Below are 47,653 nucleotides of genomic sequence, written 5' to 3' on the forward strand. Positions count from 1 at the left end.
ACTAGTTTGCTCTGGATATTTTGTTGGATTATGGTTTGCGAATTCTTTGCCTTTTATTGATTCACAAAATTTATTCTTGTCAAGTGTAATAATGATCAGCAAATTTTCAACAAGTGGCTCTCCAAACCCACCGTCGGCAAGGCTTGCTAGTTGTATACTTGGTGAATAAAATGCTTCCTTTTTCTCGACGATATATCTGTCAAAGATTTGCTGTGTCACAGGATGGAAAAATCCTGTATTCCGCTTTTTACTGCTGGAATGCGTTGTGCCATAAAAAATATCGAATTCTTCATAGTTGTCAGGCACAAGTCTGAGTAAAATGCGATCTGCAAACTCTGATTCTGCAAAAAGTAATTCAGAAGCTAATTTTAAATTCTTCTGATAATTTGTCTCATGGGCATAAGTTTGTATTGCCACAAAAACAAACACAACCAATGTAGCGATTTTCATCATAGCATCCTTCTTAATGTTCTATAATGCTCCTGAACTTTATCCAGTGTTCTGATAAAAGGTTGTTAAATTTAGAAATTAAATTTTTACAATTTCGGGTTGGAGAGAATCGAATATCGAATAATGACTGCACCCCCAACATTACGGAGAACTCCAAGTTACTTTGCCGGCTCGAGTTCGAAGCGTAGGGATCAATTCGCATGCCTGTAGGGATTCTAAAACGTGCAGATGTATGAATGAAACCCGGTAGGGTTTAATGTTCATCACCCCCCCCCAAAAAAAATGGGTGGGTGAAAAGGTACGACCCTGGCTCAACCCAGGAATGGGTTGAACTCTTCGGGCGAACTTGTTGAAATTAAATTCAATCCACTTCTGGGGTTGTTTAGGTGACTACCCGCTGAATCCCGAGCTCCGCACGAGGAGATGAACATTTCAGTTCTTCGGAGTTATGCTGATGAGCCGATGAGGAAGACAATTCGTAGGTCTTTCATGTTCATATCCTCCATCACTCCAATTACTGGTTAACCGTCAGATGGAAGCGTTCGTTCGGCTCCCGATTACCAAAACTGCCCGGTTGAAATCTAACTTTGGCCAATGAGAAGGTCCATTTCCGTCGGAAAACGAAAAAATCCGCAGGGGGATGGGTCATTTTCCGCTGTGGCGCTGAAATTTCCCGCTGGGGCGTGAAAACCCGTCGGAGAGGGTCATACCTGCTCGGGGGCGCCAAAATCAAGGGTTTTGAATCATCAATTTATCCAATCACCTGTTAAGTCGGCATGCGCTGCATCAAAAGACCAGGGTGCTCTTCGTCGACGCTTCCATCAGACGAGGAGTAATCGCGTTTATTATCGTTCAATATTTTTTCTTCGAAGCAATGTTTTGGCGTAGTCGCGAGCAAGTTTGTCGCCGTAGTCTTCATAAGCCCGTTGGGCCCATTCCAGCGCCTGATCGGTATCGCCAAGCACTTCATGTGCTACCGCAGTGTTGAGGGCGGCCTGGCCTGCCAGTTGGCTGCCGGGATTGTCTGCCAAGGGTGCCCAGGCTTCAATGGCGCCTTCCCAGTTGGCTACTTCCGAGCGTCGCCATCCTGTGTTGAACTGGTGTTTGTCCTGCCCTTTGCCCTTTTTGTAGAGCTCCCGGCGCACGCTATAAAAACTTGGCAAAAAGCGCTGAACGTACTCGTGTCCGGCAGCGTAAGCGGTTTCGGATAAAGCTTGAAACGGCGCAATGCCTCCGAGCAGGTTAAATCTAAGGTAGTGTGATTGCTGAAACTGGTCGGCAATGGTTTTGGTGTGAGGGTCGTAGAGGCGCCAGTAGCAGCGAACATCAACCCGGGCTTGGCGGGGAATCCGGACACTCGGTTTTCCGGTAGCCAAAATGGAGCCCACTTGCCCGGCTGCGGTTTGCAACAGTAGGTCGGAGTTTGAATCAAAGGTTTCCAACACCAGCAGCGCATCCGCCCCGGTCGAATCGCAAATCGCCGCAACACGCTCCCATTCCATTACGGCTGGGGTTTCGCGGGTGCCGGTTCCGTAAAGGCGAAGGTTTCGGGGGATAACGATATGAATGCCCTCAGTCGTATGAATCCCGTCATACACGCCTTTAATGGCTTCGTCGGAGGCCAGCTTGTCAGAACCGGCTACTTCACCGGTCATGATCGATTCGATGACTTTGGTTTGCTGATCGTCCGCTTTGGTTAGCGAGCGATTAACCACCGCCAGATCATCTACCCCTTCGGGAAAATAGGCCGCAGGTGCTTGCGGATAATCCAGGTGAACATAGCCATAGCGGCTACACGATGAAAGGACCAAACTGAAGACGATCCAAAAGAGCAGGTTTCCTTTTTCCATAAGTGAAGGTTTTTTTGTTCAGGTGAAACATACAACAAACTTGCCAAAATTTTCTGTGGATTAGGGTATTCAGCGAGATGATTTTTTTGAATTGATTAAGCGATCAATTTTTGTCCTGATTCAACGAACATTCGTTTGGTTTTTCTAGCTTTAAGCGGCTGAACATGATTTTGTTTGCCCGGACATAAAATAGTTGGCCTCCAATGTCACAAAATCATCTTGGTATCAGACTAACTAACAAACAAGTCGCTTGAAAGCATTTAATCAATTATACCAACAACATTATACAACTGTTTTTCGCGTTGCGATCAAGATGTTGGGCGATGCTGATGAGGCGGCTGATATTGTGCAGGAAGTGTTTCTGACGCTTTTTCAGACAATGGACAAAGGAACGGTGGTGGAGTATCCCAGAAGTTGGCTGTATCGCATGACTTTGAACAAATGTATTGACAGGCAAAAATACAATGGGCGCTTTCTGCAGTTGGATTCCGCACCGGAGGAACGGGTTGAGGATCAAACCATCGAGAAACAGGAAGCCCGACAAGGTGTGCAAGAGGCGCTTGCCAAGCTTAAACCCGAAGAGCGGGCCCTGGCTGTCATGTATAGCGAAGGTCTTTCGTACAAGGAAATGGCCGGAGCAACCGGAATCCGGTTTTCGTCAATTGGAAAAACACTTTCACGAACTTTAAAGAAGCTGGAAGCGGAACTAAAAACGAAAAAGTATGAATTGTATTGAAGAAGAGCTGATTCAAAGATATATTGACGGGGAACTTGATGCCGGAGAAAGCCAACGGATTGAGCATCACCTGGCGGTGTGTCCCACCTGCGCCGGGCTTGTAGATCGGCAAAAACAGTTGGCTTGGAGCATGAAAAGTGCGATTGGTGAATTGGTTAAGGAACCGGTTATTGTGCCTCCTTTTGTTGTTCCAACGAAAAAGAAACCGGCATTCCGCAGCAGTCAACGAAAATTGATTCTCGCATTATCAGCCGCGTGTTTGGTCGCCTTCGTTGTTTTGGTGTGGAATCACAATCAGCATGAAAAGTTAAGCATGGATGACGAGATTACCATTCTTGGGCAGACGGATTGGCCGGTGGATGCCAACCAACCCATTGGACAGCAAGGGCTGAAAGTCAATCTGATTGACCCCGAAGGGAACATTACCGAATGCGTATTGCAATAAATAAATGCTGAATTAGAATTCATTTCATAAAATAAAAGACTATGAAACAAATCGTGTTAATGTCGCTTTTGCTGGTAGCAACGCTCTGTTTGTCTGCTCAAAGTCTAACTGACTTGTATCAAAAAGAAAGCATTAAGCTGGTTCCCGACACGGAATATGGTGCGGGAAATAATTGGGATCAGGTTTTCGCAACCTATTACGATACCTTGTACGGAAAGCCGATGGGTAACCGGAAATCCTTGCTGGTACTGCCCGATGGCTCAGTTGTTGTCAATCATGCTTACCACAACTATTACAGCAAATTTTCGCCGGATGGAACCTTTGTGAAAGAATTTCAGGTAAGCCGGTCGAATGGGACACCCTTCAAGAAAACCAATCATATCGACGGAATTATTGGAGAAAATACTTTTTTTACCGGACTGGACAACATGGGCAATATGCTGTGTTTCGACTTTGACGGAAATTATAAGAAAACGCTGAAGCTGGATTACATGACCAAGCAAATGATTGGTTTGCCCAACAACAAAATCGCCGTTGTGGGCTGGGTGATCTGGGCCGATAAGTTTCGGGATTTTGTAGCGGTGGTTGATTATGAGACCAACGAGCAGAAGATCATCTGGGACCATTTTACCGACCGCTGTCCGCCTGACGAACATTGCAAGCTCTTTAATTACTCCTATGCTTTCCCGGAACGCGGCATGATTGGTTTTCAAACCATGCCTTATTCCGGGTCTCAAGGGGTGGCCGCTCCGCCAAAGATTGCCTGCATAGGGAACAAGCTGGTTGTCGCTTATCCGACAACCGGCGAAATTCGTGTGCATGATTTGGACGGAAAATTGGTATCGAAAGACAAGATTACCTGGGCTGAAAGCTATATTTCGGCAGAAGAACAAAAGGAAATTCAGCAAAAGGCCATCGATAAATATAAAAGACTGCGCAATCCGACCTTTGCCAGTTGGGTTTCTGCCGAAGAAAACCAAAAAGCAATGGCAACCATCCTCAAAGAGATGGAAGCTGATTTAGATAAAATTATAGAGCCAATTCCCATTCCGCTGTTCTCTACCATGATGAAAGATTCGGAAGATAACCTGCTGATTTTCGAGTTTCCGAAAGAAGAAAATGCCAATCAGTTTCACGTTTGGATTTACGACAACGAGGGAACTTTTGTTGGCCAAAGCAGTTTTGTTTGCGACGACTATGAGTTGGAAATTAGTCCGTCAAAGATGGTGTTTCACGATGGCTACCTCTATGCCATTCAGCGCTTAAAAGGAGCCTCCGGTGTTCCACTGCGATTGGTTCGGTTTAAACTGGAATAAGGACACTTCCGAGTAGAAAGCTTTTCAAAATAGTTTGTTAGTTAGTGGTTTCCCGGGATGTTGATCTTTGGTAAGACCATCCTTAATGCGGCCGTTTTTCATATCGGCCGTTTTTTGGGTTTATTGAAGATGACGCATGTACAACCTATGGTCGAATCGTTCATGAACATGCATCTTCTATAAATATGGGATGCCGGAGGTGAATAGGTTTTGGGCTAAAGCTCGGTCATTGCAGGCTGTTTTGTCTCGGCCGGATGAATCCGGGGCTTGCTGATGTGCTCATCATCTATCTTTCGCTAACTGCGAATGGAGGCTGTTGCTTGACATCATCTTCGAGGCTCGTTCGACAAAAAAGCCACAGCTCAGTATTTAAACTGAGGCTGTGGCCAAACTAGTATTCTATCAATAAAACAAACTTAACCTTTTCTTTTCTTGAATTAGTCGTTTAACGAGTTACAGATCTCCTGGTTGATTTTGCGTACCCGGTCTTCATCAATTTTAATCACCTTCCGATCGTAGGTCATCAGGCCGTTCACTTCGCCCTCCACATCAGTTGTTTGGGTATAAACCGCTGCGGAAAATCCGGCTTTAATGAGTTTTAGCAATTGCTCGCCATACTTCACATACTCATCGGTTACTTCTTTTTCGTCTTTAAACTGGACGTATCCCCAGTTGCGGTCGGTTGCCCAAAGGTGATCTTCCAGCGCTAAGCCAATTCCTCCATATTCGCCCAAAACAGTGGCGCGTTGCGCGTCATACAAATACATCTCAGGATGTGGGTAGTTGTGCAGGTCGAGCATGTCGCCCACGGTGTAGTGGTTACCACCACTTGCCGGATTGACCAAACGGCTGGGATCATAAGCTTTTGTCCACTCAACAATTTCCTGTGTTTTAAATTGTCCCCAGGCTTCGTTAAAAGGAACCCAGCATACGATTGACGGATTGGAATACAGGAAATCCATGATGGCTTTCCACTCGGCGCGGTAGTTGGCTTCCGATTCGGCACTTCGTTTCAATTCGGTTCCGCTGAAGTATTCGCGCATTTGCCATTGTGGCGAACGGCCTCCGTTGGGCATGTCCTGCCAAACCAAAATTCCCAGTTGGTCGCAATGCGTGTACCAGCGGGCCGGCTCAACTTTCACGTGTTTTCGGATCATGTTGTAGCCGAAATCCTTGGTTTTAACAATGTCATATTTTAGCGCTTCGTCAGTTGGCGCCGTATATAAACCATCAGGCCACCAGCCTTGATCCAGCGGGCCAAACTGAAAGACATTTTTGTTGTTGAGTTGCAATCGGACTATGCCGTGCTCGTCGCGCTTGGTCGATACTTTGCGCATGGCAAAATAGCTGTCCACCTGATCAACCACTTTTCCATTGCTTAGTAAGCTAACTTTCATGTCGTACAGAAAGGGGGAGTCTGTATCCCACAGTTTGGCGTCCGGAATGACGATATCAATTGATTGGTTGGCCGATGCTTTGGCTGTGGCAATTTTCGTGCTGCCATCAAACACTTCAACCTGGTACAGGTCGGCGTAGTTGGTTCCGCTTGACAGCAACTCAACCGAAAGGCGGCTGTTGTCAATGTCGGGTGATGTGCGAACAAATTCAATGTGTTTTTCAGCTACGGGCTCCAACCAAACGGTTTGCCAGATCCCGGTTACTGGTGTGTACCAGATTCCTTCGGGGCGGCTGACTTGTTTTCCTCGAGGCTGGTATCCTCTGTCTGATGGATCCCAAACTTTTACCACCAACTTCTGGTCGCCTGATTTTGTAAGGAATGGAGTCACATCGAATGAAAATGGTGCATAGCCCCCTTCGTGTGTTCCTACCTTAATGTCGTTTATCCAGATGTCTGACCTCCAGTCAACACCACCAAAGTGAAGCAGTACCCTTTTGTTTTTCCAGTTTGAGGGAACTGTGAATGAACGCTTGTACCACAGTTCGTTGTCGTCACCCACGCGTTTTTGAACGCCGGATAGGCTTGATTCTACGGCAAACGGAACCAGAATTTCACCATCGAAGCTGGCGGGTTCCGAGGTTCCAACTTTCTTGATGGCATATTCCCACAGTCCGTTCAGGTTTTTCCAGTCTGCCCGTTCCATAATGGGGCGGGGATATTCGGGCAAAACATTGTTCACATCGATTTCTTCGGCCCACTTGGTTTTAATTTTATCACCTGCCGGGCTCCACTGAGCAAATGAACTTCCTAAGAATAGGCTTAGCGTAATTAGTAGGATTGCTTTCTTCATCTTTCTAAATAATTTGAAATTGATTGTTGTTATTGACTATTTGATTTGTTTACATGATTCTAGTTCTGATACAAGATGAAGCTTGGTTTTACTCACTATGTAGGCACTAAAAGGAATAGGAAAGCCTAAAATAATGGTTACCAAATAGGGATCAAACCTCGGGTCAATCATTTACTTAAAATTTGAAGATCTTTTTGACCAACTGAGTAATAAGCAGAACCAAAAAGCTTGATATTGCAACCAATCCCCAGTGAGTGGACGTCAATTGTTCGAACGACAACACTTCTTGAAGAAGTGGCGTCAGATAAGCGATTGACAACATGATGGCGCAGATTCCCAAAGCCAGCCAAATATATTTATTTCGTACCACCTGGTTGTTGAAGACTCTTTCCTGTGGATCACGCATGTTGAAAACATGCAGTAACTGCGCCACTGCCAGGCTAAAGAAGGTGATGGTGTTGGCAGTTTCTTTTGATTCGTTTAGAAAATAGAAGGCAACCAAATAAGTTCCAATTATGACAAGAGCCATGATCATCCCGTAAATTGAGGTCGCTACCCAGTTTCTTCGGCTGACAATAGGTTCGTCCGGATTTTTTGGAGCTTGCTGCATGATGGTGGCATCGCCTTTGCCGATGCCAAGGGCAAGGGCAGGAAAAACATCGGATAGCAGGTTAAGGAAGAGCAATTGCAAGGGCAGGAGGGGGAGCTGGAAAAGTGTAAAGCTGATTCCTGCAATGATGATGATTTCGGCCAGGTGGTATGACAGTTGATACATGACGAATTTGCGGATATTGCCGAAAATGACGCGACCTTGTTCAATGGCGTCGACAATCGCCGAAAACGAGTCGTCTTTTAAAACCATGTCCGCAACATCTTGTGCGGCTTGTGTTCCTTTGTCGCCCATGGCAATACCGATGTCGGCCATTTTGAGCGCCGGGGCATCATTGATTCCATCGCCGGTCATGGCTGTAATCTCACCTTTGTTCTTATAATGTTCTACAATGTCAAGCTTTTGTCCGGGATCAACCCGTGCAAACAGCTGTGAGCTGCTAATCGCGAGGTCTTTGGCATCCAGGTTTTTGCCTTCAATGACTTTCTCGTTTCCATTGTCGGTCAAATTAACTTCGTCAGCAATCGTTCGTGCAATTCCCGGATGGTCGCCGGTGACCATCACCACTTTGATGCCAGCCTGATGACATTTATCAATGGCTGGTTGAATGTCTTTGCGGGCCGGATCGATAAACCCGACAAATCCAACGAAAACCATATCTTCTACAAAGTCTTCCTCGCTCTTTAGCTGATCTTTCTGGTTGAGATCATCGTGGCGGTATGCGTAGGCGATGATTCGAAGTCCGCTTTCCGAAAGCTCGTGGTTCTTTTTCAGCCAGTCACTTTTAATCCGCTCACTCAGTTTCTTTTCGTTTTCGCCATCAAGGTATTTTGCCGAGCGGTTTAGAATTGGTTCGGCAGCACCTTTTGCGGCAACATACAGGATCTTTTTTTCCTGGTGAACTGTTCCCACAAACTTCGACTCCGAATCAAACGGATCTTCGTGAATGCGTTCGGTCTCCGTTAACTTTTTATAGTGCTCCGGACGAAACGATTTGGCAAACTGAAGCAGCGCGGCATCCAACGCGTCGCCTTTCAATTCGCGTTCGTTTAACCATTCGGCATCGTTGCAATACACCGAAATTTTGAAAAGGTGTTGAAAGTTTTCGTCTTCTGAAGCTTGCGTGTCGGACAGATCGTTTGGCTTGTCACTTTTCCGGTCTATTTTGATGGTTTTGCCCGGGTATTCCACGAAGCTCACCGTGAGTTCGTTTTTGGTCAATGTGCCGGTTTTATCCGTAAAAATGACCGTTGTTTCGCCCAGGGTTTCCACCGCTTCCAGCTTTTTGACAATCACATTGCGTTTAGCCAGACGCAGCATGCCCCGGGCCAGTGCAATACTGGCGACAATGGGCAGGCCTTCGGGAATGGCAGCAACGGTCCAGGCGATGGACGTTTGCAGTAGCAGGTAAATCTCTTTACCCGACCACCAGCCAAAAAGGAAGAATAATACAGCCAGTCCCAAAATAAACCAGATTAGCCGGTGCGACAATTTAGCCAGTTTTCTGTTCAGTGGAATTTCTTCACTTTCCGTTTGATCAACCATGTCCGAAACTTTTCCAATCTCGGTTTGGTGGCCGATGGCGGTTACCACGGCTTCGCCCTTTCCACTGGTGATTGCCGTTCCTTTAAACAGCATGTTGTTTCGTTCGGCCAGGGGAGTTTCTTCGTTCAGCTGATCGGTTGCTTTTTCAATGGGAACCGATTCGCCGGTAAGTGGCGATTCATCGGCTGCAAGCTCCGAGGCTTGAAGTATCCGGGCATCTGCCGGCACCAAATCTCCCGATTCGAGCACCAGGATATCGCCCGGAACCAATTCTTCGGCGTTGATCTTTTGGTTTTTTCCGTCGCGTTTGACATGGGTTTCCAGCTGATCCAGCTTTTTGAGCGCATTAACCGACTTCCGTGCCTGGTATTCCATCCAGAATCCAATCACGGTGTTCAGTAAAATGACAATCAGAATCGCAATCGCTTCGGGGATATCGTTGAAAATTAAGGAAACGATGACAGCTCCGGCCAACAGATAAATAATGGGGTTGTTTAGCTGATCGATGGCCAGCCGAAACAAGCTTTTCTGTTTTTGTTCCTTTAGCTTGTTTGGACCAAACTCCTGCTGCCTTTTGCGTGCTTCATTTTGCGACATCCCATCTTTCGAGACAGACCATGTTTTCAAGGTCTGTTCCGCAGTTAAGGCGTGCGCTTTCGACTGTTTGGACTTCTCACTCATGCAGTAGTTTTTGTTCCGGTTTCAACCCTTGTTCAGCAACGGTATGCTTTTCTGACTCTGGAAACGAATTGGCCGTTCAATACCTCAAGATGGCATTGGCCGGAGCCTCGCTGGCGGGCAATTCATCCACTTCTTCAACAAATACATTTCCGCCTTTCAGAAAGGTTGATTTGGCAGCAAAATCAAGCAGGCAATGATCCATGGGCTCTTTGTTCTCATGAATCTTCAATTTCGCGTTTTCCACATCAAAATCGCCCCAAATGTGTTGGCCTTTCCCCACGAACAATGTTTCAATCCGGCCGCCATTGGCAGCAATCAGCAGTTCTTTCAGGTCGGAAGTAATCCGAAGGTTCGTTTCCGAATACTTCTCTTTGTTTTCATTTCGGGCCTGATCGAAATAAGGCTTTAAAAGCTCGCAGGCTTTTTTATGCACCTTGTCCATGTCGCCGTTATCGTGGTTGCCGTGCACACATTTCGGGAAGATGTTTTTATAATCCGAAAGATGCTGAAACTGAGAGCACAGGTGCTCCACCGAGGCAATCACCAAAGGAGCCGACGCATCCCCCAGAATTTTATTCAGACCATCGTCAACGGCTTGCAGGTACTTGGTTACTTCTTTTTCCTTGTCTTCCTTGCCTTCGCCTTTGCCATGATAAAGACCAAAGCCACCGGGCGTTTGGCCGCTGCGGTAATTCAACGATTTTTGCTTTACATCTTTTCCCACCACATCTTCCAGACTTTCGGGAAGGAGGTCTTCGGTCGGAATCTCATTTAATTCGTACTGATAAGCTTCAAAAAGGCGATTCTTTTTCAGGCTTAGTTGAAGGATGTAAAACTGGTCGTGACGATTGAAAATACTAAGCAACGGAAGTAGATAAAACCGGTTTGAGACCAATGAAAACTCTTCAACATCGAGGGGCAGGGTGCGGTACACAAATTTGTCGCTGCTTCTGAAAACCAGCAGCGAGTCGGATAAATGTCTCCAGAAGGTAGTGTCTTGCAAAAGCTTTGTAATGGGCTCCATGTATTCAAAAATCGCCCGTTGTTTTAATCCAAGCGCAACGAGCTGTTCTTCAATTTTGGAAGCCTGGTTTTTCAGGCGGATCATGCTGTCCTTGTTTTCACCGTTATGGTGAGTAGGTATGTAGATCGAAACACAATAGTCACCGCGCTCAGCGACCAGTTCATCAAACTGTTTTTTCTTTAGTAAAGTCATGATTAAACGGATTAAAATGTTAAAAATGAAAGTTAAATAACGCTCAATTGCCTTTTGCTGTCTCCGATTTGGATGAGATGCAGTTTGGGAGCGGGAACAATTTCAGGTCAACCAGCGAAGGGAATCAGGTTTTCGAAATTTGCACGGAAAGTTATTCTTGCAGCATGTCGAAATTAGCCATTGGTGGGCAAATGCATTTGGAGTGAAATCGATTGGAGTACGATTTGATTGTAAACTGTCCATGGTTTAAGTTTTGTTTTTATTCTTGCTAATGAAACCACAACTCTTATTCCTAAAGGGACCAAAGCAAGCAGTTAGGAGCGAGGAATACCGTGGACAGGCGAAAATAGGTGAATTTTGGAACTGCCTGAATGATTAATGTGCCGGCTTTTCCTGTGGAAATTATAGGAAAACTGTGGAATATTGCCACACCAAAAACTGATTTCGAGGCTGGTATGCTCTGGGTTAAAACCGGAAAGTTGATGACTAATTAGAATATGATGGAGAAAAGACAAACTGACCTGAAAGAAGCACTGAATAAGCCAAAGCCGATCGATGAAATTCTGACCGAGCAGATCGATATGGCAATGCACGAGCACAATCGTTCCAAGCAGGATTTGTTTCTTTCGGCGATTTCTGCCGGGCTCGACATTGGGTTTAGTGTATTCCTGATGGCTGTAATCTACACCCTGTTTGAAGATGTTGTTCACCCTTCGGTGTTGCACGTGCTGCTTGCCTGGGCTTATCCTTTGGGATTTATTTTTGTGGTCGTAGGCAAGTCCGAATTGTTCACCGAACACACCACGCTGGCTGTTATTCCTGTTTTAAATAAAAATGCAAGCTTAAAAAGCTTGATGATTTTATGGGGAATCATTTACGCCGGAAACTTACTCGGTGGCTATATTTTTAGTACGATTCTGGCCGTATTGCCGGCCGCTTTCGACGTCATCGATTCCGTCGCGTTGCATGAGCTGGCGCAAAAGCTCATCAATTTCCCCTGGCACATCATTTTATTGAGCGGCATCCTGGCTGGCTGGTTAATGGGCCTGCTGTCGTGGCTGGTGACTTCGGCACAGGAAACCATCAGTCGTATTTTAATCATTGCCCTGATTACCTCGGTGATTGGCATTGGCGGCTTGCACCACTCGATTGTGGGCTCCATTGAGGTTTTTGCCGCCGTGCTCACCAGCGATGCCGTTAATCTGAAGGATTATGCCCACGTACAAATTTGGTCAACCCTCGGAAACATCGTTGGAGGCGTGGTGTTTGTCGCTTTGGTCAAGTTTAGCCACGTCAATCCACGACACCGGAAAATCGGTAAAGGGTAGCGCTGTTTTATTGACGTTTCAGCCAATCAATTCAATTCCAGGTAGGGGAGCCCCGGAAATTTAAGTCTCCTTTGGAATTGAGAAAATACATTTTTTTTGGGAATGCCAGAGCTGATAGCGACATTGATATCATGATTGTAACGGAAAATGAGGATGACGCCTTAGCAGGCAAGATTTGGAGCTTGACTCGAAAAGTAAACTCTAGGATCGAACCTTATCTTGTTGGTAAAAGCAGATTTAATTGTAATGAGAATTCTCCACTGATTGATTTAGTCAAAAAAACTGGATTAGAAATAGCGTAAATGTCGCCAGCTATGCTAGCGAACCCGACTAGTTCCCCTTTTTTGTTTTGTGAAGCTCGAATTCTTTGCAGCTTCGTTCTTCAAACTTGTAGGTTTTTCCCTGGATTCCGATTTCAACTGGTGGTGCCCAGCCTTTTTCAAATTCAATCTTCACCTTTTCGTGATTGATGTAAAGTTTGAACCAATGGCTTCGGAAGCGAATGCTCAGGATGATGTTTTCAAGATTTTCGGGCAGTCGCGGGTTGAGCCACAACACATTGTCGCGAATTTCCAAGCCGGTATAGCAACGTTGAATCAGGTCGACTGTGCCAGCCATGGCGCCCAGGTGAATACCCTCGGGCGTGGTTCCCCCTTGAACATCTTTGAAGTCGCTCATTAAAGCCTGCTTAAAACTTCGCCACGAATTGCTCCGGTTTAGGCGGGCATAAATCCACGAATGAACCACTTTGCTCAAGGTCGATCCATGCGAGGTCCGTTCCTGGTAATAGCGGATGTTTTTTTCAATGTCGGTTTTAATATCGAAGGGGTAGCTCAATTGGCTGAACATTTCTTGTATTTCAGGCGAGGTAAGCAGGAAAAAGATCATCAGCACATCGGCTTGTTTGCTGGCTTTGTATCGGTTAGGCGTGTCGCCTTCACTTTCCAGGATTCGGTCGAGTCGCATGACTTCACCGTGTTCATTTTTGTAGCGTGCCCAGTCAAATTCCGCTAAATTCTCATAGCCCTCAAATTGGCTAATGATCTTGTCGTCATGAAATGGAATGTACATCTTGTGCGTCATCTCTTTCCATTTTTTGACATGTTCATCCCTCACCCCGACGGTTTCCATGATTTGTTTTTGTTGGATGCCGTCAAACAAGTCCAGAACGTCCAGTGCTCGCTGGATGACCCAAACGGTCATGAAATTGGTGTAAGCATTGTTGTTTAAGCCCAGCTCGTCCGAGTCAGGATATTTGGTGTGGTATTCATCTGGTCCCATGACGCCATTGATCACAAAGCGCGATTTCTTCCGGTCGAACTGCGTGATGCTTGACCAAAACAGGGCAACGGATAAAATCAGTTCAGCCCCGTAGTAGAACAGAAACTCCATGTCTTTGGTGGCCTGGTAATAGTGCCATACATTGTACACAATGGTGTGATTGATGTGCCGCTGTTGGTGGCTGTTGTCCGGAATCCAATTGCCGGACTCGGGGTTGAGGTGAATTTTCTGACTTTCTTCGCGTCCGTCGCTTCCACTTTGCCAGGGAAACATGGCCCCTTCAAAGCCTTCGGCCTTTGCAGCCTGACGGGCTTCACCCAAGCGGCGATACCGGTACATCATCAGGCTGCGGGCTACGTGAGGCAAATGCAAAATAAGGAAAGGCATGATGTACATTTCGTCCCAGAAAATATGTCCGCGGTAAGCCTCGCCATGCCAACCGCGCGAGGGGACCCCAATGTCGATGTCGACTGTGTGCCTGGAAACGGTTTGCAAAATATGAAAGGTGTGTAAACGCAGAATGGTTTGGTCTTCGCTTTGGTCTTCGAGCTGAATTCTTGTGTCGATTCGTTTCCACAGATTTTCCCAGGATGACTCGTGTTTTTGAAATAGACTTTTGAAATCGGGTAGCTTTTTTATGTTGCTTTCAGCCTGGTAAAGTGGTTCGCTGATCGCGACATCTTTTGAAGTGTAGAGCGTTACGATTTTTTCGATGCGGACCGGCTGAAGTTTTTGTACTTCCAGCTCCAACTCATTGATCGCTTTTCCCTTCGGCGATTTATAACGAGCCTCAAAGGCTTGTTTCTCATTGTCGATAAATAGTTCGGTGCGCGCAGCCAGCGCCATTTTAATGTGCGACTGGTTGCTTTCGGCTGCCAGACTGATGGTATTTTCGGTGGGGCAATTGGTGGAGATCAGGTTCAGGTGTTCGTTATTTAGATCGCCGTAGCGCGCTACATTGTTGTTTTTGATGTCACCATCAATCGAGGAAAGGACATGCAATGTTCCAGACCAATTCTCGGGAACGATATCCCATGAGATGCCAATCACATGACTGTCGTCCATACTGACAAATCGTTTGGCAATCAGGCTGGTTTCATTCCCCTGGACATCTGAAAACTTAATTTTTCGGATTAGAAGGCCCGATTTCAAGTCCAATTCATGCTGGAACTCATGGATTTTTACCTGGTCGATATGAAATGATTTTCCCTGATTAATGCTGAACGTTAACGGCAGTGGGTTTGGCCAGTTGACCAAGTCCTCATTTTCAATATCTTTTCCGGCAATATTTGTTTTTAGCCGATTGAAACCGCCGGCCAGGTAGGTTCCCGGATAATGGGTCGGATCATCGCTGGTTTCTTCAAAGGCGCCCCGTAAGGCGATGTAGCCATTTCCAAGTGTCAGCAGGGCCTCTCTTTTAGCTTGTTCTTCCGATTCGTATTTGTGATAAGTTATTTTCCAGTGATTCATAATTCAGCTTTCTTATTGGTGTTCTTGAAATTGGTGAATGTTTAGCCGTGTTGGATGAGTAGGTTTAAAAACTGTTTCAGTTCATCCACATCCTTCAGTCGAAAATGCGCGGCTGTGGGCTGATCATGGTTTCCCACCAAAATGCTGATGCCCTCATCAATGATTGCCCGGAAAGCATCTTCATCAGTCACATCGTCTCCAAAATAGACAGGAATCGTGTTGTCAAGCGACCGATTTAGTTTGTCCAGCAGCCAGTAAACCGCTTTTCCCTTGTGCCAGTCAATGTCTGGTTTGATTTCTAAAATGCGTTTGCCGGTTCCCAGTTTCAAATTCTCGTGTGCATCAACCACTTGTTGCACCTTGTTTTTCACGGTGTCTATCATGGCTGCGTCCACATTTCGGTAGTGCACGGCAATGGCAAATTTTTTACGATCGATTTTGGATCCGGGAATTTCATCGGCCAGTTCTGTTTGAAGTTGTTGTTCCAGTTGATCCAATAGGGGTAGAACGGCTTGTGCTTCCTCATTTTCAAGGTATAAACCGTTCGGCCCTTCGATGTGGTAGCCATGGCTTCCGGCGTAGATCAGATTGTCGAGATTGACGAGTTGCTGAATATCGCGCAAATCGCGTCCACTGACCACCGCCAGCGGATACTTTTCAGCAAGTTGAACCAATGCCTGGCGCATGGCTTTGGATAAAACCGCATCCTCGGGTTGCGACACAATTGGGGTCAGTGTGCCATCATAATCGAAAAACAGGGCTGGTTTTTGCTGTTTAAATTGTTTGAAGGTGTGTTCTTTTTCGTCGAGCGCGGAGGGCAGCTCTTCGTAAAATGAAGGCTCATTCTGGGAGTCGGCGCTCATGTGTATCTCCTCGAAATTCCGAATAACCCAATGGGCGCCATGGCGCAGCATGCCAGCTTTGGCGCCCATTCGTTTTACGCCAACCACAAATTGAAAACCGCCGGCCTGTCCGGCTTCTACACCTGCTTCCGCATCTTCAAATACGATGGTTTTGCTGATTGAGGATTTTAACCTGTTGGCCGCTTCAATAAAAATTGCCGGATCTGGTTTTCCTTTCAGTCCAAGTTCTTCAGAAAACTGACCATCTATTCGGGTGTCAAATAAGTGCAAAACACCTGCTTTTTCGAGAATTAGCCGGGCGTTTTTACTCGATGAAATCACGCCGATTTTTAGTCCGTTGGCTCTCCAATTCTTTATTTGAGTGATGGTATCCGGGTAAACATCGGCACCTTCGGTTTCAATGATCTTTAAAAAAAGCGCATTCTTTTTGTTGCCCAGTCCACAGATGGTTTCTTTATCTGGGGAATCTGACGGCTTGCCGTAAGGCAGCGCAATCGCTCTTGATTTTAGGAAACTGGCCACGCCATCGTAGCGGGGTTTACCATCCACATAGGTCAGGTAGTCGTTATGATTGAACGGGCTAAATTCTTCCTTGTGTGTGTTCAAATACTCATCGAATACTTGTTTCCATGCTTTTTCGTGCTGTCGGGCCGTTTGGGTGATTACGCCATCCATGTCAAAAATGGCAGCTTCAATTCCGTTAATATTCAGTATCATTGGCTGTTTTTTAAATAGTTGATGAGCCCGCCAGCCAAAAGAATTTTGCGTTGGCGTTTACTTAAAGGGCAGGCCAGTTTGTAGCCTTGCTGTGTGGCCTTGTTGTATGCGGTAATGGTTTTTCCTTGTTCTACAGATGAATTGATATCATTGAAGATCAGGATGTTGTTTGGCTCCAGATTATTCAGGTTATCAGGATTTTCAAAAATAAAAGGGATGATACCAAAATTGACCAGGTTTTGAAATCCGATGCGTGCGTAACTTTTGGCAATGACAGCTTTTTGTCCCAGGTAGCGGGGAGCGATAGCTGCATGTTCGCGGCTCGAGCCTTGGGCATAGTTCTCACCTGCCACAACCAGATGTCCACCTAAGGCATCGCGGGCCTCGAGTGCTGCTTTATAGAAAGCAGGGTGCAGTGCCTGGTAGGCGAATTTACTAATCGCCTCAATGTTGCTTCGCAGCGGGAGCACTTCAGCCCCGGCTTTCAGAATTTCATCGGTTGATACGTTGTCGGCCATCTTTAAGATTATTGCGGCTTCGAATGCATTTTCAATGGGTGTGAAATCCGGTAAAGAGGTGATGTTCGGCCCTTTTTTCAGCTCGACATCCCGTCCGCTTTCTGCAGGAGCAATCAGCATCATGCTGTTGACTGATGCTTGTTCGGGCTCAATGTATTTGGGGTAGGCGACTTTCTTTCCATAGTCCAGTGGATCTGTTATCACTCCGTGGAGGGCTGATACGGCAGCCGTTTCGGGACTGCACAAGTAAACCTGGTCGTCGGCTGTTCCCGACCGGCCCGGAAAGTTGCGTGGCATGGTGCGCAGGCTGATGGTGTTGGATGCCGGTGCTTGTCCCATGCCAATGCACCCCATGCATCCGGTTTGGTGGTAGCGGGCGCCCGCTTTAATCAACTCATTCAGCGCACCCAGTTTTCCCAGATCTTCAATTTTTTGTCGCGAAGATGGGTTGATGTCCAGTGAAACGTCAGCAGGAACCATCTGGCCTTTTACAATTTCGCTGACGATCCAAAAGTCGCGTAGGCCGGGGTTGGCCGATGAGCCAATCACAACCTGCGAAATCGGTTTTCCAGCCACTTCGCTCACCGGAACAACGTTGCCCGGGCTGCCTGGCTTGGCAATCAGGGGCACCAATTCATCGAGTCGGATATGCTCGTAGTGATCGTATGTTGCGCCTTCGTCGGCCTTAATCTCCTGCCAGTCCGCTTCGCGGCCTTCCTGTTTCAGGAATGCCCGGGTAACTTCATCCGAAGGGAAAACAGTCGTTGTTGCCCCGAGTTCGGCGCCCATGTTGGCAATGACATGCCGGTCCCAGGCACTCAGATGTTTCAGTCCTTCTCCGAAATACTCAATAATATACCCGACACCGCCCTTCACGTCGTAACGGCGTAGCATTTCCAGAATCACATCTTTCGCACTGAGCCATTCGGGCAGGCTGCCGGTCAGTTGAACGCCCATCACTTTGGGCATGTTGATGTAGTATGGGTGGCCGGCTGCGGCAGTGGTAATGTCCAAGCCTCCGGAGCCCATGGCCAGCATGCCCATGCTGCCAGCCGAGCAGGTGTGGCTGTCCGATCCTATCATCAGCTTGCCAGGCTTGCCAAAGCGTTCCATGTGTACCACATGGCTGATTCCGTTTCCAGGGCGGCTGTACCAATACCCATATTTTTGTGCTGCTGACTGCAGAAAAGCATGGTCATCGGCATTTTTAAAATCAGCCTGCAGCAAGTTGTGATCCACGTACTGAACGGCCACCTCGACCTGCACCTGATCCAGCCCAAGCTTTTCGAGCTCCAGCATAATGAGTGTTCCTGTGGCATCCTGCTGCAGGATGTGGTCCACTTTCAGGGCAATTTCGCTGCCCGGCGTCATCGAGCCTTCCTGCAGGTGATCCTTGATTAGCTTTTGTGTAACATTTAATTTTTCCATGACTTACTATATTTTTTATCGCGATATATCATTTGTTGTTGTCTTTCAGTTTCTTTATTACAGCAGACCTACTGTTGACAATAAGGGCTAACTTCATAATCTTATCCTTCAGCCTCCTGCATTTCTTCGATCATCTCGCGACTCACCGGGTCGCTTTTTTTTGTTGACGGACGGAGGATAAGGCGAATTCCCCGGTCGTAGGTAAAGTAATTCCACGACCAGTTGGCAAATACCACGGCTTTGTTCCGGAAGCCGATCAGAAAGAGCAGGTGCACCACCATCCAGATCAGCCAGCCAAGGGCGCCGCTGAAGTTCAGGTTTCCCGGAAAATCAGCCACTGCTTGATTTCGGCCCACGGTCGCCAACACCCCCTTGTTTTTATATTGAAAGGACTTCATTGTTTGATATTGGTGCAGCCGGTTAAGGTTTTTGGCCAGTTGCCGCCCCTGTTGTATGGCTGCCTGCGCCAATCCTGGTAGCCCTTTCGGGTAGTCCGGATGCTGCATGTGCGCAACATCGCCAATGGCAAAGATGGTTCCGTACGCTTGTTTCTGCTCGTGGTCTACAAAGACGTGATTGGTTTGGTCAACCATCAATTTCCCTTTTTGAATACTTTTTTCTCCAAATCCATCAATCAGGTTGCCCTTCACACCAGCGGCCCAAACCAAGGTTCCTGCCTGTATCGTCGTGTCATTATCCAGTGTTACCACCTGGCCGTCATAATCGCTGGTCATGCAGTTTAGCACCACATTTACACCCATTCTTTCAAGATATTTTTTCGCCTTTCTTCCCGATTTTTCTGACATGGATGGCAATACGCGATCCAGCCCTTCAACCAAATGAATTTGCATACTACCAATATCTAGTTTGGGATAGTCTTTGGGCAATACTTTGTTTTTTAGTTCGGCCAATGCGCCGCAAACTTCAACCCCGGTAGGCCCTGCGCCAACAACCACAAAGGTCATCAGCTTTTTCTTTTCTTCTTGGCTGGTGATGATCTCGGACTTTTCAAACTGCTGGAAGATATGGCTTCGTAAATCCAAGGCATGGGTGACCTGCTTGACAGGAAAGGCGTGTTTGGCTATGTTTTTATTGCCGAAATAGTTGATCTGGGCCCCGGTGGCAATTACAAGGTGGTCGTAGTCCAGCGAGCCCGCTGACGTGTCCAGTGTTTTTGCTTCCGGATCAATCTGGTTGACTTTCAGCATCCGGAAGTGGGTGTCCGGTTTTTGATTAATCACTTTTCTCAGCGGCCCCGCAATCGAATCGGGTTCAAGGCCGGCTGTGGCTACCTGGTATAGCAGGGGTTGAAACGTATGGTAGTTGTACCGGTCGAGCAATACGATCTGAAAATAATCAGGATTGAGATTTTTCAGTAGTTGAACACCACCAAAACCCCCGCCAATGATTACAATTCTGTTTTTTTCTGTGTCCGGTATGTTGATTGAAAAGTGTTGCTCTTGATTCGTCATTTCGATAAACTTTGATACAGAGGGTGAAAAAATCGTTCCAGTTTTCATGCTCATCTGACCGGACTAATCATGTTGAGTCTGTTTTCAGGAACCTATTTGATAATCGCAACAAAGAACATGGAGCCGAGCGGGCTTTTGGAAATTCCTATCGTCTTGGCCGCGCTGAAAAGCTTCGCCGATCTTCTTGAATCGCAGTGTTGACATTCCTGAAGCTTCTCTAATTGCGAGGTGTTAATGCTTTTTTTATGTGGAGTTATTACACGGTTTTTCCTGAAAATTCCACAATTTTATCTCATGCGATGATCTTCCGTTGCGTTTGTACTTCTGACCCGCGCTTTCAACAGCATTGTTTATCAGTTGCTTCTTCATGCCTTATTCGATTATGGTACAAGAATTGCCTTTTTTATCATAACAAAAAAAAAGAATTTCATGGAAAACATAACGACAGAGCAGCTACGAAAAAAGCTGGATAAGAACGACATCGTGCTGATTGAGGTGCTGGATGAAGAACAATATCAAACGTCTCACCTCCCTGGTGCGATTAATATTCCTGTGAGTAGAATAGGAACCGAGGTCAAGCAACGGTTTGAATCAGATCAGGAAATCGTGGTGTACTGTTCCGATGTCGACTGTTCGGCCAGTCCGACAGCAGCCGGGAAATTGGATGATCTTGGATTTGAACATGTTTACGATTACGAGGAAGGAAAGAAAGCCTGGCGGGAGGCTGGCCTGCCAATGGAGAAGTAGCCGGATCAATCAATTTATATTTCATCCAAACATGAAAACAGCAGCTATGACAAAACAAAAGCAAAATAAAATACGCGAGTTCGAAAATAAAGAGTGGCTTGATTCCATCGATTATATCATTGAGCACGACGATGCCGACCGGGTTGACGAGTTGATCGAATTACTGAAAAACCGGATCCGGGAAAAAGGCATCCGCTTGAAAACACCCGTCAATACCCCTTACATCAATACCATATCGCCCAATGAGGAAGAGGACTATCCGGGTGATCGCGAACTGGAGCGAAAAATAAAAAGCATTATTCGCTGGAATGCGATGGCCATGGTGGTTCAGGCGAACAAAAAGCAAGATGGCATTGGAGGGCACATCTCCACTTACGCTTCGTCGGCCACGCTGTACGAAGTTGGGTTCAACCACTTTTTTAAAGGATCGGACAATGGATCATCGGCCGATATGGTTTATTTTCAGGGGCACTCTTCGCCCGGGATTTATGCCCGCTCTTTTTTGGAGGGACGCTTTTCGAAAGAACTTCTGCAAAACTTCCGGCGTGAGCTGAATCCCAAAGGCGGCTTATCTTCTTATCCGCACCCCCGGCTGATGCCCGACTATTGGCGGTTTCCAACAGTTTCGATGGGCTTGGGGCCAATCATGGCCATTTACCAGGCTCGATTTAATAAATACTTGCAGGACAAAGGGCTGCTGGAAGAGTCTGATCAAAAAGTTTGGGCTTTTATTGGCGATGGTGAAATGGATGAACCCGAGTCGTTGGGAGCCATTACGCTGGCTTCGAGAGAAGATTTGGACAACCTGATTTTTGTGGTCAATTGCAACCTGCAACGGCTTGATGGGCCGGTCCGCGGAAACTCATCCATTATTCAGGAGCTGGAAGCGGCCTTTTACGGAGCTGGTTGGAATGTTATAAAAGTGATATTGGGCGAAAATTGGGATCCCTTGTTGGAGAAAGACAAAAGCGGCTTATTGAAAAAGCGGCTGGGTGAACTGGTTGATGGGGAGCGTCAGAAGTTCTCCATTTCCGACGGCGATTTCATCCGCAAGGAATTTTTTGGGAAGTACAAGGAATTGTTGAAACTCGTTGAAGACCTAAGTGACGAAGACTTAGTTAAGTTACGACGCGGCGGCCACGATCCGCTGAAAGTGTACAATGCTTACAAAAGGGCATCCGAATCGACGAGTGGACCAACCGTCATTTTAACACAAACGGTTAAAGGCTATGGCTTGGGCGAGGCAGGCGAAGGCCGCAATATTACGCACCAGCAAAAAAAGCTGAACGAAGAAGAGCTCATCCATTTTCGCGATCGGTTCAATATCCCAATTTCGGATGATGATTTGGCTGAGGCCCCTTTTTACAAGCCGGAGCAAGACAGTAAAGAAATTCAATACCTGAAAAAGCAGCGGGAGAAACTGAACGGATTTTTACCGGTTCGGAACCAGGAAACCGCTGATTTTGAAATGCCGGATTCGAAAGTGTTCGATGAGTTTTTAAAAGGCTCGGGAAACCGGGAGGTGGCCACTACCATGGCTGCGGTACAGCTACTTTCGAAACTCCTGAAAGATAAGAATATCGGAAAACTTATTGTCCCGATTGTCCCCGATGAATCACGGACATTTGGGATGGATGCCTTGTTCAGGCAGGTGGGAATTTACGCGCACAACGGACAACTCTATGAGCCGGTTGACCGCGATAGTCTGTTGTACTACAAGGAAGCTAAAGACGGTGCCATTCTGGAAGAGGGAATTACCGAGGCGGGTTCCATGTCGTCGTTTATTGCAGCAGGCACCGCCTATTCAGCTCACCAAATCAACTGCATCCCGTTCTATGTTTTCTACTCCATGTTCGGCTTTCAGCGGGTAGGCGATTTAATATGGGCCGCGGCCGATGCGCGAACCAAAGGATTTATGCTGGGCGGAACAGCCGGACGGACCACCCTGGCCGGCGAAGGCTTGCAGCACCAGGATGGACACAGTCATTTGCTGGCGCTTTCAGTTCCTACAGTTCAGGCTTACGATCCTGCATTTGCCTATGAGCTGGCGGTTATCGTAAAGAATGGAATCAAGCGCATGTATGTGGACGGCGAAGACATCTTTTACTACATCACCGTGATGAACGAGAAATATAGGATGCCGGCTAAACCGCCCCGGAAGGGTATTGAAGAAGGCATTATTAATGGCATGTATCCATTCCGGAGCAGCCGAAAAAATGAGCACAACCTGCACCTGCTTGGCAGTGGGTCCATTTTGAACGAAGCTTTGAAAGCAGCCGATATTCTGAAAAAAGACTACGACATTTTCTCGGAAGTGTGGAGTGTTACCAGCTACAAGCAATTGTATGACAATGCTATTGAAACGGAGCGCCAAAACCGGTTGAATGATTCAAAAATCAAATCGTATATCGAAGAAGCTGTGGGCAAGGAAAAAGGAATTTTCATTGCGGCTTCGGACTATGTTAAGGCCTTGCCGCTTTCAATTTCAAAATGGTTTCCCGGAACTTTTGAGGCCCTGGGTACCGACGGATTTGGTTTGAGCGAACACCGGACGGAACTTCGTGAACATTTCGAAGTCAATGCAAAACACATCGTTTGGTGTACGCTGTTGGCACTGTATAAACAAAAAAAGCTTGACCAAAAAACATTGAAAGAAGCCAAAGAAAAATTACAGATCACGGGCGAAAAAGAATCTCCGCTCCGAACTTGAATCCGCTACAAAACGAGAATAAAACAGGTAGTAACCATCAAATCAAAATAGAAATGAAGAAAGAAATAAAAATTCCAGATATCGCCGAAAGTGTAGAAACTGGTTTAGTTGCCGGCATCCTGGTTTCTGTTGGCGATAAGATTGACAAAGATCAAGCCTTGGTTGAGATTGAAACCGACAAGGCGACGACCGATATTCCTTCACCTTATGCAGGCGTGGTAGACGAAATTAAAGTGAGTGAAGGTGATGAAGTGAAAGTCAACGAGGTTATCATGATCATTGAAACCGAAGGAAAAGGAGAGGAAGATGTTGATGCGGATGAGGACGAAGATGGTGATGGGGACAAAAAAGAGGATGAACAAGCTTCGAACGACAAAAAATCAAAAAAAGAAAAATCAAAATCGGCAAAGAAGGAAGAACAGGTAGGAGATTCAGAAGATGAGCCTGAAGATTCGGAAGATGATGAGGATGAGAAAGAGCAAGAGGAGGAGGACGAATCATCCGAAGAAAAGGAATCGTCTGATGAGCCGCGGGAAGACGAAGAAGAAGAGGATGAAGAAAGCAAAAAGGATAAAAAGAAAGACTCGGCTGATCTGCCTGCGTCGCCTTCGGTTCGAAGGTTGGCGCGTGAAAAGGACGTTGACCTGAGCATGGTGAAGGGAACCGGGCCAGGTGACCGAATTACAGCTGAAGACGTGAATAAGTATGCTGAACAAGATGATGCTGATGAGCAGGATGAAAAAGCAGACAAGAAAAAAGATGCCAAAGACAAAGGGAAAAAGTCGCCTGATTTTGCCAAATGGGGATTGATTTCGGTTGAGCCGATGAGTCGGATCCGCAAGTTGACGGCAACTAATGTGCAGCAGGCCTGGCAAACCATTCCGCATGTCACCCAGTTTGATGAAGCGGACATTACCAATTTGGAAAATTTCAGGCTAAACAATCAGGATAAAATCACTAAAGCAGGTGGAAAACTGACGGTGACCGCTTTGTTGCTGAAGATTGTAGGTTTTGCCTTGCAGAAGTTTCCCCAGTTCAATGCCAGCCTGGACGAGGCAAACGATCAAATCATTTACAAACATTACTACCATGTTGGCATTGCCGTCGATACCGAGCAGGGGCTGTTGGTTCCTGTGGTTCGCGATGTCAATAAGAAGTCGCTGATTGACATCTCGGTTGAATTGAATGAACTGGCTGAAAAGGCACGTGACAAGAAAATTTCGTCCGACGAAATGCAAGGGGGAAGCTTCACCGTCTCCAATTTGGGTGGAATTGGCGGAACCGGTTTCACACCTATTGTTTATGCACCGCAAGTCGCCATTTTGGGTGTTGCGCGAAGCAAATATCAACAGGTGTTGGTTGATGATGAGTTTCAAAAAAGACTGGTTATTCCGCTGTCGCTTTCTTACGACCACCGCGTGATTGATGGTGCCGATGGTGCACGCTTTCTGCGCTGGATCTGCCAGGTGATTGAAGATCCTTACGCCATATTACAATAAAAACGAATCAAGATGAACAAGGATAAAAAACACGAACTGGTCATTATCGGTGCTGGCCCGGGAGGTTATCGTGCCGCTTTTATGGCTGCCGATCTGGGGCTGAAAGTCACTTTGGTTGATCCGGAAGTCAACCCGGGAGGCGTTTGTCTTTACCGCGGATGCATTCCAACAAAAGCGTTGCTGCACTTATCGAAGATTAAAAAAGACGCAGAAGAGGCGGACATCATGGGGCTGCGGTTTTCTCCGGCGGAAATTGATGTGAAAAAAGTGGGTGACTGGAAAAACAAGGTGGTGAAAAAATTAACCGGGGGTCTGGGGCAATTGGTGAAAGCCCGAAAGATCAATTACATCAGGGCTTACGCCAAATTTATTGATTGGAAGACCCTGGAATTGAATCATGAAAACGGCGATGTGGAAAAGATCACCTTCGAAAAAGCCATAGTAGCAACTGGCGCCACACCGGTCGAACTTCAGGGAATGGAGTTTGACAAGCCCGGTATTTTAAACTCGTCAAAAGCGCTGGAGTTGAAGGAAGTACCAGCCAAATTGCTGGTGATTGGCGGGGGCTATATCGGCCTCGAAATGGCTACGATTTACCATGCGCTTGGTTCAAGAGTTAGCATTGCCGAGCTTACCGATGATTTTATGCCGGGCATGGACAAGGATTTGGTGGCAGAATACAAGAAAGCGTCGGAAGGAACTTTTAAGGACATCTTTCTAAAAACGAAAGTGGTGAAGGTTGGTAAAAAGGGTGAGGTGCTGCAGGTGACTTTCGAAGATCGCGAACAAAAGACATTCCGGAAGCAATACGATCAGGTTTTGGTCGCTGTAGGGCAAAAGCCCAATAGCGGGAATTTGGGGCTGGAGAAAACAGCCATCGAGTTGGATGATCAAGGGTTTATAAAGGTGAATGAGCAGCAGGAAACAACGGGCAAAAATGTGTTTGCCATAGGCGATGTTGCTGGTCCGCCTTTGCTGGCACATAAAGCCAGTTACGAGGGAAAAGTGGCGGCTGAGGTGATTGCCGGGAAAAAGTCAGCCAACGACGCAAAAGTCATTCCGGCAGTGATTTATACCGAACCGGAGATTGCCACCTGTGGACTAAGCGAAAAAGAAGCGAAAGAAAAAAAGATCAGTTACAAAATAGCCAAGTTTCCGTGGACCGCATCAGGTAGGGCCGTGGCGATGAATGAAACCACCGGGTTTACTAAACTTCTGATCAATCCGGACAATGAGCGGATACTGGGAGCTGGAATTGTTGGAAAAAATGCCGGCGACCTGATTCCCGAGCTGGCCCTGGCTATTGAGATGGCAGCAACTGCCGAAGATCTGGCGTTGACCGTTCATCCGCACCCAACACTCAGCGAAACGATTATGGAAGCGGCCGAGCTATTTTATGGACACCCTGCACATACGTTTGTCAAAAAGAAATAGAAAATTAATTGTAAACCTTTTAAAAAGATTAAGATGCAAAATTATCATGAACCACCAACAGAATTATCCGATGAAACACGCGATTATGTTCGTGCCTTGGTTTCGTTGAAAGAAGAAATAGAAGCGGTTGACTGGTATCAGCAGCGCTTGTCGGTTACTACTAATCAGCAGTTAAAAAGAATTTTAGAACACAACCGCAATGAAGAAATCGAACATGCCTGTATGGCATTGGAATGGCTTCGGCGAAACATGAAGGGCTGGGATGAAAAAATGCGCCAGTATCTGTTCACCGAAAAAGATATTGTAAAAATTGAAGATGAATGAAAAAAAAGATGTTATGAGGCGAGCCATGGAAACCACTGTTTAAGCCCAAGGAAATGTTTATTGGCGAGTTTTATACGTTGATGTTCATCAAAGAAGTGATGAAGTTTAGTACGGAAATTATATATAGTTAATTTTAAAAGATAAACATATGAATATTTTAAAGAAATCAATCGCACCAATTACCGATAAGGCTTGGAATGAAATTACGGACAGGACCAGGCAAATTCTGCGAACGTATTTAACTGCCCGGAAATTTGTCGACATTGAGGGGCCCACCGGCCTGGAACAGGGCGGAATTTCTACTGGCCGCTTAATTGTTCCCGAAAACCAGCCGGCTGACGGTGTAAACTATGGAATCAGGGAAATGTTGCCTTTTGTTGAAATTCGTAAACCATTTGAATTGGATTTGTGGGAGCTGGACAACATCGAACGCGGCGCAAAAGATGTCGATTTGACACCACTGGAAGAAGCTGCGAAGGAAATTGCTTTTTTTGAGGAAAAGGTGATTTATGAAGGCTTTGAACCAATCAAGATTAATGGATTGGAGCAGGCCTCGGAAAATCCCTCGGTTAACATTCCGAAAAATACGAATGCATTTTTGAAAGAGCTAGGCAAGCAAATCATCCATTTGAGTCAAAATGGGGTTGAAGGCCCTTATTCCTTGGTTATTACCTCGGCCGAATGGCTTGAGCTGGTGAAGCTTTCCGAAGGTTATCCCATTCAAAAGCAGCTAACGGAGATTTTAGGTGGAAAACTGATTATCAATCACTCCAATAAACATTCGTTTTTGGTTTCGGAACGGGGTGGAGATTACGAACTTATTCAAGGACAAGATATTACTTTGGGCTATGATACACATGACACTCAAAATGTCAAACTCTACCTGACTGCTTCGTTTACGTTCAGAGTTTTGAGCCCCGAAGCGGTTGTTGTTTTTGAAAGTAAGCGGCCGGGTTAGCATCTGAAATCAGACAGATCCAGCCTACATCGAATAGAAAAGTTCACCATTTAACGATTAAAGAAAGGAACCAGTATGTTTAAGTTATTGAATCTGACAAAAGATAATTTGATAGCGATTAAAATTGACGGAAAGGTCCGAAAAGAAGACTATCAAATGATTACCCCTTTGATCAATGGACGCGTCAAAGACTACGGGAAAATCAGGATGTACATTGAAATTGAAAGTATTGAGGGTGTTGAGGCTGCAGCGTTGAAAGAAGATTTGAAAACCTACATCAGACATTTTAACCACATGGAAAAAATTGCTGTTGTTGGTAAAAGTAAATGGCAAAAGTTGTGGTCAAATCTGGCTAGCCCATTTATTTCCGGCGAAATGAAATACTATTCCGAAGAGGAAATTACCGATGCTGTCCGCTGGATTTTGGATTAGCGGATGGTGTCGCTTTAACCCAGATGCCTTTCGATAGTCAACTTTCGAATCAGAAGAGATTTAATTTGAAAAACAGAACGAAATGAGAATAACGATTATAAGTGATATTAAAGGAAATGCGGAAAGTATTATTCCCTATGGATTAAACCTGGCCAAGCATCTGAAGGGTGAGGTGAATCTGGTTCATGTGATTGATTCGCGCATGGCGCAGGGTGTCAGCAGTATGTATGCCGATTCGCAAAGCATTACACCCGGGAATAAGTTTTCGCATGCCGAAATTATGGCGCGCGAAAAACAGCAAGTAGCTATGAAAATTGATCAGGTGTTGAGTAAAGAAGCTTCGAAGTTGAATTACCCTTTAAAAGTCAATGTTGACATTCAAGAGGATAGTATCGAAAACAAAATAACGAATGATTTGAATGAGAGTACCACTTCCTTGCTGGTCTTCAATAAAGAGGCGGATGGAGCTATTTTCGAATCGCAAAAAGAGATCATCGATTGCTGTAAGGATTTCAATGGGATGAGCTTGCTGGTTCCGCCCGGAGAGGAATTTCAACCTTTTTCGAGCGCTGTTTTACCAACTGACTTTAGCGATGGGGAATTCGAGGATTACCGGAATGTTGCGGATTTGATTCGTTTTTTTCATCCGGTTGTCAATGCCGTTGGTATGGCAAATGAGACTGGTGACGAAGTACTGCAACAGTGGGAAGCAAATCTTTCAAAGGTGTTTAACAATTCGTCGGTCAATCATCAAGTTATAACGGCGGGTGACTTTGAGAAGGAAGTTATTGACTTTATTAACCTGCTCGACCCTGACTTGACCATGATTTTTGAGCGACCGCGGAATTTGATCACCAGTATTTTCAAGAAGGAATTTCTGAAAAAAATATTGGAGCAGACTCGCACTCCGGTACTTTTTTGTTCCGGTAAAAAGTAATCGTATGACGAACATCAATCAAAATGAACCCTATCATGCTTACGAAATTGATGTTTGTATGAACGAGCTGGAAAGTAGCAAAGATGGGCTTTCCGGCGAACAAGCTTCTAAGCGGCTCAATGAGTTGGGGGAAAACACCCTACCCAAAAAGGAGCGAACAAGTCCCTTTGTTTTGTTTTTTCGACAGTTTAAAGACCTGTTGGTCATTGTCTTGTTTTTCGCCGCCATCATCGCCTGGTTTGCCGGTCACGTAGTTGATGTGTATGTCATTGTTGGTGTTGTCTTGGCAAATGCGTTGATTGGCTTTTTTCAGGAGTATAAAGCCGAAAAGGCGATCGCCTCGCTCAAGAGTCTCGTTAAGCATCAAGCAAATGTGAAGCGTGATGGAAATCAACTTACGGTTGACGTGAAAGATGTGGTGCCGGGAGATATCTTGGTTCTCAATGCCGGCGAATCGGTTCCTGCCGATGCGCGGATTTTTAGGTTAAAGAATCTTGAAACGACCGAGTCCTCACTAACGGGAGAGTCGATGCCTGTGCAAAAAAAATCGGAAGTAGTAGATGAAGATACTAACCTGGCCGACCGGAAAAACATGCTCTACAAAGGCACGCATATCACGCGTGGAAGCTGTCAGGCCGTTGTTATAGCAACCGGCATAAATACAGAGATTGGAAAGATAGCCCAATCGCTTAGTGAACGGGATCAGGGAGTTAGCAGCTTCAAGAAGAAAACAAATAAGTTGGCAAAAGTAATGGCCGGTTTGGCCGTTTCAACGGCCTTGGTTGTCTTTTTGGTAGGCTATTTTATCCGTGGTTTCGAATTTGAAGAAATTTTGCTGGTCACCATCGCCACCTTGGTTTCGTCAATCCCTGAAGGACTGCCGGCTGTGCTTTCCGTTGTTTTAGCCATTGGCGCCAACCGGATGGCCAGGCACAACGCGATCATACGAGACTTTTCCGCTACTGAAATCGCTGGCTCCTTATCTGTTATCCTAACAGATAAAACCGGAACACTCACTCAAGGAGTTCTTACGGTTAAAAAAATATATACTGCCGATGGTAAAGAATATGAAGTGGAAGGGCAGGGATACAAATTGAAAGGTGGTGTATTGAAGGAGGGACGCGAAGTTGATCCTGATGAGGATGACACGCTGCAAAGAGCCGCCTGGATTGCAGCTTATTCCAACGCTGCGTCTGTTAAAGACGGCGGTGAAGCAAATGATCCGGAATTTTCGGGTGATCCTACAGAGTTGGCCCTGTTGATTTTAGCTAAAAAGCTTGGAATGAGAAAGCCGGATCTGGCGTCTGGTATTGATCTGATTGATGATCTTCCGTTCAATTCGAAGCAGAAATTCAGGGCTAGCCTCGTCCGCTTTTCGGATGATCAGCAACAGGAAGTGATTGGATTTGGAGCTCCTGAGAAGATTCTGTCACTTAGTACGAAAATTTACTTGGATAATCAGCCTTCAGAGCTAAGAGGTGAAGACAAAGAGCGACTCCTAAACCAGATTGAATCGTATGGAAAAAAGGCGATGCGGGTAATTGCTTATGGATTTAAGGAGGCCGATAGCGATAAAAAGGCGATTTCTGTCGACGATGTGGACAAACTGGTTTTCGCTGGTTTCTTCGCCATTTCGGATCCGCTTCGCGATGAGGTGACAGAGGCAGTTTCCAAGTGTAAAAAAGCAGGAATCCGGGTGATGATGGTTACCGGAGATCATAAAAATACGGCCGTCGCCATTGCGCGGGAGGCAGGAATACTGGATAAGGAAAGAGGGGATAATGCAATACCCGAGGCACTTTCGGAAGAGGAGTTGGATGTGGACGATCAAGAATTTGGTGACTATGTTGATACCGTCAATGTTTTTGCGCGGGTAAGTCCGAAAACCAAGCTGAGAATCTCAGAATATCTCCAGAAAAAAGGCCAAATCATAGGAATGACTGGTGACGGCGTGAATGACGCGCCGGCATTGAAATCGGCCGATGTTGGTTTCGCCATGGGGCAAAAGGGGACTGACGTGGCTAAGGACGCATCAGAGATGGTTCTTTCGGATGATAACTTTGCGAGCGTTGTTGACGCGATTCAACAGGGACGAATTGTTTTCAGAAACATCCGACAAACCAGTTTTTTTCTTATTACCACCAACTTTGCGGCAACAGCTACTTTAATAACTGCTATTGCCATCGGCCTTCCGGTTCCGCTGCTGGCAACCCAAATTTTATGGATCAACCTGGTTACGGACGGAATTATGGATATTGCCCTGGCAACCGAACCTGGGAGTGACGATGTAATGGATCAGAAGCCAATCCAAGGGGATGAGCAAATCCTGAACAAGCAAATTTTTCCTTACGTCCTGATTATCGCTCCTGTCATGGTTATACTGGCCTTGCTGGCGTTTGACAATTACCGGGACGATAGTGTTGAAAAAGCTAGAACGGCTGCATTTTTGGTTATTGCCATGACCCAGGTTTGGAATGCTTTAAACATGCGATCGCTTAAAAAGTCCGTGTTTAAGATTGGCCTCTTTAAAAATAGATGGATCAACGTGGCGTTTATCGTGTCTATCATTCTTCAATACTTGGCGATAAAGCTGCCATTTATGCAGAATATTTTCCAATTTGAAAATTTACCCTGGCTGGATATTTTGATCATCACACTCTTATCGTCCCTTGTTTTTATACTGGGTGAAGTGTACAAATATTTCCAGGCCAAGAGGCAGAAGAATAAATGATATGAATGAAAAGCCAATTTTATTGATTGATCATGAATGCACGCTATGTAGCAGCTTGGTGGCGTTTATCGAACGTAAGGGAGCAGGTGACAAGTTCCGGATTCTTTCATTGTATAAAGAGGAAGGGAAACAAGTGCTGGTTGAAAATGGCTTGCCTGCCGACTACGATGATTCTGTTGTATTGATTGAAGGGACAAATGTTTATTTGCATTCAGACGCTGCAATCCGGATCTCGGCCAAGCTTGGCGGGGCTTGGCGTTTTTTGATTTTGCTGAAGGTTGTTCCGCGCCTAATCCGCGACAGGATTTATCGAATGATTGCCAAGCACCGGCACAAAATTTTACAATAGGACGATTCTTCGCTTACGTGCTTTACGACTGGAGAGTCATCGGTAGTTAGGCGGATAGTCATAAAAAGAAATATTCACACATAAAAATTAAATATTATGAAAAAACAGAGATTAGTAGCTAATTGGATGATTATCGTTGTTGTTGGTTTTGCCCTTCAGGCTTGTAACCAGCGAAGAGATAGCAAACAGGAGAATGTTTCTTCGGTGATGCATGATAAAGTGGGAGAGGCGCTGGATAGTGATAGAATAACGAAGGCTGTCTGTGTCCTTCATCCAACAGGAGGCAATGATGTGACTGGAACAGTTACTTTTTCACAATCTGGAGCCGGCGTTGTGGTAGTGGCTGATGTGGAAGGGCTCACCCCGGGGAAACACGGCTTTCATATTCACCAGTATGGCGATTGTTCCAGTTTGGATGCTACCTCGGCGGGAGGCCACTTTAACCCGGACGAAAAACAGCATGGTGCTCCCGCCGCTGAGATGAGGCATGTTGGAGATCTGGGAAACCTTGAGGCCGATCAAAATGGAAGAGCGACTTATGAGCAGGTTGATTCGTCCATAAGCTTAAACGGTGACCATTCAATTATTGGTCGCGCCATCATCGTACACGCTGGCGAAGATGACTTAACTTCGCAGCCAACCGGAAATGCCGGAGCCAGAGTGGCTTGTGGCGTGATCGGTATTAGTCAGGAGTAAATTGGAGGGCGAAATTTATTTGTCTTCCGGTTTATTCTCTTCCTGTAGCTGATGAAGCAAGCGGGCGTATTTCCCATCCTGGCGCAACAATTCAGCGTGATTGCCACGTTCGATGATTTCACCATTTTCCAGTACCAAAATAATATCCGAGTTTTTAATGGTGCTCAGCCGGTGGGCCACTGCGATCACGGTTTTCAGTGAAAAAATATTGGCGATGGCTTGCTGGATGTATTGCTCGGTCAAAGAGTCAACGGCGCTCGTTGCTTCGTCAAGGATGATGAGTTCGCTGTTTCCGGCAATGGCCCGGGCAAAGGAAATGAGCTGGGCTTGCCCTTTCGACAGGTTGTCGCCATTGTCTTGAATAACAAACTGGTAACCACCAGGGAGCTGGTTGATAAAGTGATTGGCAAAGACGAACGAAGCGGCCTGTTCAACATCGCTTTTAGAAATCGATTCGCGTCCCAGCGAGATGTTGAATTCAATGGTATTGTTGAACATGAAAATGTCCTGCTGCATGACCGATATTGTTTCGCGAACCTGGGCAATTGGGAGGTCGGTCAATTCAATGCCATTAATTTTGATGGAGCCCCGATAGCCAGTGTAGGTTTTCGTCAGAAGTTTGATGATGGTCGATTTGCCGGAGCCTGTTGTTCCCACCAAGGCCAACCGGTCGCCCTTCCGGAGCTTAAACGATACATTTTTTAAGACATCGGGTGTGTCTTCTGAATAGCGGAAATAGACATTTTTAAATTCAATTTCGCTTACCTGCAAGGGCGGCGGTGTTTGGCTTGTCTGCGGTGCTTTGGGATCCTCCACTTGCTGGTCAAACAGCTCGCTGATGTGTTCGAGCGCTGATAAGGCCCGCTGAATGGTCGAGATTTGCTGGGCAAATTGTTTGACCGGGATAAACAGCCGCTCCAGCGTGGTGACAAATACAATGAGGATCCCCAAGGTAAACCCGAAGTCCCAGATTTGGATAGCGCCATACCAAATGACTATGGCGGTGGCCACCGAGGTTATTCCTTCAACAAGCGAATAAAGTGCCGAATCGTAGATGTTTGAATTGTTCTGGGCGTCGCAGTATTCTTTGTTTAGTTTGTCGTACTTTTCGAACGCTTCACTTTCGGCCGCATAAAGCTGAACGGTTTTCATGCCGTTGAGCGACTCCTGAAGATATGCAGCCGATTTGGCCAAGCTGGTTCGGGAATTGTTGTAAGCCATTCGGATTTTTTTTCGCAGGTAGCTCATGATCAAGATAATAACGGGAACAACAATGAGCAGAACCAGCGTCAGCCGCCAGTTTAGGTAAAACAGGTAACCAACCAGAGCCAGCGTTTTGATGCTGTCGGCCAGAAGTCCCAGGATGCCTTGAGCAAACGATTCGGAAATAGATTCCATATCGCTGGTTAGGCGCGATAATGTAACACCAATCGGCTTTTTATCGAAGTAGCTGAGCGGAAAACGCAGCGATTTCCCGAATAGTTGTTTCCGCAGGTCCACAATGGCCAGCCCGCCTGATTTTGAGAAGGAGTAGCTGTAAATACCATCAAACAGCAGGTTGACGAGTAGCACAATCGCCAGCAAACCAATTTGAAGAACCAAGCCTTCGCGATTTCCCGGAACGATGTAGTTGTCGATGATATTTTCGACCAGCCAAAGAAATAAAATACCAGCAATCGTGGTAACCGGAATGGAGGCAAGGCTTATGAAAAGCCACTTTTTATGCGGCACGAAGTAATGTGCAAACCTTCGTAGCAGTTGCCAGTCTTTGGTTTTAATTATTTTCTGTGTTGCGTTTATCATCGGTTCCCAATTCAATTTTTTGTTTCCATTTTCTGTGCTTAGCTTTCCTGCTGAAGAGCCAGAATGTCTCGGTAAAATTCCGACTGCTCCAGCAACTCCCGGTGATTTCCTTTGGCTGTCATCCGGCCTTCTTCCAGCACAATGGTAAAGTCGGTTTTTTCAAGCACGCTGATTCGGTTGGAGATAACAACCAGGCTTTTGGCCGGGTGGTTGTCAAATATCTGTTTGATCAAAAAGCGCTCGGTGTCGGTGTCAACAGCCGAAAATACATCATCCAAAATGAGCAGGTCGCAGGGCGTGTAAAGCGCACGAGCCAAGCTAATGCGTTGCTTTTGTCCGCCCGAGAGCATGATGCCTTTTTCTCCCACCAGCGTTTTTTCCTGTTTGGGAAATCGCGCCAACTCGTCAGCAAAGGAACTCTTGTAAATCACTTCCTTGAAATCGTTCTTTTGCGTTGCTTTTTCAGAGCCAAAAGCAATGTTGTTTTCAATCGTGTCCGAAAACAGAAACACTTCCTGGCTCACGGTTCTTACCGACGAGCGGATATCTTCGCTTCGAAGGTCGGCAGCGTCTAGATCACCAAAATAAATCATTCCTTTTTCGGGACGTAAATAGCCATTCAAGCAGTTAATCAGCGTCGTTTTTCCGGAGCCAACCTTTCCTGTAATACCGATCACTTGCCCGGGTTTAATGGTGAACGAAATGTCTTGGAGCTCCGGTTTCTCCCCGTTGTGAAAGGTGAAGTGGAGGTTTTCCACCCGAATGCCGGTCCGAAATAAATTCGCTTTGGTTTTGGCTGGAAGTAGTTGGCGTTTTTCATCGGCTCCTTTCCGTTCCATGATAGTTTGGATGCTTGTGATGCCCACAAAACCCTGTTGGAAAATGGTGAGCACCCAGCCCAATCCCATAATGGGCTGGCTCAGCAGTGCCGCGTACGCAATGTATCCGGTCAGTTCGCCAATCGTAAACTGCCCGTTAATGACATACATGCCGCCAACAAAAAGCACCACGATCTTCAAAATTTGCCCCAGGTTGAAAAGCAGGGGCATGACGAATGAGCGAATCCAGGCAATTTTCAAGGTTTGTCCGAACAGGGAGACATTTTCTTTTTGAACTTCGCGTTCGGCGTAATCGTATATGTTGTAGCTTTTGATCACGCTGTTGCCTGATAAAAAAGAAATGGTTTTACCTGAAAGTTTTTGCAGGGTGTTCATTTGCAGCCTCGTGTTTTTCACCATCACCGCCATTCCGATGCGCACGATAATAAAAACGACCACCATTGGCACAATACAGTACAAGGTTAGCGCCGGCGAAAGCTGCCACATCTTATAAGGCGTTAAAGAAAGGGAAAAAATGATGTTTCCGATTTGCAGCATACCAAAACCGGAGATCAGCCGGAGTCCGTTAATGTCATTGTTGATTCGGGATATGATGGAGCCGGACGAATTTTCGTCGTAGTAGTCTTTTCCGAACGATGAGAGCTTCCGGAACATTTCTCCTTTCAATTGCCGTTCAATCAACCGGGCCGGGATGAAAATCAGGATTCGGGAAAAGGTCCGCACCAGGATCAGCGCCATCGCCAGACCAACGATGATCAGAACGTTTTTATGGAACTCCGCCTCATTGCCCGCACGTCCGTCGGCAATCAGGTCAATGCTTTTCTGAATGAACTCTGGAATGGTAACCGACACCCAAACGGTAAGCGCCAAAAAAAGAATTCCCCCGGTGTACCACCAGCGGTATTGATGCATGTAGCTGAATAAGAATTTCAGTTTTGAAAACATGAGTTAAATGGTCGTTTAAAGACTTCTATTCGTTGGGACAGCTTTGCAACTGCAATAACTGCCAGTCGTTTAATAAGTTGATTAGATTCCCATTGTACTTCTGATTATAATTGTGAAGCACCCTTTCGGCCTGGGTAATGCCGCTTGCCGTAATTTCGCGAACGGGCTCCAGATACTGAGTTTCGTCCTCGCGGCAGCAGGTTACTGAACGGCGTGTGAGGCCGCCCAAAGCGATTTGGTAAAGCCGTTTGGCCACCGTTCCGGAATGAATGTTTCCGCTTGCGGCGTTCAATCCCTTGCGTGGAACCTGTGCGCGCACTTCCTGCATGGTTTTCACGTCCCAGGTTGAAATCAGCGCTTCGGCTTCATCGAGACTGGCGCCATCGTACAGCAGGCCAACCCACAGGGCCGAAAGTGCAGCAATGTGCCTGGTGCAACTGGCATCGGCTCCGCGCATTTCAATGAACTGCTTCAGCCGCACATCCGGAAAAACCGTGGACACATGTGTTTCCCAATCTTCCATAGTAGGCATCAGATGGTGTTTTCCATCCATAAAATCACGAAAGGTCATGCCGTTGGCCGGCAGATATTGGTCGTTCCGGTAGATGAAATACATGGGAACGTCTAACAGGTAATCCACCCAGCGTTCAAATCCAAATCCTTCCTCAAAAATAAAGGGCAAGAAACCGCACCGATCCGGATCGGTATCTTCCCAGATTTGGGCCCGGTAGCTTAAATAACCGTTTGGCTTTCCACCCGAAAATGGCGAGTTGGCAAAGATGGCTGTTACGATGTATTGTAAAGCCTGGGCAACCCGCATTTTTCGCACCATATCCCGTTCGCTCGAATAATCGAGATTGACTTGAATGGTCGCGGTGTTGGTCATCATCTCCAGTCCGAGCTTGCCCTGGGTAGGCATGTAGGCTTTCATGTACGAGTAGCGCTTCTTGGGCATCCACGGCAAATCTGCCACTTCCCAAAGGGGGCCAACACCCATCGGAAGGCTGAAAAAACCATGTTCCTGACAAATGGACTTGAGCTCTTCAAAATGCTTTCTGGTTTCGATATAGGTTTCATGTACCGTTTTGAAATTCTTCCCCGAAAGTTCAAACTGTCCGCCGGGTTCAAGCGTGATGGAAGCACCGTTTTGTTTTAGTCCGATGATGTTCCCATTTTCATTAATTGGTTCCCACCCTTGGATTTGCATGTGCTGCAAAATGGTTTTGATGCCTGGCTCTGTGTCGTACCCAAGTCGTTCGAAATTAGTACTGTTGTAAAGGAATTTTTCATGTTCGGTTCCAATGCCCCAATCAACGGATGGCTTGCTTCCCAGCTCAAAATAATGAACCAATTGCACCTTGTCCTGTATCGTTTGTTGTTTTTCAGTTTCTGTCATCTTTTTACTAAAGTTCTTTAGGCTGATTTTGTTTCAGGTTTTGCTGATTTATTTTTTCAGTTCTCAGTAATCAATGACCGAAAAAATTGAAAAAGGCTCGCTAGCTTATTTTGAATTTAGAATGCAGTCCAAAACATATTTCTCCACGTGACGGTTTTGGCCGATATAAGGAAAATTGTGCATGGACAACATGGCTGGCGCGTTTAACTCGACGACAATGTAATTATCGGGCGAGGGAGGAGCCAGCAAATCGTTGATGATGATGTCTATCCCGGCCAGTTTCAAGCCTGCTGCCTGTGCTGATTTAACAGCTACTTCGCGGTAATAGACCGGCATTTCATCGGTGACATCAATGCTATCGCCCCCGGTACTTAAATTGGAATTTTTGCGTAAATATATTTTTTCACCTTGGGGCAGAATACTCTCTGCAGTTAGCTCAAAAGCCTTTAAATGTCGCAGCACCTCTTCATCAATGATAATCTTCAGCAAGGGATGCCGGTAATCTGTTCCGCGTCCCGCATTCTTCTGCTCAATCAATTGCCGGATGGTTGACTGTCCGTCGCCGGTTACGTTGGCTGGTTCGCGGTAGGCAATGGCCCGCACTTTGTCGTCAATCACCAGAAACCGGTATTCGCGGCCGGTAAAGTATTCTTCCACAATCACCCTGTTTGAATGCAAAAAAGCATTTTTGATGGCTTCCAAAAGCTCGTTGTGATTCTGCAGGTTGGTGCTTACGGCAATGCCATGGTCCGTGTCAACCGGTTTCACCACGGCCGGAAAACGAACATCCTGAAGCTGTTCGTAAGCGAAGTCGTGTTCCAGCAAAATCCCTTTGGCCTGGCGGATTCCCTTGCGTTGCAAAAACTGGCGGGTCATCCATTTATCATTCGAAATCCAGTAGGCAATCAGGCTATTGGCATCCGAAATGGTTCCTTCATGGATAATGAATTCCTTGTTCTCGTAAGTCAAAGTGAGTAGGTTTTTGTTGGTATCGATGATTTCAAGGGGGAGTTTCCGGCGCAGGATTTCCGCAATTATGATTTGCGTGGTGGCTTCAAACTGCTCATAGCCTTCTAGAGGGACGAAATTATAAGTGGTGTCTTCCATTTCTGCGATTGATTTTTAGAAAACTCAAAATTAGGAATAAACTGGTTAAATAAAGGATTAGAATGGAGGAATCCGGTGGAAGATAGGTAAAATGCTTGTTTTTCAACTGATTTTAAAGAAGTGGAGACTTCTCACCATGCCGTTTCAATGTTGAAGGCAAATTTATTGGTTTGAATTGCTCATTAGTTTAAAGGGGCTGCTTAAAAATATGAAGGCGATTGGAGACGCTTCGTTTTGGCTAAAAACAATATCTTTGGAAGTCGTTCAAAAATTTCAAAACTAAGCTAAAACTCATGAAAAAACTACGCTTTGGGATATTGTTCCTGTTGATGATCTACCCTTATCTGATGAATGCGCAATCTATTCGAACAACCAGTTTACTCGATAATGACTGGAAATTCAGCAAGGGTGATTTTGAAAATGCTGAACAGGTCGGTTTTGACGATTCTGGCTGGGCGACCGTTTCGGTGCCTCATGACTGGGCGATCTATGGGCCATTTGATAAAGAAGTGGACAAACAGGTGGTTGCCATCAGTCAGAACAATGAAGATGAGGCTTCGGAAAAAACCGGGCGCACCGGAGCACTGCCACACATTGGCGATGGTTGGTATCGAACCAGTTTTCAGCTTCCTGAACTTGCAGAGGGCAGCCGTGTTTTGGTGGTATTTGAAGGTGCGATGAGCGATCCCGAGGTGTTTATTAATGGCGAAAAAGCAGGCGAGTGGGGCTACGGTTATGCTTATTTTGATCTCGATATTACAGATATTGTGACCTCAGGTGAAATTAACCTGCTGGCCGTGCATCTTTCGCCAAAACCCTTGTCATCCCGTTGGTATCCCGGGGCCGGACTATTTCGAAAAGTACGTGTTCTGGTGCTACCTAAGAATCATTTCGAATTATGGGGCACTTTTGTTACCATCCCTTTTGTGTCCGACAGTCAGGCCAAAATTAACATCAAAACCAAGGTTAAGGGAAAGCATCTTAGGCTGGAAACGGCCATAAAAGACGCCAATGGAAATGTGCTGGTCACAGAAACAGCAACATCGCTGTTCGGCAATGAATTTGAGCAAAATATCGCCTTGGAAAATCCGAAGCTCTGGAGCCCCGAGTCGCCCGCTTTGTATTATGCCGAGTCGAAGTTATACGATGAAAATGGGCTGCTTCAGGATGAGCAGACCACCCGTTTCGGCGTTCGCACCATCAGCTACAATGCCGGAGAAGGGTTCAAGCTGAATGGACAAGTCCGTAAGTTTAAAGGCGTTTGCCTGCATCACGATCTGGGGCCTTTGGGCGCCGCGGTGAATAAGGCGGCGCTTCGACGCCAGATACAACTGATGAAGGACATGGGCGCCAATGCCATTCGCAGTGCCCATAACATGCCATCCATCGAACAGCTCGAACTTTGTGATGAAATGGGCATGCTGTTTTTGGCTGAAAGCTTTGATGAGTGGAAAAAACCGAAGGTGAAAAACGGGTACAATCGTTTTTTCGACGAGTACCATGAAAAAGACCTGGTAAACCTGGTCCGGGCAACCCGCAATCATCCTTGTATTGTGATGTGGAGCAGTGGGAACGAGGTTCCCGACCAGCATGGGAGCGAAGGCGTAAAACGTGCCAAAACGTTACAGGATATTTTCCATCGTGAAGATCCGACGCGCCCGGTTACGGTCGGTATGGACCAGGTGAAAGCCGTCATGGCATCAGGATTTGGAGCCATTATGGATGTGCCGGGATTGAACTATCGCACGCATCTTTACGAAGAGGCTTTCGAGCGCTTTCCTCAAGGCTTACTTTTGGGCTCTGAAACGGCTTCGACCGTGAGCTCCAGGGGAATTTACAAGTTTCCGGTTGAACAAGCTGTTGGCAAAATGTACGACGATGGGCAGTGCTCTTCGTATGATCTCGAATATTGCAATTGGAGTAACCTGCCGGAAGATGATGCCGTGTTGCAGGACGACAAAGATTGGGTGATTGGTGAATTCGTGTGGACCGGCTTCGATTACTTGGGAGAGCCAACGCCTTACGACGAATATTGGCCTTCGCGCAGTTCGTATTTCGGAATTTGCGATTTGGCCGGTTTGCCCAAAGATCGCTACTACTGGTACAAAAGCCGCTGGGATACGAATGAATCGACCTTGCACATCTTACCGCACTGGAACTGGCAAGGGCAGGAGGGGGATACCATTCCTGTGTTTGTGTACACCAGTTACAAGCGTGCCGAACTTTTTGTGAACGGTAAAAGCAGGGGCGTGCGAACCAAAAATAGGGATTCGAAACTGGAGCGTTACCGCCTGATGTGGAACGATGTGGTGTATGAACCCGGCGAACTGAAAGTGGTTGCTTTCAACGAAAACGGTGAGCCTGCCGAAGAGAAGATCATTCGTACTTCGGGAGCGCCGCATCGCATTGTGCTGGAACCCGACCGGTCAACCATTCAATCGGATGGAAAAGACATCAGTTTTGTGAAGGTTTCGGTTGTAGATAAGAACGGCATTCCATGTCCCACGGCGACTAACCAATTAACATTCGAGGTGAATGGAGCAGGGAAATACCGGGCAGCCTGTAACGGCGATGCCACGTCACTGGAATTGTTCCACAAGCCAACGATGAAGTTGTTTAGCGGCAAGTTGGTGGCTTTGGTGCAAAGCAGTGAAGGGCCCGGGAACATTGAATTGACCGTTACCGGAAAGGGCTTGAAAAAGGAGAAAGTCATGATTTTGTCGGTTGAATAATTGTTGGTAAGCTACCGCTTGATCGAAACATTTATTTTCTATTTTTAGTCTGGAAAAATCAATCCGTTGGAATCAACGCAACGAACAATGAACAAGCGATCCCACACGATGAAAAAACTGTTATTCACCCTTGCGGTCTTCTTTTCCGTGCTATCAAGCTATGCCCAAAACGACATGAGAGAAGCCATACTGTCGTATACCGATTCGACTCAGCTCTTGATTGAGAATGGAAGACAACTGATTGTGAAACACATCATCGATCACAATTATGCGGAGGCCGGCAAAGTTCTGAACTATTTGAAAAATAAGGCAGGAAGCAACTATGTGGTACTCTATCCAGCCGAAGCCATCCTGACCTCGATTGCCACCAGAGACTTCCAGTTGTTTCTGTATAATGCCAGAAACTTCGCGACGCTACTCGAAGGCAAGAAGAAATATCCGAAGTACGACGACATCTCCTACGATCTTCATGCCAACATACGGGAGGAAATGATGGCCATTCAGCAGGATTTGGAGCTGGCTGATTTGTCGGTGGCCGATCGGGACTTCATTCAACTTTACCTCGATTATTACAACGGCGAGGATCAGGTGGCCCTTCGAAAAAAGGTGAATAATTACAGGAGTCGGTTCCCGGACAGTGAATACCAGAATTTCTTGAAAGAAATTAAATCGAGCTCATTTGCCGGACGGTTTAACTTTGGTTTCGGCTATCTCAACGAGCGGCTATCGGGCGAAATCAGCCATACCATTGATCCGAATATTTCGGGCTTATGCATGGAAATGGATTTCGTGATGAATCGCACCTACGTTTCCTTGTATGTTGGTGGAAGCATCAACACCTTGTATTCAAAAACCGATTTACCCATTTTGGATACGGATTGGATGTATCAGCAAGGCAACAAAGTGGCGACCATTCGATACGGCCTGAAGGTGGGGTATATTGTGCACAGTACGAACCGCGTGAAAACCTATCCCTACGTGAATATCGGCGGATTTTCAGTGACCGCCCAAGCCGACGATATTGATGTTGATGAGAAGAATGAGCTGATGGGATCGTTTATGCCGGGAGTTGGAATGGCTTCGGAAATTAACCTGTTGAAATGGAATTCGGCATCGATGTATGGGCCCTTGGGATTCTTGTATCTCAAACCCAATGTTGGTATTGACTTTCTGACCACTAAAAAAGAAAAATTTAAAGGACAAAGCGTCAGTTTCTCACTTACTTTGGGAATGGCATTTGGTAACTTTTAGAAGAGCAATCAGTAGTACCGCAAAATAATGGTTCGCTGAGCGGCCCAATTCCGTCCCATCCGACGCCCCGCTCTTTCCGACCAGCCGTTATCTTATTTTATAATACATCGCTTGCTGACAGGCAGGTTTTGCCATGTAAACCTACACGCGCCGCTTTGGTCAGCGAAGTCATCTACAAAACGTACACGAGTCTATTTTTTTTTCAGGGAAGTTTTGTACTTACGAGCAAAGCTTCACGTTTTGAAAGCGAAGTCGTGTACAAACATACAAGCCTTACTTTTCGACCAATCAAGCTGTGAAAAGTTGTTGAAACCATCGAGGTGATTCGTGAAGGTTTCACTTCGGGTGAAGCCCTCACTGGCAAGCTACTCCTTATTGATGGGATGATTACGGGGCATCCCATCAATAAAACAAGGACGACGGCTTTTTGAACGTATCGAGTTTTCGATGCCAGAGGCATCCGATGTTTACAGAAACACAGGACCGAAGGATGATGCGATCCCGGCTGGGATCGAACGGCTTGCTTCCTAGCTTTTCTAAAAACAGGCAAATCCGCTGGATTCTCCCCCTAGCTTGTTTTCCGGTAGCGCCAAATGGACATTCCCAAAAAGGCGGTGCCGATGATTGTCAGCGACATAAACTCATCCAGCAAATCGAAAAAGCCGGATCCCTTCAGCACCACCATCCGCATGATGCGCATGAAATAGTAGATAGGATTGATACGATTGAGTGTTTGCGCCCATTCGGGCATGCTTTCGACCGGGGTAAAAATGCCACCCATCAAAATAAAGATCATCATAAAGAAGAAAGTCACAAACATCACCTGTTGCTGCGTTTCTGTGACGGTCGAGATAAAGAGGCCCAGCCCCAGCACACCCACTAGGTAGAGCGCGGCAAAGCCAAATAACAGCGCCAGGCTGCCCACCATGGGCAAATCGAACACCACACGGGCAATGACCAGCCCAAAAGCCAGGTCGAACAGGGCGATAAACAGGAACGGAACCAGCTTGCCCAAAATAAACTGGTACTTTTTGATGGGGGTGACGTTGAGCTGCTCGATGGTGCCAATTTCCTTTTCGCGCACCAGGTTCATGCCCGACAAAAACATGCCGATAATGGTGACCAAAATAGCCAAAATACCCGGGGCCATGTACCATTTGTAATCCAGCTCAGGGTTGAACCAATAGCTGTCTTTCACGTCAATACGTTTGGGCGGGTTAAATTCGGGCAGGCTTTTCCATTCGGCAATCACCGCTTTGTTGAAGCCACTGAGGATGCCCAGCGTGTACGAATAGATGAGCGATGCTTTGTTGCCGTCAATGGCATTGATCAGCAATTGCACCTGGGCCTGGTCGTTGCGAATCAAATCGCGTTCAAATGCAGGGGGAATAAGCATCACAAAATCGGCATCTTCTTTATTGAAGCTGCTTTCTGCGTCCTGAACATCAAACGAGGCATCGTAAATATTGAAAAATGGAGAGGCTTCGAACCGCGACACCAGCTCGCGGGAAGTTTCCGACTGGTCTTGATTCACCACATAAATATTCACGTTTTTCAGGTCGTACGTGGCCGCAAAAACAAGCACAAGCATTTGCACCAAGGGCAACAAGAAGATCATCGGCAACATGGTTTTGTTCCGGAAAACCTGGATGAACTCTTTTTGAAGGATGTATCGGATGGTATTCATAGTTTCTAATTTTAGTATTCAGTCACAGTCGCAGTATTCAGTCACAGTGGGGTGGCTCGTTTATCGGCGTTTTTGCTTTCATTCTTTGTTGTTGTTACATCCAAATTTGTCTGGATTATTTATCATGTAATTGATTAATTTCTCAATCTCCTCTGTTTCAGAATACAGTTTCTCGTATTCGTCTTTGGAACATAGTCGCATGTCAAAGCAAAATCCAACCATACCGGAGTCTCACTGTTTTCAGCTTCAGCATCAGTCAATTTGCTAATGAAGTTTTCCACATCTAATCGTTTGCGATAAGCCTCAGCAGTATTGGCACAAGCTGATCGGGATGACCTTCTAATTTGATCTGTCCAAGAATAAGTTTCCTCTTTTAAAAATCTTTTTGAGATTCTGTAGATGTCCATTGACAACTGAAATGCTTTTTTAGAGGCTATCAAATCTTTAAAATTCATCGTTAGTTATTTTAAATTATCGTCTGCATACTTTTACTGAATTCTGCGACTCATCACTGTGACTGCCAACTACTCCAACCTTGTTTTAAACTTCTTCACGGCAATGGCTGTAAAAACCGCGGCCATTGCAATCAAAATCAGCGTTTCTTTCCAGACGTATAAAAGTCCGGTCCCCTTTAGCATGATGTTTTTCAGGATGACAATAAACCAGCGTGGTGGCATCAGGTTGGACAGGACTTGGAGCGGCACCGGCATGTTTTCAATCGGGAAAATAAAGCCGGACAAGAGGATCGTGGGCAGCATCAGGCCGATCATGGAAATAAACATGGCCACCATCTGGCTGTTGGCAATGGACGAAATGAGAATTCCCAGGCATAGCGCCATCAGGATGAACAGGATGCTTTCGGCCATCAGCAGCACCCAACTGCCGTTGACCGGAACATCGAAAATAAAATGCCCAATGAGCAAAATCATCACCGCATTGATGACCGATAAGGCCAGGTATGGCGCTACTTTTCCCAAAATGATCTGCACAGGCCGAAGCGGCGAAACCAGCAGAATTTCCATGGTTCCCAGCTCTTTCTCGCGAGTGATGGAAATGGAGGTCATCATGGATGAGATCAGCATCAAAATCATGGCCATGATGCCTGGTACAAACATGTACACCGACTCAAGGCTTTCGTTGTAGTACATGCGCACTTCGGGTTTAATTTGCATGGGGAGCTTTACTTCGCCCATTTCTTTGAGGATGTAGTCATTGATAATTTCGGAGGTGTAACCGGCCAGCAGTTTACCCAGGTTGGGATCGGATGCGTCGGCAATGACCTGCACATTGGCTTTTCCCTCGCGTTCGAGGTTTTGGGCAAAGTCAGGTTCAAAAATCAGCACTTCCTTCACCTGCCCTTTTTTGAAAATGGCCTCCACTTCTTCAGTGCTTTCGAGGTACTGGTTGAGCACAAAATAGCCCGACGACAATAGCTTGGCGGTAATTTCCTGCGTCACTTCATCTTTCGACTGGTCATAAATGGCAATGTGGGCGTCCTTGATTTCGTTGGTGATGACCGTCCCAAAAAGCAATAACTGGGCAACCGGAATCCCAAATAAAATAATCATGGTCCGCACATCGCGAAAGATGTGCAGAAACTCTTTTTTAACAAATCCCCAAAAGCGTGACATTTTCTTTGATTTTAGTTTTATCCTTTTCTATTATTTATTTTTTCAGACGCTGAAAGTCTCAGTTTTCAGTCGCAGTGGGCTTGGCTGGTTTGTCGGCGTTTCTGGTTTCATTCGTGGTTGTTTTTAAATCCAAATGTTTTCGGATTGTTTATCATGTAAATCTTTAAAATTCATCGTTAGTGACTTTGAATTATCGTTTGCAAACTTCAACACTACTACTGTGAGTGTGACTGCCAACTTACTCTTCGTTTTTCGCTTGCCGCGCCAGCTTCAGAAACACCCCATTCATATCTTCCGACTGGAACTGCTTCTTCAGCTTGTCGGGGGTGTCGAGGGCCTCAATGCGTCCATTCACCATGATGGAAACCCGGTCGCAGTACTCCGCTTCGTCCATGTAATGCGTGGTCACAAAGATGGTTTTTCCTTCGGCCGCAGCTTCGTAAATGAAGTCCCAAAACTGGCGGCGGGTAATTGGATCAACGCCACCAGTTGGTTCGTCCAAAAAAACAATTTTAGGATCATGAAAAATAGCGATGGAGAAAGCCAGTTTCTGTTTCCATCCCAACGGAAGCGAAGCGATCAGTTTGTCGCGCTCCGATTCCAGGTTCAGCTTTTTGAGCAGCATCTGTTCCTTTTCTTTCCGTTGCTTGACCGAAATTCCGTAAATGCCTGCGTAGAAACGGATATTTTCGGCGATGGTCATGTCTTCGTATAAGGAAAACTTCTGGCTCATGTAGCCAATATTCCGCTTGATTTGCTCTGTTTGCTTGTACACATCAAAACCTCCCACCGCAATTTCTCCGGAAGTCGGGCTCGATAATCCGCACAGAATTCGCATAGCGGTTGTTTTTCCGGCTCCGTTGGCTCCCAGAAAACCAAAAATCTCTCCTTTGTAAACTTCGAAATTCAGGTGATCGTTGGCCGTAAACGAACCAAATTTTTTGACCAGATCGCGAACGATTATGACGGGATCTCTTCTATTCGAAGAATCTTCAGTTGCAGTCTCAGTCGCAGTGGGTTTTAGCCGTTGATCGCGATTTTGTGTGTTCATTTGCTGTTGTTTTTACCTTCAGATTTGTCAGTATTGTTTATCACGTAATTGATTGAATTCCCAATCTCCATGACCACCTTAGACGATTTCTTATAAGCTATCAGTTCTTTGAAGTCCATATTTTATTGTTTTGAGTTATCGCATGCAAACTTCAGCTATTTACTGACTGAATTCTAAGACCTATGCAAATTTATCAACCGAAATTTTGTTGATAAATTT

34 protein-coding genes are annotated in these 47,653 nt (G+C 46.2%); 17 read left to right on the forward strand and 17 right to left on the reverse strand.

The genetic code is table 11. The annotated features are described in order from the left end of the window. On the reverse strand, nt 1-453 hold a 453-nt coding region (locus AAC033_RS07580), incomplete at its 3' end, for a hypothetical protein (protein WP_339736750.1). A gap of 842 nt (nt 454-1,295) precedes the next feature. Continuing rightward, nucleotides 1,296-2,300 carry a DUF6340 family protein gene (locus tag AAC033_RS07585; RefSeq protein WP_339736751.1) on the reverse strand — a complete coding sequence of 335 codons (1,005 nt, stop codon included), beginning with the start codon at nt 2,298-2,300 and terminating at the stop codon, nt 1,296-1,298. A 250-nt stretch (nt 2,301-2,550) separates the two neighbouring features. On the opposite strand from AAC033_RS07585, the gene AAC033_RS07590 reads away from it, so the two are divergent. The 3 genes from AAC033_RS07590 to AAC033_RS07600 are packed head-to-tail and all read left to right on the forward strand — an operon-like array spanning nt 2,551 to nt 4,797. Beyond that, nucleotides 2,551-3,036 (forward strand): sigma-70 family RNA polymerase sigma factor, encoded by a 486-nt coding sequence (locus tag AAC033_RS07590; protein WP_339736752.1) that lies wholly within the window; start codon nt 2,551-2,553, stop codon nt 3,034-3,036. Next, nucleotides 3,023-3,481: a zf-HC2 domain-containing protein gene (locus tag AAC033_RS07595; protein ID WP_339736753.1), complete on the forward strand. Its 459-nt coding sequence runs from the start codon at nt 3,023-3,025 to the stop codon at nt 3,479-3,481. The genes AAC033_RS07590 and AAC033_RS07595 overlap by 14 nt, the downstream gene beginning before the upstream one ends. A gap of 41 nt (nt 3,482-3,522) precedes the next feature. After that, the gene (locus tag AAC033_RS07600; RefSeq protein ID WP_339736754.1) at nt 3,523-4,797 is read left to right on the forward strand and encodes a hypothetical protein; all 1,275 of its coding nucleotides are present in this window, start codon (nt 3,523-3,525) and stop codon (nt 4,795-4,797) included. Between the two features lie 437 nt (nt 4,798-5,234). Here AAC033_RS07600 and AAC033_RS07605 read toward each other — a convergent pair whose 3' ends face one another. The 3 genes from AAC033_RS07605 to AAC033_RS07615 all read right to left on the reverse strand — a co-directional run bounded on the left by AAC033_RS07605 (nt 5,235) and on the right by AAC033_RS07615 (nt 11,098). Beyond that, entirely contained in the window at nt 5,235-7,046 is a 1,812-nt protein-coding gene (locus AAC033_RS07605; protein WP_339736755.1) for a sugar-binding domain-containing protein, read from the reverse strand. 175 nt (nt 7,047-7,221) lie between these two features. Beyond that, nucleotides 7,222-9,882, reverse strand: coding sequence for a cation-transporting P-type ATPase (locus AAC033_RS07610; RefSeq protein ID WP_339736756.1), 2,661 nt, complete (start codon nt 9,880-9,882; stop codon nt 7,222-7,224). 76 nt (nt 9,883-9,958) lie between these two features. After that, nucleotides 9,959-11,098 carry a hypothetical protein gene (locus tag AAC033_RS07615; RefSeq protein WP_339736757.1) on the reverse strand — a complete coding sequence of 380 codons (1,140 nt, stop codon included), beginning with the start codon at nt 11,096-11,098 and terminating at the stop codon, nt 9,959-9,961. A 500-nt stretch (nt 11,099-11,598) separates the two neighbouring features. Between AAC033_RS07615 and AAC033_RS07620 the strand changes: the two genes are divergently transcribed. After that, entirely contained in the window at nt 11,599-12,426 is an 828-nt protein-coding gene (locus tag AAC033_RS07620; RefSeq protein ID WP_339736758.1) for a formate/nitrite transporter family protein, read from the forward strand. 330 nt (nt 12,427-12,756) lie between these two features. Here AAC033_RS07620 and AAC033_RS07625 read toward each other — a convergent pair whose 3' ends face one another. From AAC033_RS07625 to AAC033_RS07640, 4 genes are all read right to left on the reverse strand, one after another. Beyond that, nucleotides 12,757-15,177, reverse strand: a complete 2,421-nt coding sequence (locus AAC033_RS07625; protein WP_339736759.1) for a glycosyl hydrolase family 65 protein — start codon at nt 15,175-15,177, stop codon at nt 12,757-12,759. Nucleotides 15,178-15,218: 41 nt separating this feature from the next. After that, entirely contained in the window at nt 15,219-16,757 is a 1,539-nt protein-coding gene (gene otsB / locus AAC033_RS07630; RefSeq protein WP_339736760.1) for a trehalose-phosphatase, read from the reverse strand. Next, entirely contained in the window at nt 16,754-18,703 is a 1,950-nt protein-coding gene (locus AAC033_RS07635) for an aconitate hydratase (protein ID WP_339736761.1), read from the reverse strand. The genes otsB and AAC033_RS07635 overlap by 4 nt, the downstream gene beginning before the upstream one ends. 101 nt (nt 18,704-18,804) lie before the next feature. Next, a complete protein-coding gene (locus tag AAC033_RS07640) occupies nt 18,805-20,175 on the reverse strand; it encodes an NAD(P)/FAD-dependent oxidoreductase (protein WP_339736762.1) in 1,371 nt (456 codons plus the stop codon). A gap of 429 nt (nt 20,176-20,604) precedes the next feature. Between AAC033_RS07640 and AAC033_RS07645 the strand changes: the two genes are divergently transcribed. From AAC033_RS07645 to AAC033_RS07695, 11 genes are all read left to right on the forward strand, one after another. Beyond that, entirely contained in the window at nt 20,605-20,922 is a 318-nt protein-coding gene (locus AAC033_RS07645) for a rhodanese-like domain-containing protein (protein WP_339736763.1), read from the forward strand. A 46-nt stretch (nt 20,923-20,968) separates the two neighbouring features. Continuing rightward, nucleotides 20,969-23,632: a pyruvate dehydrogenase (acetyl-transferring), homodimeric type gene (aceE, locus tag AAC033_RS07650; RefSeq protein ID WP_339736764.1), complete on the forward strand. Its 2,664-nt coding sequence runs from the start codon at nt 20,969-20,971 to the stop codon at nt 23,630-23,632. 53 nt (nt 23,633-23,685) lie between these two features. Further along, nucleotides 23,686-25,131 (forward strand): 2-oxo acid dehydrogenase subunit E2, encoded by a 1,446-nt coding sequence (locus tag AAC033_RS07655; RefSeq protein ID WP_339736765.1) that lies wholly within the window; start codon nt 23,686-23,688, stop codon nt 25,129-25,131. 12 nt (nt 25,132-25,143) lie between these two features. Beyond that, nucleotides 25,144-26,565, forward strand: coding sequence for a dihydrolipoyl dehydrogenase (gene lpdA, locus AAC033_RS07660; protein ID WP_339736766.1), 1,422 nt, complete (start codon nt 25,144-25,146; stop codon nt 26,563-26,565). 33 nt (nt 26,566-26,598) lie between these two features. Beyond that, entirely contained in the window at nt 26,599-26,889 is a 291-nt protein-coding gene (locus AAC033_RS07665) for a ferritin-like domain-containing protein (protein ID WP_339736767.1), read from the forward strand. A gap of 148 nt (nt 26,890-27,037) precedes the next feature. Continuing rightward, complete coding sequence (locus tag AAC033_RS07670) at nt 27,038-27,847, forward strand: family 1 encapsulin nanocompartment shell protein (protein WP_339736768.1); 810 nt, start codon at nt 27,038-27,040, stop codon at nt 27,845-27,847. 75 nt (nt 27,848-27,922) lie between these two features. Then, nucleotides 27,923-28,279: an STAS/SEC14 domain-containing protein gene (locus AAC033_RS07675; RefSeq protein ID WP_339736769.1), complete on the forward strand. Its 357-nt coding sequence runs from the start codon at nt 27,923-27,925 to the stop codon at nt 28,277-28,279. Between the two features lie 82 nt (nt 28,280-28,361). Further along, nucleotides 28,362-29,216 carry a hypothetical protein gene (locus AAC033_RS07680; protein WP_339736770.1) on the forward strand — a complete coding sequence of 285 codons (855 nt, stop codon included), beginning with the start codon at nt 28,362-28,364 and terminating at the stop codon, nt 29,214-29,216. 4 nt (nt 29,217-29,220) lie between these two features. Continuing rightward, on the forward strand, nt 29,221-31,947 hold the full coding sequence (locus tag AAC033_RS07685) for an HAD-IC family P-type ATPase (protein WP_339736771.1): 2,727 nt from the start codon (nt 29,221-29,223) through the stop codon (nt 31,945-31,947). Nucleotide 31,948: 1 nt separating this feature from the next. Further along, the gene (locus AAC033_RS07690; protein WP_339736772.1) at nt 31,949-32,296 is read left to right on the forward strand and encodes a DCC1-like thiol-disulfide oxidoreductase family protein; all 348 of its coding nucleotides are present in this window, start codon (nt 31,949-31,951) and stop codon (nt 32,294-32,296) included. A 96-nt stretch (nt 32,297-32,392) separates the two neighbouring features. Continuing rightward, nucleotides 32,393-32,992, forward strand: a complete 600-nt coding sequence (locus AAC033_RS07695) for a superoxide dismutase family protein (protein WP_339736773.1) — start codon at nt 32,393-32,395, stop codon at nt 32,990-32,992. A gap of 15 nt (nt 32,993-33,007) precedes the next feature. On the opposite strand, the gene AAC033_RS07700 is transcribed toward AAC033_RS07695, so the two are convergent. The 4 genes from AAC033_RS07700 to AAC033_RS07715 form a co-directional block, all read right to left on the reverse strand. Further along, a complete protein-coding gene (locus tag AAC033_RS07700; RefSeq protein WP_339736774.1) occupies nt 33,008-34,795 on the reverse strand; it encodes an ABC transporter ATP-binding protein in 1,788 nt (595 codons plus the stop codon). Between the two features lie 38 nt (nt 34,796-34,833). Beyond that, complete coding sequence (locus AAC033_RS07705; protein WP_339736775.1) at nt 34,834-36,579, reverse strand: ABC transporter ATP-binding protein; 1,746 nt, start codon at nt 36,577-36,579, stop codon at nt 34,834-34,836. A gap of 25 nt (nt 36,580-36,604) precedes the next feature. Continuing rightward, entirely contained in the window at nt 36,605-37,975 is a 1,371-nt protein-coding gene (locus AAC033_RS07710) for a glutamate--cysteine ligase (protein WP_339736776.1), read from the reverse strand. Nucleotides 37,976-38,080: 105 nt separating this feature from the next. Then, nucleotides 38,081-39,082 carry a glutamate ligase gene (locus AAC033_RS07715; protein WP_339736777.1) on the reverse strand — a complete coding sequence of 334 codons (1,002 nt, stop codon included), beginning with the start codon at nt 39,080-39,082 and terminating at the stop codon, nt 38,081-38,083. Nucleotides 39,083-39,375: 293 nt separating this feature from the next. On the opposite strand from AAC033_RS07715, the gene AAC033_RS07720 reads away from it, so the two are divergent. Further along, the gene (locus tag AAC033_RS07720; RefSeq protein WP_339736778.1) at nt 39,376-41,814 is read left to right on the forward strand and encodes a glycoside hydrolase family 2 TIM barrel-domain containing protein; all 2,439 of its coding nucleotides are present in this window, start codon (nt 39,376-39,378) and stop codon (nt 41,812-41,814) included. Between the two features lie 108 nt (nt 41,815-41,922). After that, complete coding sequence (locus AAC033_RS07725; RefSeq protein ID WP_339736779.1) at nt 41,923-43,065, forward strand: hypothetical protein; 1,143 nt, start codon at nt 41,923-41,925, stop codon at nt 43,063-43,065. Nucleotides 43,066-43,633: 568 nt separating this feature from the next. Here the strand turns inward: AAC033_RS07725 and AAC033_RS07730 are convergent. From AAC033_RS07730 to AAC033_RS07745, 4 genes are all read right to left on the reverse strand, one after another. Continuing rightward, on the reverse strand, nt 43,634-44,752 hold the full coding sequence (locus AAC033_RS07730; RefSeq protein ID WP_339736780.1) for an ABC transporter permease: 1,119 nt from the start codon (nt 44,750-44,752) through the stop codon (nt 43,634-43,636). Nucleotides 44,753-44,886: 134 nt separating this feature from the next. After that, nucleotides 44,887-45,207, reverse strand: a complete 321-nt coding sequence (locus tag AAC033_RS07735) for a four helix bundle protein (RefSeq protein ID WP_339736781.1) — start codon at nt 45,205-45,207, stop codon at nt 44,887-44,889. 69 nt (nt 45,208-45,276) lie between these two features. Beyond that, the gene (locus AAC033_RS07740) at nt 45,277-46,383 is read right to left on the reverse strand and encodes an ABC transporter permease (RefSeq protein ID WP_339736782.1); all 1,107 of its coding nucleotides are present in this window, start codon (nt 46,381-46,383) and stop codon (nt 45,277-45,279) included. Between the two features lie 238 nt (nt 46,384-46,621). Continuing rightward, the gene (locus AAC033_RS07745) at nt 46,622-47,434 is read right to left on the reverse strand and encodes an ABC transporter ATP-binding protein (RefSeq protein ID WP_339736783.1); all 813 of its coding nucleotides are present in this window, start codon (nt 47,432-47,434) and stop codon (nt 46,622-46,624) included. Nucleotides 47,435-47,653 lie beyond the last annotated feature (219 nt).

Source organism: uncultured Sunxiuqinia sp. (genome assembly GCF_963974515.1).
Taxonomy (GTDB): Bacteria; Bacteroidota; Bacteroidia; order Bacteroidales; family Prolixibacteraceae; genus Sunxiuqinia.

Bases quoted from the DNA above. Each gene is read 5' to 3' on its own strand.
- AAC033_RS07585 (WP_339736751.1), bottom strand. From the start codon at position 2,300: ATGGAAAAAGGAAACCTGCTCTTTTGGATCGTCTTCAGTTTGGTCCTT.
- AAC033_RS07595 (WP_339736753.1), top strand. From the start codon at position 3,023: ATGAATTGTATTGAAGAAGAGCTGATTCAAAGATATATTGACGGGGAA.
- AAC033_RS07600 (WP_339736754.1), top strand. From the start codon at position 3,523: ATGAAACAAATCGTGTTAATGTCGCTTTTGCTGGTAGCAACGCTCTGT.
- AAC033_RS07605 (WP_339736755.1), bottom strand. From the start codon at position 7,046: ATGAAGAAAGCAATCCTACTAATTACGCTAAGCCTATTCTTAGGAAGT.
- AAC033_RS07610 (WP_339736756.1), bottom strand. From the start codon at position 9,882: ATGAGTGAGAAGTCCAAACAGTCGAAAGCGCACGCCTTAACTGCGGAA.
- AAC033_RS07615 (WP_339736757.1), bottom strand. From the start codon at position 11,098: ATGACTTTACTAAAGAAAAAACAGTTTGATGAACTGGTCGCTGAGCGC.
- AAC033_RS07620 (WP_339736758.1), top strand. From the start codon at position 11,599: ATGGAGAAAAGACAAACTGACCTGAAAGAAGCACTGAATAAGCCAAAG.
- AAC033_RS07625 (WP_339736759.1), bottom strand. From the start codon at position 15,177: ATGAATCACTGGAAAATAACTTATCACAAATACGAATCGGAAGAACAA.
- otsB (WP_339736760.1), bottom strand. From the start codon at position 16,757: ATGATACTGAATATTAACGGAATTGAAGCTGCCATTTTTGACATGGAT.
- AAC033_RS07635 (WP_339736761.1), bottom strand. From the start codon at position 18,703: ATGGAAAAATTAAATGTTACACAAAAGCTAATCAAGGATCACCTGCAG.
- AAC033_RS07640 (WP_339736762.1), bottom strand. From the start codon at position 20,175: ATGACGAATCAAGAGCAACACTTTTCAATCAACATACCGGACACAGAA.
- AAC033_RS07645 (WP_339736763.1), top strand. From the start codon at position 20,605: ATGGAAAACATAACGACAGAGCAGCTACGAAAAAAGCTGGATAAGAAC.
- aceE (WP_339736764.1), top strand. From the start codon at position 20,969: ATGACAAAACAAAAGCAAAATAAAATACGCGAGTTCGAAAATAAAGAG.
- AAC033_RS07655 (WP_339736765.1), top strand. From the start codon at position 23,686: ATGAAGAAAGAAATAAAAATTCCAGATATCGCCGAAAGTGTAGAAACT.
- lpdA (WP_339736766.1), top strand. From the start codon at position 25,144: ATGAACAAGGATAAAAAACACGAACTGGTCATTATCGGTGCTGGCCCG.
- AAC033_RS07665 (WP_339736767.1), top strand. From the start codon at position 26,599: ATGCAAAATTATCATGAACCACCAACAGAATTATCCGATGAAACACGC.
- AAC033_RS07670 (WP_339736768.1), top strand. From the start codon at position 27,038: ATGAATATTTTAAAGAAATCAATCGCACCAATTACCGATAAGGCTTGG.
- AAC033_RS07675 (WP_339736769.1), top strand. From the start codon at position 27,923: ATGTTTAAGTTATTGAATCTGACAAAAGATAATTTGATAGCGATTAAA.
- AAC033_RS07680 (WP_339736770.1), top strand. From the start codon at position 28,362: ATGAGAATAACGATTATAAGTGATATTAAAGGAAATGCGGAAAGTATT.
- AAC033_RS07685 (WP_339736771.1), top strand. From the start codon at position 29,221: ATGACGAACATCAATCAAAATGAACCCTATCATGCTTACGAAATTGAT.
- AAC033_RS07690 (WP_339736772.1), top strand. From the start codon at position 31,949: ATGAATGAAAAGCCAATTTTATTGATTGATCATGAATGCACGCTATGT.
- AAC033_RS07695 (WP_339736773.1), top strand. From the start codon at position 32,393: ATGAAAAAACAGAGATTAGTAGCTAATTGGATGATTATCGTTGTTGTT.
- AAC033_RS07700 (WP_339736774.1), bottom strand. From the start codon at position 34,795: ATGATAAACGCAACACAGAAAATAATTAAAACCAAAGACTGGCAACTG.
- AAC033_RS07705 (WP_339736775.1), bottom strand. From the start codon at position 36,579: ATGTTTTCAAAACTGAAATTCTTATTCAGCTACATGCATCAATACCGC.
- AAC033_RS07710 (WP_339736776.1), bottom strand. From the start codon at position 37,975: ATGACAGAAACTGAAAAACAACAAACGATACAGGACAAGGTGCAATTG.
- AAC033_RS07715 (WP_339736777.1), bottom strand. From the start codon at position 39,082: ATGGAAGACACCACTTATAATTTCGTCCCTCTAGAAGGCTATGAGCAG.
- AAC033_RS07720 (WP_339736778.1), top strand. From the start codon at position 39,376: ATGAAAAAACTACGCTTTGGGATATTGTTCCTGTTGATGATCTACCCT.
- AAC033_RS07725 (WP_339736779.1), top strand. From the start codon at position 41,923: ATGAAAAAACTGTTATTCACCCTTGCGGTCTTCTTTTCCGTGCTATCA.
- AAC033_RS07730 (WP_339736780.1), bottom strand. From the start codon at position 44,752: ATGAATACCATCCGATACATCCTTCAAAAAGAGTTCATCCAGGTTTTC.
- AAC033_RS07735 (WP_339736781.1), bottom strand. From the start codon at position 45,207: ATGAATTTTAAAGATTTGATAGCCTCTAAAAAAGCATTTCAGTTGTCA.
- AAC033_RS07740 (WP_339736782.1), bottom strand. From the start codon at position 46,383: ATGTCACGCTTTTGGGGATTTGTTAAAAAAGAGTTTCTGCACATCTTT.
- AAC033_RS07745 (WP_339736783.1), bottom strand. From the start codon at position 47,434: ATGAACACACAAAATCGCGATCAACGGCTAAAACCCACTGCGACTGAG.